General features: G+C 69.4%; 55 protein-coding genes and 1 pseudogene (1 of these 56 running past the window's edge). 20 read left to right on the forward strand and 36 right to left on the reverse strand.

The genetic code is table 11. The features are described from left to right. A protein-coding gene (locus tag VF106_RS28775) for an ABC transporter ATP-binding protein (RefSeq protein ID WP_330842991.1) crosses the window boundary here: on the reverse strand, window positions 1-566 show its 5' portion. Its footprint begins 238 nt before the window's first position; the window shows 566 of its 804 coding nt (coding positions 1-566); the start codon lies at window positions 564-566; its stop codon lies beyond the left edge, outside the window. 141 nt (window positions 567-707) lie between these two features. Here VF106_RS28775 and VF106_RS28780 point away from each other — a divergent pair, with 141 nt between their 5' ends. Next, window positions 708-1,856: an 8-amino-7-oxononanoate synthase gene (locus VF106_RS28780; protein WP_330842992.1), complete on the forward strand. Its 1,149-nt coding sequence runs from the start codon at window positions 708-710 to the stop codon at window positions 1,854-1,856. A 3-nt stretch (window positions 1,857-1,859) separates the two neighbouring features. Here the strand turns inward: VF106_RS28780 and VF106_RS28785 are convergent, their stop codons facing one another. Beyond that, entirely contained in the window at window positions 1,860-2,291 is a 432-nt protein-coding gene (locus tag VF106_RS28785) for a GNAT family N-acetyltransferase (RefSeq protein ID WP_330842993.1), read from the reverse strand. A gap of 22 nt (window positions 2,292-2,313) precedes the next feature. After that, the gene (locus VF106_RS28790; protein ID WP_330842994.1) at window positions 2,314-3,105 is read right to left on the reverse strand and encodes a S1 family peptidase; all 792 of its coding nucleotides are present in this window, start codon (window positions 3,103-3,105) and stop codon (window positions 2,314-2,316) included. Between the two features lie 112 nt (window positions 3,106-3,217). Between VF106_RS28790 and VF106_RS28795 the strand changes: the two genes are divergently transcribed. After that, window positions 3,218-4,051, forward strand: coding sequence for a M15 family metallopeptidase (locus VF106_RS28795; protein ID WP_330842995.1), 834 nt, complete (start codon window positions 3,218-3,220; stop codon window positions 4,049-4,051). Here the strand turns inward: VF106_RS28795 and VF106_RS28800 are convergent. Beyond that, on the reverse strand, window positions 4,048-4,650 hold the full coding sequence (locus VF106_RS28800; RefSeq protein WP_330842996.1) for a TetR/AcrR family transcriptional regulator: 603 nt from the start codon (window positions 4,648-4,650) through the stop codon (window positions 4,048-4,050). The two genes, VF106_RS28795 and VF106_RS28800, sit on opposite strands and share 4 nt — an antisense overlap. A 71-nt stretch (window positions 4,651-4,721) precedes the next feature. Here VF106_RS28800 and VF106_RS28805 point away from each other — a divergent pair, with 71 nt between their 5' ends. Both VF106_RS28805 and VF106_RS28810 read left to right on the forward strand, forming a co-directional pair. Continuing rightward, window positions 4,722-5,273 carry a peroxiredoxin-like family protein gene (locus VF106_RS28805; RefSeq protein ID WP_330842997.1) on the forward strand — a complete coding sequence of 184 codons (552 nt, stop codon included), beginning with the start codon at window positions 4,722-4,724 and terminating at the stop codon, window positions 5,271-5,273. Continuing rightward, on the forward strand, window positions 5,270-6,220 hold the full coding sequence (locus tag VF106_RS28810; protein ID WP_330842998.1) for a carboxymuconolactone decarboxylase family protein: 951 nt from the start codon (window positions 5,270-5,272) through the stop codon (window positions 6,218-6,220). The genes VF106_RS28805 and VF106_RS28810 overlap by 4 nt, the downstream gene beginning before the upstream one ends. On the opposite strand, the gene VF106_RS28815 is transcribed toward VF106_RS28810, so the two are convergent. After that, window positions 6,214-7,266, reverse strand: a complete 1,053-nt coding sequence (locus tag VF106_RS28815) for a M48 family metallopeptidase (protein ID WP_330842999.1) — start codon at window positions 7,264-7,266, stop codon at window positions 6,214-6,216. The two genes, VF106_RS28810 and VF106_RS28815, sit on opposite strands and share 7 nt — an antisense overlap. A gap of 115 nt (window positions 7,267-7,381) precedes the next feature. On the opposite strand from VF106_RS28815, the gene VF106_RS28820 reads away from it, so the two are divergent. Together VF106_RS28820 and VF106_RS28825 are read left to right on the forward strand one after the other, a co-directional pair. Continuing rightward, window positions 7,382-7,918, forward strand: coding sequence for a YbhB/YbcL family Raf kinase inhibitor-like protein (locus VF106_RS28820; protein ID WP_330843000.1), 537 nt, complete (start codon window positions 7,382-7,384; stop codon window positions 7,916-7,918). A gap of 19 nt (window positions 7,919-7,937) precedes the next feature. Further along, the gene (locus VF106_RS28825; RefSeq protein WP_330843001.1) at window positions 7,938-9,302 is read left to right on the forward strand and encodes a mycothione reductase; all 1,365 of its coding nucleotides are present in this window, start codon (window positions 7,938-7,940) and stop codon (window positions 9,300-9,302) included. A 135-nt stretch (window positions 9,303-9,437) separates the two neighbouring features. On the opposite strand, the gene VF106_RS28830 is transcribed toward VF106_RS28825, so the two are convergent. Beyond that, entirely contained in the window at window positions 9,438-10,931 is a 1,494-nt protein-coding gene (locus tag VF106_RS28830) for a cobyric acid synthase (RefSeq protein ID WP_330843002.1), read from the reverse strand. 34 nt (window positions 10,932-10,965) lie between these two features. Between VF106_RS28830 and VF106_RS28835 the strand changes: the two genes are divergently transcribed. Next, the gene (locus VF106_RS28835; RefSeq protein ID WP_330843003.1) at window positions 10,966-11,667 is read left to right on the forward strand and encodes an alpha/beta fold hydrolase; all 702 of its coding nucleotides are present in this window, start codon (window positions 10,966-10,968) and stop codon (window positions 11,665-11,667) included. 326 nt (window positions 11,668-11,993) lie between these two features. Here the strand turns inward: VF106_RS28835 and map are convergent, their stop codons facing one another. The 3 genes from map to VF106_RS28850 are packed head-to-tail and all read right to left on the reverse strand — an operon-like array spanning window position 11,994 to window position 15,521. Beyond that, window positions 11,994-12,851, reverse strand: coding sequence for a type I methionyl aminopeptidase (map, locus tag VF106_RS28840; RefSeq protein ID WP_330843004.1), 858 nt, complete (start codon window positions 12,849-12,851; stop codon window positions 11,994-11,996). A 9-nt stretch (window positions 12,852-12,860) separates the two neighbouring features. Next, the gene (locus VF106_RS28845) at window positions 12,861-14,645 is read right to left on the reverse strand and encodes a penicillin-binding transpeptidase domain-containing protein (RefSeq protein WP_330843005.1); all 1,785 of its coding nucleotides are present in this window, start codon (window positions 14,643-14,645) and stop codon (window positions 12,861-12,863) included. Window positions 14,646-14,666: 21 nt separating this feature from the next. Then, window positions 14,667-15,521 (reverse strand): GNAT family N-acetyltransferase, encoded by an 855-nt coding sequence (locus VF106_RS28850; RefSeq protein ID WP_330843006.1) that lies wholly within the window; start codon window positions 15,519-15,521, stop codon window positions 14,667-14,669. 135 nt (window positions 15,522-15,656) lie between these two features. On the opposite strand from VF106_RS28850, the gene VF106_RS28855 reads away from it, so the two are divergent. The 3 genes and pseudogenes from VF106_RS28855 to VF106_RS28865 all read left to right on the forward strand — a co-directional run bounded on the left by VF106_RS28855 (window position 15,657) and on the right by VF106_RS28865 (window position 17,425). Then, window positions 15,657-15,863: a YciI family protein gene (locus tag VF106_RS28855; RefSeq protein ID WP_330843007.1), complete on the forward strand. Its 207-nt coding sequence runs from the start codon at window positions 15,657-15,659 to the stop codon at window positions 15,861-15,863. Window positions 15,864-15,892: 29 nt separating this feature from the next. Further along, window positions 15,893-16,459, forward strand: a complete 567-nt coding sequence (locus VF106_RS28860; RefSeq protein ID WP_330843008.1) for a dihydrofolate reductase family protein — start codon at window positions 15,893-15,895, stop codon at window positions 16,457-16,459. Window positions 16,460-16,533: 74 nt separating this feature from the next. Continuing rightward, window positions 16,534-17,425, forward strand: a pseudogene (locus tag VF106_RS28865) (IS982 family transposase). A 24-nt stretch (window positions 17,426-17,449) separates the two neighbouring features. Here VF106_RS28865 and ispG read toward each other — a convergent pair. From ispG to dxr, 3 genes are all read right to left on the reverse strand, one after another. Next, on the reverse strand, window positions 17,450-18,607 hold the full coding sequence (gene ispG / locus VF106_RS28870) for a flavodoxin-dependent (E)-4-hydroxy-3-methylbut-2-enyl-diphosphate synthase (RefSeq protein ID WP_330843009.1): 1,158 nt from the start codon (window positions 18,605-18,607) through the stop codon (window positions 17,450-17,452). A gap of 73 nt (window positions 18,608-18,680) precedes the next feature. Beyond that, a complete protein-coding gene (locus tag VF106_RS28875; protein ID WP_330843010.1) occupies window positions 18,681-19,904 on the reverse strand; it encodes a M50 family metallopeptidase in 1,224 nt (407 codons plus the stop codon). 7 nt (window positions 19,905-19,911) lie between these two features. Then, window positions 19,912-21,117, reverse strand: coding sequence for a 1-deoxy-D-xylulose-5-phosphate reductoisomerase (gene dxr / locus VF106_RS28880; protein WP_330843011.1), 1,206 nt, complete (start codon window positions 21,115-21,117; stop codon window positions 19,912-19,914). A 90-nt stretch (window positions 21,118-21,207) separates the two neighbouring features. On the opposite strand from dxr, the gene VF106_RS28885 reads away from it, so the two are divergent. The 3 genes from VF106_RS28885 (at window position 21,208) to VF106_RS28895 (ending at window position 23,450) form a co-directional block, all read left to right on the forward strand. Continuing rightward, window positions 21,208-21,471, forward strand: coding sequence for a DUF2631 domain-containing protein (locus tag VF106_RS28885; RefSeq protein WP_330843012.1), 264 nt, complete (start codon window positions 21,208-21,210; stop codon window positions 21,469-21,471). A gap of 147 nt (window positions 21,472-21,618) precedes the next feature. Then, on the forward strand, window positions 21,619-22,353 hold the full coding sequence (locus VF106_RS28890) for a sugar phosphate isomerase/epimerase family protein (RefSeq protein ID WP_330843013.1): 735 nt from the start codon (window positions 21,619-21,621) through the stop codon (window positions 22,351-22,353). Next, on the forward strand, window positions 22,350-23,450 hold the full coding sequence (locus tag VF106_RS28895) for a Gfo/Idh/MocA family protein (protein WP_330843014.1): 1,101 nt from the start codon (window positions 22,350-22,352) through the stop codon (window positions 23,448-23,450). Before VF106_RS28890 ends, VF106_RS28895 begins: the two co-directional genes overlap by 4 nt. Here VF106_RS28895 and VF106_RS28900 read toward each other — a convergent pair. After that, a complete protein-coding gene (locus VF106_RS28900; protein WP_330843015.1) occupies window positions 23,447-24,043 on the reverse strand; it encodes a TetR/AcrR family transcriptional regulator in 597 nt (198 codons plus the stop codon). The two genes, VF106_RS28895 and VF106_RS28900, sit on opposite strands and share 4 nt — an antisense overlap. 119 nt (window positions 24,044-24,162) lie before the next feature. Between VF106_RS28900 and VF106_RS28905 the strand changes: the two genes are divergently transcribed. From VF106_RS28905 to VF106_RS28915, 3 genes are read left to right on the forward strand one after another with little or no spacing between them, the layout of a single operon-like run. Next, window positions 24,163-24,762 (forward strand): sulfite oxidase-like oxidoreductase, encoded by a 600-nt coding sequence (locus VF106_RS28905; RefSeq protein WP_330843016.1) that lies wholly within the window; start codon window positions 24,163-24,165, stop codon window positions 24,760-24,762. Then, the gene (locus VF106_RS28910) at window positions 24,755-25,474 is read left to right on the forward strand and encodes a ferredoxin reductase (protein WP_330843017.1); all 720 of its coding nucleotides are present in this window, start codon (window positions 24,755-24,757) and stop codon (window positions 25,472-25,474) included. Before VF106_RS28905 ends, VF106_RS28910 begins: the two co-directional genes overlap by 8 nt. A gap of 1 nt (window position 25,475) precedes the next feature. Further along, window positions 25,476-25,745: a DUF6510 family protein gene (locus VF106_RS28915; RefSeq protein WP_330843018.1), complete on the forward strand. Its 270-nt coding sequence runs from the start codon at window positions 25,476-25,478 to the stop codon at window positions 25,743-25,745. 16 nt (window positions 25,746-25,761) lie between these two features. Here the strand turns inward: VF106_RS28915 and VF106_RS28920 are convergent, their stop codons facing one another. Continuing rightward, window positions 25,762-27,147: an FAD-binding oxidoreductase gene (locus VF106_RS28920; RefSeq protein WP_330843019.1), complete on the reverse strand. Its 1,386-nt coding sequence runs from the start codon at window positions 27,145-27,147 to the stop codon at window positions 25,762-25,764. 91 nt (window positions 27,148-27,238) lie between these two features. Then, complete coding sequence (gene rlmN / locus VF106_RS28925) at window positions 27,239-28,339, reverse strand: dual-specificity RNA methyltransferase RlmN (protein WP_330843020.1); 1,101 nt, start codon at window positions 28,337-28,339, stop codon at window positions 27,239-27,241. Between the two features lie 59 nt (window positions 28,340-28,398). On the opposite strand from rlmN, the gene VF106_RS28930 reads away from it, so the two are divergent. Together VF106_RS28930 and VF106_RS28935 are read left to right on the forward strand one after the other, a co-directional pair. Further along, the gene (locus tag VF106_RS28930) at window positions 28,399-29,130 is read left to right on the forward strand and encodes a RelA/SpoT domain-containing protein (RefSeq protein WP_330843021.1); all 732 of its coding nucleotides are present in this window, start codon (window positions 28,399-28,401) and stop codon (window positions 29,128-29,130) included. Further along, the gene (locus tag VF106_RS28935; protein WP_330843022.1) at window positions 29,127-29,381 is read left to right on the forward strand and encodes a hypothetical protein; all 255 of its coding nucleotides are present in this window, start codon (window positions 29,127-29,129) and stop codon (window positions 29,379-29,381) included. Before VF106_RS28930 ends, VF106_RS28935 begins: the two co-directional genes overlap by 4 nt. Before the next feature lie 198 nt (window positions 29,382-29,579). Here the strand turns inward: VF106_RS28935 and VF106_RS28940 are convergent, their stop codons facing one another. Beyond that, entirely contained in the window at window positions 29,580-29,882 is a 303-nt protein-coding gene (locus VF106_RS28940; protein ID WP_330843023.1) for a hypothetical protein, read from the reverse strand. On the opposite strand from VF106_RS28940, the gene VF106_RS28945 reads away from it, so the two are divergent. Beyond that, window positions 29,877-30,299 carry a PadR family transcriptional regulator gene (locus VF106_RS28945; protein WP_330843024.1) on the forward strand — a complete coding sequence of 141 codons (423 nt, stop codon included), beginning with the start codon at window positions 29,877-29,879 and terminating at the stop codon, window positions 30,297-30,299. The genes VF106_RS28940 and VF106_RS28945 overlap by 6 nt on opposite strands. Here VF106_RS28945 and VF106_RS28950 read toward each other — a convergent pair. The 6 genes from VF106_RS28950 to rpsB form a co-directional block, all read right to left on the reverse strand. Continuing rightward, entirely contained in the window at window positions 30,296-31,009 is a 714-nt protein-coding gene (locus VF106_RS28950) for a class I SAM-dependent methyltransferase (RefSeq protein ID WP_330843025.1), read from the reverse strand. The genes VF106_RS28945 and VF106_RS28950 overlap by 4 nt on opposite strands. Window positions 31,010-31,069: 60 nt before the next feature. Further along, on the reverse strand, window positions 31,070-31,981 hold the full coding sequence (locus VF106_RS28955; RefSeq protein WP_414639085.1) for a phosphatidate cytidylyltransferase: 912 nt from the start codon (window positions 31,979-31,981) through the stop codon (window positions 31,070-31,072). Then, window positions 31,978-32,535: a ribosome recycling factor gene (gene frr / locus VF106_RS28960; protein ID WP_330843027.1), complete on the reverse strand. Its 558-nt coding sequence runs from the start codon at window positions 32,533-32,535 to the stop codon at window positions 31,978-31,980. The genes VF106_RS28955 and frr overlap by 4 nt, the downstream gene beginning before the upstream one ends. Before the next feature lie 30 nt (window positions 32,536-32,565). After that, on the reverse strand, window positions 32,566-33,288 hold the full coding sequence (pyrH, locus tag VF106_RS28965; protein WP_330843028.1) for a UMP kinase: 723 nt from the start codon (window positions 33,286-33,288) through the stop codon (window positions 32,566-32,568). A 92-nt stretch (window positions 33,289-33,380) separates the two neighbouring features. Next, complete coding sequence (tsf, locus tag VF106_RS28970; RefSeq protein WP_330843029.1) at window positions 33,381-34,196, reverse strand: translation elongation factor Ts; 816 nt, start codon at window positions 34,194-34,196, stop codon at window positions 33,381-33,383. A 43-nt stretch (window positions 34,197-34,239) separates the two neighbouring features. Then, window positions 34,240-35,079 carry a 30S ribosomal protein S2 gene (gene rpsB / locus VF106_RS28975; RefSeq protein WP_330843030.1) on the reverse strand — a complete coding sequence of 280 codons (840 nt, stop codon included), beginning with the start codon at window positions 35,077-35,079 and terminating at the stop codon, window positions 34,240-34,242. Window positions 35,080-35,423: 344 nt separating this feature from the next. On the opposite strand from rpsB, the gene VF106_RS28980 reads away from it, so the two are divergent. After that, window positions 35,424-35,981: a murein hydrolase activator EnvC family protein gene (locus tag VF106_RS28980; RefSeq protein WP_330843031.1), complete on the forward strand. Its 558-nt coding sequence runs from the start codon at window positions 35,424-35,426 to the stop codon at window positions 35,979-35,981. A 111-nt stretch (window positions 35,982-36,092) separates the two neighbouring features. On the opposite strand, the gene VF106_RS28985 is transcribed toward VF106_RS28980, so the two are convergent. From VF106_RS28985 to rpsP, 14 genes are all read right to left on the reverse strand, one after another. Next, entirely contained in the window at window positions 36,093-36,884 is a 792-nt protein-coding gene (locus tag VF106_RS28985; protein WP_414639086.1) for a FliA/WhiG family RNA polymerase sigma factor, read from the reverse strand. Window positions 36,885-37,752: 868 nt separating this feature from the next. Beyond that, window positions 37,753-38,769 carry a tyrosine recombinase XerC gene (locus VF106_RS28990; RefSeq protein WP_414639080.1) on the reverse strand — a complete coding sequence of 339 codons (1,017 nt, stop codon included), beginning with the start codon at window positions 38,767-38,769 and terminating at the stop codon, window positions 37,753-37,755. A gap of 59 nt (window positions 38,770-38,828) precedes the next feature. Continuing rightward, window positions 38,829-39,989 (reverse strand): DNA-processing protein DprA, encoded by a 1,161-nt coding sequence (gene dprA, locus VF106_RS28995; RefSeq protein WP_414639081.1) that lies wholly within the window; start codon window positions 39,987-39,989, stop codon window positions 38,829-38,831. Window positions 39,990-40,235: 246 nt separating this feature from the next. Then, entirely contained in the window at window positions 40,236-41,750 is a 1,515-nt protein-coding gene (locus VF106_RS29000; RefSeq protein WP_330843032.1) for a YifB family Mg chelatase-like AAA ATPase, read from the reverse strand. Beyond that, complete coding sequence (locus VF106_RS29005; RefSeq protein WP_330843033.1) at window positions 41,750-42,130, reverse strand: YraN family protein; 381 nt, start codon at window positions 42,128-42,130, stop codon at window positions 41,750-41,752. Before VF106_RS29005 ends, VF106_RS29000 begins: the two co-directional genes overlap by 1 nt. Window positions 42,131-42,324: 194 nt before the next feature. After that, window positions 42,325-42,648, reverse strand: a complete 324-nt coding sequence (locus tag VF106_RS29010; RefSeq protein WP_133908662.1) for a DUF2469 domain-containing protein — start codon at window positions 42,646-42,648, stop codon at window positions 42,325-42,327. Beyond that, window positions 42,645-43,427 (reverse strand): ribonuclease HII, encoded by a 783-nt coding sequence (locus tag VF106_RS29015; RefSeq protein WP_414639087.1) that lies wholly within the window; start codon window positions 43,425-43,427, stop codon window positions 42,645-42,647. The genes VF106_RS29010 and VF106_RS29015 overlap by 4 nt, the downstream gene beginning before the upstream one ends. A 29-nt stretch (window positions 43,428-43,456) precedes the next feature. Then, complete coding sequence (gene lepB / locus VF106_RS29020; RefSeq protein ID WP_414639082.1) at window positions 43,457-44,365, reverse strand: signal peptidase I; 909 nt, start codon at window positions 44,363-44,365, stop codon at window positions 43,457-43,459. 9 nt (window positions 44,366-44,374) lie between these two features. Continuing rightward, on the reverse strand, window positions 44,375-45,331 hold the full coding sequence (gene lepB / locus VF106_RS29025) for a signal peptidase I (RefSeq protein WP_330843034.1): 957 nt from the start codon (window positions 45,329-45,331) through the stop codon (window positions 44,375-44,377). Window positions 45,332-45,367: 36 nt separating this feature from the next. Further along, window positions 45,368-45,727, reverse strand: coding sequence for a 50S ribosomal protein L19 (rplS, locus tag VF106_RS29030; RefSeq protein ID WP_330843035.1), 360 nt, complete (start codon window positions 45,725-45,727; stop codon window positions 45,368-45,370). A gap of 119 nt (window positions 45,728-45,846) precedes the next feature. Next, complete coding sequence (trmD, locus tag VF106_RS29035; protein ID WP_330843036.1) at window positions 45,847-46,614, reverse strand: tRNA (guanosine(37)-N1)-methyltransferase TrmD; 768 nt, start codon at window positions 46,612-46,614, stop codon at window positions 45,847-45,849. Next, on the reverse strand, window positions 46,614-47,129 hold the full coding sequence (gene rimM / locus VF106_RS29040; RefSeq protein ID WP_330843037.1) for a ribosome maturation factor RimM: 516 nt from the start codon (window positions 47,127-47,129) through the stop codon (window positions 46,614-46,616). Before rimM ends, trmD begins: the two co-directional genes overlap by 1 nt. Continuing rightward, window positions 47,126-47,365, reverse strand: coding sequence for an RNA-binding protein (locus VF106_RS29045; RefSeq protein WP_324920665.1), 240 nt, complete (start codon window positions 47,363-47,365; stop codon window positions 47,126-47,128). Before VF106_RS29045 ends, rimM begins: the two co-directional genes overlap by 4 nt. After that, window positions 47,362-47,814 (reverse strand): 30S ribosomal protein S16, encoded by a 453-nt coding sequence (gene rpsP / locus VF106_RS29050; RefSeq protein ID WP_330843038.1) that lies wholly within the window; start codon window positions 47,812-47,814, stop codon window positions 47,362-47,364. The genes VF106_RS29045 and rpsP overlap by 4 nt, the downstream gene beginning before the upstream one ends. Window positions 47,815-48,116: the final 302 nt, after the last annotated feature.

Here is a 48,116-nt window from a genome sequence, read left to right on the forward strand (position 1 = left end):
TGGACGACGATGTCGCGGACCTGCTCCACGAGCCGCGGCGCGAGGCCGAGCGACGGTTCGTCGAGCAACAGCAGCCGTGGGCTGGCCATGAGCGCCCGGCCGATCGCGAGCATCTGCTGCTCACCGCCCGACAGGTAGCCGGCCGTCCCGCGCCGCCGCTGCGCGAGCACCGGGAACAGGTCGAACACCCTGGTGACGTGCTCGCGGTACTCAGACCGCTTCCGTGAGTGGGCGCCGGCCCGCAGGTTGTCCTCGACCGACATCTCGGCGAAGATCCGCCGGCCCTCCATGACCTGTGCGACCCCGCGCCGCACCACGTCGGCCGGGTCCGCGCTGGTCAGGTCGTCGCCGGCGACCCGCACCGAACCCTTGGTGATCTTGCCGCGATGCGCGACGAGCAGACCGGTGACCGCCCGTAACAGGGTGGTCTTGCCGGCCCCGTTGGCGCCGAGCAGCGCGACGATCGCGCCGTCCGGCACGTCGAGCGAGAGGCCACGGAGGACGAGGACGACGTCGTCGTACACGACCTCGAGGTTGTTGACCGACAGGACAGGCACCGATGCCATTGACCACTCCACGTGACGTCGATCACGTCAGAATCGGACCGTAACCCGGCGTGGTGTGTCGGGCAAGGATCATGGCGAACCCGTTACCAGCCGGGTAGGGGTCCAGCCGGCCGCGAGCGCGGTGATGTCAGACTCGTCGGCGTGACCTCGGTTTTCGACTGGCTCGACACACGTGCGGACGAGCGGCGCGCCGCCGGCCTCACGCGGCAGGTGCGACCGCGACGTGCCGACTCGGACCTGCTGGACCTCGCGGGCAACGACTACCTCGGTCTGTCCCGCGACAAGCGGGTAGCCGGCGCCGCCGCGGCGGCCGCGCTGCGCTGGGGCGCGGGGTCGACCGGATCGCGGCTGGTCACGGGCACCACCGAGACGCACATCGAGCTGGAGCACGAGCTGGCCGCGTTCTGCGGGACGCAGGCGGCGCTGGTGTTCTCGTCGGGGTTCATGGCGAACATGGGCGCGGTGACCACGCTGTCGGGCAAGGGCTCGGCGATCGTGACCGACGCCTACCTGCACGCGTCTCTGATCGACGGCTGCCGGCTGTCCCGGGCGGACGTCGCGGTCATGCCGCACGGCGACGTGGCAGCGATCACGCACGCGCTGAAGACACGGCGTTCGGAACGGGCACTGGTGGTGACCGACTCGGTGTTCTCCGTGGACGGCGACCTGGCGCCACTGCGCGAGCTGCACGCGGCGTGCCGGACGCACGGGGCGGCCCTGGTGGTGGACGACGCGCACGGGCTGGGCGTGCTGGGTCCCGGAGGACGGGGCGCCGTGGCCGAGGCGGGCCTGATCGGCGAACCGGACGTGGTGACGACCGTGACGCTGTCGAAGGCGCTCGGCGCGCAGGGCGGCGCGGTGCTCGGCCCCCGACGGGTGATCAAACACCTGGTCAACTCGGCACGGAGCTTCATCTTCGACACCGGGCTGGCCCCCGCGAGCACGACAGCCGCGCTCACGGCGCTGCACATCCTCCGCGACGAGCCCGCCCTGCCGGAGCGGGTGCGCTCGGTGGCCTTGACCTTGGCGTCGCGGCTGCGTGCCGCCGGCCTGAAAGCGACGGAACCGGACGCCGCCGTGGTGTCGGTGCTGGCCCCGACCCCGGAGCAGGCCGTGGCATGGGCCGACGACTGCCGAGCCGCGGGTGTGTGGGTGGGTTGTTTCCGGCCGCCGTCGGTGCCGGACGGTGTGTCCCGGCTACGCCTGACGGCCCGCGCGGATCTCTCCGAGGCGGACCTGGACCGCGCGGTCGAGGTGATCACCCGCTGCGCGCCTGCCCCTGGTCGGTAGCCGTCAGACCGCCGGGCGGCGCATGGTGATGTGCTCGATGCCGTCCTCAAGGTACGGCTCGCCCTCGGGGACGAAACCGAAGCGGGCGTAGAACTTCGTGGCGTACGTCTGCGCCTCCAGCACGGCCGCCTCGTCCCCGATGCGTTCCATGGCCGCTTTCATCAGGAGCGCACCCAGACCCGTGCCGCGGGCCGTCTTCACCGTGCAGACGCGGCCGATGCGGTGTGTGCCGTCTGGGTCACGCAGGAGCCGGAGGTAGCCGTGGGGCTCGTCGTCGGGTTGCCACCAGACGTGCACGGTGGACGGCAGCAGGTCACGGCCGTCTATGTCCTCGTACAGGGACTCCTGTTCCACGACGAACACAGCGGAGCGCAGCGCGAGCAGCGGGTACAGCTGGGCGGCGGTGATCTGGTCGCCAGTCGCGGTGTACAGCACGTCTCCTGGATATCAGATGACGCTAGCTCCACCCGCGATGGCCGTGGATCCTGCTTTCCAGCACGTCCAGGTAGTTGATCACGCGGGTGTAGACGCCCGGCTTGCCGGCGCCCGCGCAGCCCTCGCCCCACGAGGTGATGCCCACCAGCCGGCCTCCCACGACGAGAGGACCACCCGAGTCACCCTGGCACGAGTCGACGCCGCCCTGCGGGACGCCGGCGCAGACCATCGCGGCCGCCTTGTACGCCGGATAGGCGTTGGCGCAGTCGGGGTCCGACATCAGGGGGACGTTGGCCTGCATGAGGTAGCGGGACGGTGCGCCGTCGACGGCCGTGCGGCCCCAGCCCAGGATCAGCCCGGACAGACCGGGCGTGTACAGGTTCGTGTCGTCCCTGGTCGGCAGCTTCAGCGGCGCGTACGGCAGTCGCCGCGCAAGCGTCAGCACCGAGACGTCCGCGCCGGAGCGGACGTCGCTGTACCGCGGGTGGAACCAGATGTCGCGGACCTCACTGACCATGCCCGCGCCGCTCTCCTTGTCCTCGCGGCCGGCGACCACCCTGAGGTCGGTCGGCTGCTTGCCGACGGTGCAGTGCGCGGCCGTGACGACCTTGTTGTCGTCGACCAGCGTGCCGCCGCAGAACTGGAAACCCTCGGACGTCGTGAGGTACACGGCGTACTGGTGGTCGGTGATGTTCGCCCGGCTGCCGCCGACGATCTGCTGGTCCGCGCCGGCCTGCGTGAACCCGACCACGACGGCGCTCATGGCCAGTGTCGAGACGAGTAGCAGCCGAACGAACCGCGAGGTCGCCCCCATCAGTGTGTCTCCTCACTTTTGGCTGGCTCGACCCTTCCGGGTCCGCACCACCAGGGGCAACTTGACCATGTACCTCGACCGGGTGAACTCTTCGATCGGGCATCCTGGGGAGGTGCACAGAGTCCTGGTCCCGGCCGCCGTGCTCCTCGGTGGCGTGTTGGCCGGGTGTTCGAACCCGCCACCCGCGCCGCCCATCCCGTCCTCGACGACAGTGCCAGCCGGTCCCACCACGACCCCGGCGCCGAAGCCTCCAGTGTGGACGGTCGGCGCGAGCCCCCTGCCGCTGCGGCCGGACGGGTTCGGCGAGGTGCTGCCGACGCCGCCCGAGCTGGTGAACCGCGCGCTGCCGACCGTCGACCACCTGCCGCCGCCCGCAGGAGACCGGTACGCCGCCAGCGTCGCGCCCCTGCCCACCGACGTGTTGGCCCGCAGCACGTGGCAGCCCTCCTGCCCGGTCACCGCGGGAGAACTCCGCTACCTGACGATGTCGTTCTGGGGCTTCGACGGGCATGCGCACACCGGCGAGATGATCGTCAACGCCCGCGTCGCGGACGGGGTCACCAACGTGTTCGGGAACCTGTTCGACGCCCGATTCCCGCTCGAGGAGATGCGGGTGGTGACCCCGGCCGAGCTGGCGGCGGCACCGACCGGCGATGGGAACAACACGACCGCGTTCGTGTGCCGCAGCGCGGTCGGGCAGCGACGGTGGTCGGCACACGCGTACGGGCTGGCGATCGACGTGAACCCGTTTTGCAACCCGTACATCCGGGGGGACCTGGTGCTGCCCGAGCTGGCGTCGTCCTACGTGGACAGAGTGAACGCGCGGCCCGGCATGATCCAGCCGGGGGACGTCGTGGTCCACTCGTTCGCGGACATCGGCTGGTCGTGGGGCGGTGACTGGACCACGCCGGTGGACTTCCAGCACTTCAGCGAGACCGGGAACTAGGGCGCCAGGCCGCGCAACACGATCTCCAGTCCTTTGTGGAACTCCTGGTCGCCGGCGACCTCCCTGGCGAGGGCGGCGGATTCGGCCAGCAGGGGGAACTGCTTCTGCGTGGCCATCGCGGCGGTGCCGGTGCCGGCGAGCGGACCGTAGTGCTCGTTCTGCAGCATCCCGAACAGGTACGCGACGATGGTGCGCTGCGCGATGACCCGCGCCTGCCCAGCGAAGCCGGCGTCGGTGAGGATCGCCAGCGTCGCCTCGATCAGGACGAGTGACGAGGGCACGGAATGCCGGTGCCGCAACAACAACGGCACCGTCGCCGAGTGCGCGATCACGGCCTTGCGCACGCGGGACAACAGCTCGGCGAGGCGGTCGCGCCACGCGCCGGGCGGCACGGCCAGGTCGACACCCGACAGCACGTGGTCCACGACCAGCACTTCGAGCTCGCCCTTGTCGGTCACGTACCGGTACAGCGACATCGTCGCCATCCCCAGCTCCTTCGCGACCGCGCGCATGGTGAGCGCGTCGAGACCGTCGCGGTCGATCACGGCGAGGGTCGCGGACGCGAGGCGTTCGGTGGTCAGCGAGCGGGGTCGGGGCACGAGTTGACAGCGTACGCGATACGCGTACATTCGTAGATGTACGTTGTACGCCTACGTCGAGGAGGTCTCAGGTGGACCATGTGCCAGCACGACAGCTCGTGACCACGAGCGACGCGCGCATTCGCGTGCCTGACCCGGATCGCTTGGTGCACCTGCAGTTCCGCCGTTTCGCGGGCTGCCCGGTGTGCAACCTCCACCTGCGGTCGTTCCTCACGCGGCACGCGGACGTCGTTGCCGCCGGGATCCACGAGGTCGTGGTGTTCCACACGAACGTCGACGACCTGCGCCCACACGTGGCCGACCTACCGTTCGACGTGGTCGCCGACCCGGCGAAAGACCTGTACCGCGAGTTCGGCGTCGAGTCCACGCCCCGTTCACTGCTGCATCCGAAGGCGTGGCCGGCGATCGTGCGGGCCATCGCGGTGGGGTTGCCGGACGTCCTGCGCAAGCGCAAGCCGTTGCCACCGCAGAAACCCGAGGGCGGCCGCCTTGGCTTACCGGCCGACTTCCTCATCGCCCCGGACGGTCGGGTGCTCGCGAGCCACCACGGCCAGCACGTCTACGACCAGTGGTCGGTCGACGAGCTGCTGAACCTGTTGCCGGTCAAGGAGAACCACTCATGATCTTCCGCCACGTCACGCCAGTGCCGCCCGACGACGCGACCGGCCAGGTCGCCGCGGTCTACGACCAGGTGGACGCGGAGTTCAGCACCATCGGCCCGGCGGTCATGATGCTCTCGAAGGCGCCGGAGCTGCTCGTCCCCGGCTGGGCGCTGCTGCGTGAGTCGCTGGTGGCCGGCACGGTTCCCCGGTGGCGCAAGGAAGTCGTGACCGTCACGGTGTCCAGGACGAACCAGTGCGCCTACGACACCGCGGGGCACCTGGTGTTCCTGCGGCTCGCCGGCGGTTCGCACGTCGCGGACGCACTCGAACGCGGCGACGTCCCGGACGAGGTCGCCGACCTCGTCCGGTGGGCCCGGTCCGGGGGCACGCGACCGTTCACCTCGGTCGAGGCGCCCGAGTTCATCGGCACGGCACTCGCCCTGCACTTCGTCAACCGGCTCGTGCACGTGCTGCTCGCCGGCGACCTGCTGCCGGGCGCCATGAAGGAGGGCGAGCCGGGCGCGTTCGACGGCGCGCCGATCGCGCGGGCCATCCAGCGGCAACGCACGCCGGGCGAGAGCCTCCGCCTGCTCACCGAGGTGCCGGCGTCGGTGCCATCGTGGGCCGGGGACAGTCCGGTCGGTCCGGCGTACGTGGCGCTGCGGAACGCGGCCACCCGCGGCGGAGGGTTGCTGTCCGAACCGGCCAGGAAGGTCGTCGTGGACACGATCCGGCAGCACGACGGCCTACGTGGCGACCGCGGCTGGCTGGCCGAGTCACTCGAGCCGCTCACACCGGAGGACCGGCCCGGCGCGGCACTGGCGATCCTGGCCGGGGTCGCCCCGAGCAAGGTCACGACCGAGGACGTCGCGTCGTGGCGCGGCGATCGGTTCAGCGAGCACTGCCTGCTGCACCTGCTCGCCTACGGCGCCATCACCGCGGTGTCGCGTGTCGAAGCGGGCTACTGAGCGGGCTCGTCGTCGTCGCGGTTGCCGCCGCCGAACCGGCTGAAGACCTTGCCGGCGGCGCCGGAGACGGCCTCACCGACGTCGTTCAGCACCTTGGCGAGCGGGTCGGTCGAGTTGGACCACGACTCCTTGTACGACCGGCCGGCCGACCTGATGTCGTCCATCAGGTTCGAGGTCGGCTGGTCGCCGTCGCGGCGCAGGTAGTCTCCGGCGAGGATCGCCCGGTACTCCTCTGACGCGGCCCAACGCTGCAGCTGCGCGGCACGCACCACGACGAACGGATGGGTCATCTCCTCGACGGTCATCATCTTCAGGATGCTGTCGCGGATGTCGTCGACTTCCTCGTACTCCTTGGCCTGCTGCATGAACTCGGGGATGTCGATGTCCACCATCGAGGTGCCGCCGGCCATGTAGACGTGCTTGCGCAGCACGGCCGCCGGGTCCTGCGAGCAGAGCAGCCCGGCACGGTCGGCGGTCAGCTCCGCCTTGCGGAACCACTCCATGAGCGCGGCGATCACCGCACGCAGGCCGATCGCGCCGAGGGGCATCCACTGCACCGTGGCCTGCAGGCGCACGAGCCGCAGCAGCAGCGTGCGCAGGACGCTGTGCCCGGACAGGATGTGCCCGGTCTCGTGGCCGATCATCGCGCGCAGGCTCTCCAGGTCGAGCGCCTCGACGGCCCCGGTGGTGATGACGATGAACGGCTGGTCCATGCCGATGGCGAACCCGTTGGCGATCGGGTGCCGCGACACGTACAGGTCCGGCACCGTGTCCAGGTCGAGCGTCTCGGCGCAGTCGATACGCAGCCGGTTGATCTTCGGGTACTGCTTCTCCCCCACCCGGATGGAAGAAGCGAGGGTGAACAGCCGCTCGGCGCGCTCGTTCCACATCCCGGCGACCGCCTTCAACACGGCCGCCACCCCCGGCACCGCGCGGAGTGCGGCCATGGCGCCGCGGTCGGCGGGGTGCTCGTAGGCCCTTGGACTGATCCCCCTGAAGCGCACTCGGGTCGTTCCGCTGGACTCGATGTCGTTGTTCTCGGTCACGGCAGCCTCCCTCGGTCCGTTGGACCAGCGTATGCCCGTGACGGTGAACGGCGGGTCAGTTCCGCCGGGACTAGGGTGGATCCGACCCCGAAAGTGATCACTACTGGGAGACACGATGAGCCTCGAGCGTCCCACCGCGCCCGACCCGTACTCGCTGTTGCCGGCCGTCGGCTCGTTCACGGTCACCTCGACCGACGTGACCGACGGGCAGCAGTTGCCGCTCTCCGCAGTGCACGGCTCGGCCGGTGGCGAGAACGCCTCGCCGCAGCTGTCGTGGGAGGGCGCGCCCGAGGGGACGAAGAGCTATGTGGTGACGTGCTTCGACCCCGACGCCCCCATTCCGGGCGGGTTCTGGCACTGGATCGCGGTCAACATCCCCGCCTCGACCACGTCGCTGCCCGCCGGCGCGGGTGCGGACGACGCCAGCCTGCCTGGCGACGCGTTCCACGTGCGCAGCGACTTCTCGACCCGTGACTACGGCGGCGCCGCGCCGCCGCAGGGCGACGTGCCGCACCGCTACTTCTTCGTGGTGCACGCGGTCGACGTGGAGAAGCTGGAGGTCGACGAGAACGCCTCCGCCGCGTTCGTGAGCTTCAATCTCGCGTTCCACACGCTGGCCCGTGCGGTCATCACGCCGACCTACCAGCACTGAAACATGTTGAATGGGGCCCGTGACGCACTACGACCTGCTCATCATCGGCACGGGCTCCGGTAACTCGATCCTCGACCGGCGGTTCGCCGGCTGGCGGGTCGCGATCGTCGAGAAGGGTGTGTTCGGCGGCACCTGCCTCAACGTGGGCTGTATCCCGACGAAGATGTTCGTGCACCCCGCCGACCTGGCCTCGGCGCCGGCAGCGGGGGCACGGCTCGGGGTGGACGCCACGCTGGACGGCGTGCGCTGGACCGACATCCGCGATCGGATCTTCGGCCGGATCGACCCGATCGCGGCGGGTGGGCGGGAGTACCGCCTGCACCACCAGGACAACGCGAACGTGACCGTGTACGAGGAAACGGCGCGGTTCACCGGGCCGCGCACGCTGGAGATCGGCGGCGAGCACGTCACGGCGGACCGGATCGTGCTCGCGGCTGGTGGGCGGCCGGTCCTCCCGGACGTGCCGGGGCTCGACGAGGTCGGCTACCACACCAGCGACACGATCATGCGGCTCGACGCCCTGCCCCGCCGCATCACGATCATCGGGGGCGGCTTCGTGTCGGCCGAGTTCGCGCACGTGTTCTCGTCCTTCGGCGTCGAGGTGACCGTCATCGCGCGGTCGAGCAGGTTGCTGCGGCACGAGGACGGCGACATCAGCGCGCGGTTCACCGAACTGGCCCGGCAGAAGTGGGACGTGCGCCTGGAACGGAAGGTGCTGCGTGCGTCCCGCGGCCCTGGCGGGATCCTGCTCGATCTGGACGGCGACGTCGTCGAGACCGACCTCGTGCTCGTGGCCATCGGACGCACACCGAACTCGGACCTGCTGAACCTGCCGGCCGCGGGCGTCGAGGTCACCCCGGACGGGCACGTGGTCGTGGACTCGTTCCAGCGCACGACCGCCGAGGACGTGTGGGCGCTGGGCGACATCAGCTCGCCGCTGGAACTGAAGCACGTCGCGAACCACGAGGCACGGGTCGTGCAGCACAACCTGCTGAACCCCGAAGCACCGATCGCGGCGGACCACCGGTACGTACCGCATGCGGTGTTCACCGCACCGCAGATCGCCTCGGTGGGCGCGACGGAGGAGGAAGTCCGCGAGCGGGACTTCCGTTACGTGACGTCGAAGCAGGACTACGCCGGCATCGCGTACGGCTGGGCGATGGAGGACACGACCGGCTTCGCGAAGCTGCTGGCCGACCCTGGCTCCGGACAACTGCTGGGCGCCCACATCATCGGCCCGCAGGCCTCCACACTGATCCAGCCCCTTATCCAGGCGATGAGCTTCGGCCTGGACGCCCGAACCATGGCACGAGGCCAGTACTGGATCCACCCGGCCATGCCAGAACTGGTGGAAAACGCCCTACTGAACCTCCCCCTCGACTAACCCCTGCTGGTGACATCGCGAGTCGCGCTCTCGGCCCCTGCGAGTTGCGTTTTCGTGAACGCCCGCCTGTACCCGAAACCGTCACTCGGGGGTGCTGAACGCGCGACTCGCGGGGGCCAGAAGCGAGACTCGCGGTTAGCGGTGGACTTTCAGGGGTGGCAGTGGGGTTGGGCCGTGCTCGATGAGGTTTTCCAGTGCGGTGGTGTCCAGGTGGTTCGCCACCAGGTCGGCCAGTACGTCGAGCTGCGCGGACCGCACTGCCGTCACCGACACGTCCGGGGCGGGGGTGAACCCGGTTCTGCCCGCGCGGTCGGCGACCCACCGCAGGACGTCGCGGCGAAAGTCGTCGTTGTCCAGGAGGCCGTGCCAGTGGGTGCCCATCACTCGGTCGGTGACAACGCCTTCCGGTGTCCCGTCGGCTAGCTCGACTAGCGCGGGTGACGGCTGGCGAGACACGCGGCCGTGGTGGATCTCGTAGCCGGTGACGGGGTGACCCAACGCCGTGCCGGCCGGGCGGGTGAGGGTTTTCTCCGGGGCGAACTCGACGTCGAGGTCGAGTAGTCCGAGCCCGTCGATCTCGCCGCGGCCCGACTCGACGTGGTCGACGATGCGGTGGCCGAGCATCTGGTAGCCGCCGCAGATGGCGAACACGGGGGTGTCCAGCTGGGCGATGGCGTCGGCGAGTCCACATTCCCGCAACCAACGCAGGTCGTCCACAGTGGACTTCGTGCCGGGCAGCACGATCAGGTCGGCGTCCGCGAGCCGGGACGGCTCGGTGACGAACCGGACGGCCACCCCCGGCTCGCAGGCGAGGGCCTCGACGTCGGTGGCGTTGGAGATGCGGGGCAGGCGCACGACGGCCACGCGCAGCCACTGGTCGCCGAGCGGTGGCCTCGGCCGGCCGACGACACCGTCCGCCGCGTAGGACAGGGAGTCCTCGGTGTCGAGCCAGAGTTCCTCGCGCCATGGCAGGACACCGAGCACGGGGCGGCCTGTTTCCTGTGTGAGCCAGTCGAGTCCCGGTTGGAGGAGTGTCTGGTCGCCGCGGAACTTGTTGACGGCAAAGGCTTGGATCATCGCCTGGTCGGCCGGGTCGAGGACGGCGAGCGTGCCGAACAGGTGCGCGAGCACGCCGCCGCGGTCGATGTCGCCGACGACGAGCACGGGCAGGCCGGCGGCCCGGGCGAGCCCGAGGTTGGCGATGTCCCTGTCGCGCAGGTTGACCTCGGCGGGCGACCCGGCGCCCTCACAGACGACGACGTCGAAGTCCGTTCGCAGTTCCTCCAATGTGGACAGTACGACGTCCTTGAAGTTTCGCTCCCGGTAGTCGTGGAGGAAGCCGGCGGGCTTGCCGAGGATGACGACCTGCGAGCTGCGGTCCGAGCCGGGCTTGAGCAGGACGGGGTTGAACCGGGTGTACGGGTCGAGGCCGGCCGCGCGGGCCTGCATGGCCTGTGCGCGGCCGATCTCACCGCCGTCGACGGTGACGGCCGAGTTGTTGGACATGTTCTGGGCCTTGAAGGGCGCGACGGAGACGTTTCGTCGCGCCAACCACCGGCAGATCCCGGCAACCAGCACGCTCTTCCCGGCGTCCGACGACGTGCCGGCCACCAGCAACGCTCCCCGCATCCCCGCCCCTTCCGTCACCTGCCATCATGCGGGCATGTCCGCCACCCCGGTCACCGCCGTCCTGGTGCACAGCCCGTTCCTCGGCCCGGCGAGCCTACGACCACTCGCCGACGAGCTCGCGGCCATGGGCCACCCGGCGGTTCTGCTCGACCTGCGACCGTCGGTGGTGGCACCCCCGGTGCACCAGGTGCTACTGGGCGCGTTCGCGGACGCCATGAGCGAGGAGCTCCTGGAGGGTCCGGTGGTGCTGATCGGTCACAGCGGAGCGGGACCGTTGCTGCCGGCGTTCGCGGACTCCCTGGAGGAGGCGGTGACGGGCCTGGTGTACGTGGACGCGGGCCTCCCCACGCCCGGCCGCTCCTGGCGCGACACGGCCCCTTCGTCGTTGTATTCGGAGCTGCGAGCGCTGTCGCGAGAAGGCCAGCTCCCCCGCTGGCACCGCTGGTTCGACCCGAACCCACTGGAAACACTGGTCACGGACGAGACCCTGCGCGCGGAAATAGCGGACGAGGCCCCGGAGGTCCCGATCGCGTTCCTGAAGGAGGAACGCCCGGACGTAACGTGGGAAGGCCCGGCGGGCTACGTCCAACTGTCCGCCGCGTACGAAACCGACGCGAGAAACGCGGAGGAACTGGGCTGGCCGGTCCGCCGCCTGGACACCCACCACCTGGCCCCGGCCACAACCCCGGCCCCAGTGGCACAAGCAGTGTTGGAAGTCCTGGCCGCCCTGCTCTGAGGCGGCCTCCGGCCCCCCGACATCCAGCCTAGCGGCGACCACCGACATTCCCGGCCGCGCCGACCACCGCCTGTGGACAACCCGCGTGTCCAACACAGGAGACCCGCGTGTCCAACCATCTGGACCGGTGAGTTCAACAAATCGCGGATGACCGAATTGTTGAACTCACCGGTCGTGAGTGTTGGACACGCGGGTCTCGGGCGTTGGACACGCGCGGGTTGTGGGCAACCGCGGGCTCGTGCGCCGGAAATGTCGGTGGCTCGTGAGAGGCTGGAAACCGGGGGCCGGAGGCCGGGGCCGAGGTGAGACCAGCGGGATCGGCGGGGTCAGGGCAGCGTCAGGATTTCTGCGCCTTCTTCGGTTACCACCAGGGTGTGTTCGAACTGGGCGGTCCAGCTCTTGTCCTTGGTGGTGACCGTCCAACCGTCGGGCCAGATGTCGTAGTCGATGCCGCCCAGGGTGATCATTGGTTCGATCGTGAAGGTCATGCCTTTCTCGATCACCGTGTCGACCGTGGGTTCCTCGTAGTGGAGGATCACCAGGCCGCTGTGGAAGGAGCGGCCGATGCCGTGGCCCGTGAAGTCGCGGACCACGCCGTACCCGAACCGCTTCGCGTAGGACTCGATCACGCGGCCGATGACGTTCAGTGCGCGGCCCGGACGGACGGCCTTGATCGCGCGCATGGTCGCCTCGCGGGTGCGTTCGACCAGCAGTTGGACTTCCTCGTCGACGTCGCCCGCCAGGTACGTCGCGTTGGTGTCGCCGTGGACGCCGCCGATGAACGCCGTCACGTCGATGTTGACGATGTCGCCGTCCTCGATACGGGTCGTGTCCGGGATGCCGTGGCAGATCACCTCGTTCAGCGACGTGCAGCACGACTTGGGGAAGCCTCGGTAGCCGAGCGTCGACGGGTACGCGTGGTGGTCCAGCAGGAACTCGTGCACGACCGCGTCGATGTCGTCCGTGGTGGCGCCCGGTTTCACCGCCTTGCCGCCCTCCGCGAGGGCCTGCGCGGCGATGCGGCCCGCCACCCGCATGGCCTCGATGGTCTCCGCCGTCTGCACCCACGGCTCGACGTTCCGCACGGGCGCCGGCTTGCCGACGTACTCCGGCCGCGGGATGACGGCGGGAACCGGGCGGTACGGCGACTGGACACCAGGCTTCAACGGGGCGCGTACGGACATATCCCCACCCTAGGACAGCCCGGCCAGGAACCTGGCCGCGGCTGCCACCGCCTTGCTGGACACGTCGGCCTCGGTCAGGAGGACGGCGAACGCCAGGTCACCCTGGTAGCCGACGAACCACCCGTGCGAGCGCGTCCCGTCGCCGTACTGGGCCGTGCCCGTCTTGCCCCGCAGGTCCGGGAAGCCGGCCAGCGACGGCTGTGACCGCGTCATCTCCAGCATCATCGTCCGCACCTGGTCGAGCACCGCGGGGGTCACCACCGGCGGGGTCGAGTCCGCCTTCGTCGTCGAGTCACGGAGCAGTGACGGCGTGGGCATCTTCCCGGTCGCGACCGACGACACCACCAGCGCCATCCCGAAGGGGCTGGCCACGACCTTGCCCTGCCCGAAGCCGTCCTCGGCGCGTTCCACCACGTTCGACGTCGCCGGGACCGACCCGGTGATCGTCGTCGCGCCCGGCATGACGAAGTCGATACCCAGCCCGAGGCTCTTGGCCGTGTCCGTCAGCGAGGAGTCGCCCATGTCCGACGCCAGCTGCGCGAACGTCGTGTTGCACGAGGCCGCGAACGCCGTCGACAGCGGGATGGTCCCCTTGTCGAACTTCCCGGAATTGGGGATCTCGCGGCCCTGGATGGTGATCGTGGCCGGGCAGCCGACCGGGGTGGACCCGCTGACCGTGCCGGCGCCCATCGCGGCGGCCGCCGTGATGATCTTGAACGTGGAGCCCGGCGGGTACCGGCCGGTCAGCGCGAGCGGGCCCTGTGTGTCCGCGGCCGCGTTCTGCGCCACCGCCAGCAGCTCACCGGTCGACGGCTGCATCGCGACGATCATCGACGGGGTCGGCTCGGTGCTCACCGCCGCCTGCGCCGCCGTCTGGACACCCACGCTGAGCGTGGTGGTCGCCGCCTTCGCGGGTTCCGGGGCCTTGGCGTACAGCTCCTCGGCCTCCGCGCCGGTCGGGTCGGTCGTGATCACCCGCCAGCCCGCCTTGCCGGTGAGGTCGTCCTCGACGACCTTGCGGATACCGGGCAGCACCGTCGGCGCGAACGCCTTGTCCTGGGGCAGCAGCCGCGGCGCCGAGGTGAACCGCACGCCGGGCAGGTCGTAGATCGCCGGCTTGACCGCCTCGTAGTCCCCGATCCGCAGCGCTGCCACCTGGTACGGCTGGCCGGCGGGGGTCTTGTTCGCGCCGTCGAGGATCGAGGCCTGCGTGATGGTGGCGTCGAGGCCGGACAGTGCGGTCGCGAGCGCGCCGGCCACCGCGTTCACGTCGCCGGCCTTGTCCTTGTCGAGCAGCACCGAGACGACCCGGTCGGGCTCGAGGATCAGGTTGCCGTCCCGGTCGAGCACGGGCGCGAGCTCCGGCTGCTGCCCCTGCACGGCGATCGCCTGCCCCTGGGAGAGCTTCGGGTGGATGATCGTCGGACTCCAGTGCACCTGCCACCCGCCGTCCTGCCCACGCAGCTCGAGGTGGCTCTCGTACGACCAGGTGCGGTTCTTGCCGAGCTCCCACGTGAGCTTGTAGATGACGTTCGCGGTGGTGGCGCCGTCGGCCTGGTTGACCTCCAGGACCTTGGCGTTCACCTTCTCGGGCTCGAGTGCCTTCCGCACGTCGGACATCTGCTTCTTCGCGGTGTCGACGGAGTCGGTCTGCTTGGCGGCCGCGTCGAAGTCCCCCTTCGCGAACGCGGCGACGAACGAGTTCGCCGAGTCCTCGGGCTTGGGCTCCGAACTACAGGCCGCGACAAGACCGGAGAGCAGGGCCACGGCACAGAACAGTCGGGTCACGCGCACGGCGGCGAGTATGCCCGAAGTTCAGAACAGGACGGTGGCGTACTGACCAACCTGGGCGAAGCCGATCCGCTTGTACGTGGACTGTGCGACCACGTTGTAGGAGTTCACGTACAGGCTCGCGGTCCGTCCCAACCCACGCACGAGCCGGTCGACCACCGCGGCCGTGCCGATCGTGCCGAGGCCGTGGCCGCGCCGGTCCGGGTGCACCCACACGCCCTGGATCTGCCCGACGGCCGAGGACAGCGCGCCGATCTCCGCCTTGAACACCACCTCGCCGCCCTCGAACCGGGCGAACGCGCGGCCGGCGGAGATCAGCTCCGCCACACGCGCGCGATAGCTCGACCCGCCGTCGCCCGCACGGGGGTCGACGCCGACCTCCTCGATGAACATGTCGATCGCGGCGGGCAGGTAACGGTCCAGCTCGTCCGGGCGGACCGGACGGACCAGCGGGTCCGGCGTGACGCTCGGCGCTCTGCTCATCGACATCAGCGGTTGGTCGGCACGCACCTCACGGGCCGGTCCCCAGTCCAGTTCCAGCTCCGACCACAGCCCGAGCACCTGCTCGGCCGGACCGACGACGGACGAGCACATGCGCCGGCGTCGCAGCGCCCGATCGGCGAACGCGCGAAGCGCCGACCGGTTGCCCTGCAAGGGAATCAGATTGGATCCGGCGAAGCACAGCGAGTCGAGCCGACCGCCGCGGAACCCGCGGGAGTCGCAGCCCCACAACTCGCCACCGAGCCGCCAGGGGTCCATACCGAGGTTCTCGATCCGCGACGCCACCATGCAGGACGCGACGGAATCCGCCATGAGCATCGCACGCACGGCCAACCGATCGCGCTCATCGAGCAGCCGTGCTCCCGCTAGCCGCAACACGCTTCCAGCGTGCCAGATTCGCGGGCGTCAATACAGACGAGGCCGGTGACCCACAGAATTTGCCACCGACCTGTCGATTCGCCGTGATCTGACACGACGTGCAGATGGACGTCCTCACCGTGATCGGAGCCACCCATGCGATACGTGATCCTCACTCATCCCGGCGACGACCTGGCCATGGCCAGATACCACGACGAGCTTGTCCAGGCGGGAGTGTTGCTGGCCGGGGACCAGGCGGCCGGGTTCTGGCTGCTGGAGGTCGACACCCGCGCGGAGGCAGACGAGTGGGCCAGGCGGGTGCCCCACGACGACGTGGAGGTCCGAGAGCTCGCGGGCCGATGAGTTCTGCCCCGCCGGGCAGTCTCACCACCATGGGCAAACTCACATACGGTATGGGCGTCTCGGTGGACGGCTACATCGCGGACGCGAACAGTCAGATCCCGTGGGCCGGTCAGGACGACGAGCTACACCAGTTCTGGAACGACCAGGCGCGGAACATCGCGGTGTCGCTGTACGGCCGCAAGCTCTACGAGTTGATGTCCGCGCACTGGCCGACGGCCGACCAGGCCCCTGACGTCAACCCTGTGGAGGCGGAGTTCGCCCGGCTGTGGCGGGCCATGCCGAAGGTGGTCTTCTCGAAGACCCTCGACAAGGTGGACTGGAACTCACGCCTGGAGCGCGGCGACGTGGTGGAGGTCGCCGCCAAACTGAAGGCCGAGACCGACGGCCTGATCGAGGTCGGCGGCGCCTCGCTGGCGGCGCCCCTGGTCCGGGCCGGCCTGGTCGACGAGTTCCAGGTGGCGGTCACGCCGGTCGCGGTCGGTGGCGGCACGCCGTACCTCCCGCACCTGGACGAGTGGCTGAAGCTCGAACTGGTGGAGAACCGCACCTTCCCGTCCGGCGTGGTCCTCCTCCGGTACGCGGCCGTGCGCGACTAGATGAGTGATTCCGTGAAGATCGTGTGAGGCGGGTCGGTGTCACCGCGTGGGAGGAGGGTGTTCAAGATCAATGTGTGACGAAAGAACTGAACACCCTCCTGACCGCACTCTACGTGCTGATCGATGACCATGTTGTGCCGGCCCGCGCCGGTCGTGGGCGGCGGCCGGAGCTGACCGACAGTGAACTGATCACCCTCGCGGTAGCCCAGGTTCTGCAGCGTTTTCCGAGCGAGCGGCGCTGGGTCCGCCACATCCGTGCCGACCGTGAGTGGCGGGCCATGTTCCCCGCCATGCCGACCCAATCGGGCTATCACAAGCGGTTGAAGACGGCAGAGCCGTTGCTGTGCAAGGCGATCGTCACCTTGGCCGCGTGCTGCCCGTCCTGGTTCGACGACGTGTGGATGACCGACGCCACCCCAGTGCCCTGCGGCATGTCCCGCGAGACCGTCAAGCGTTCCGACCTGGCCGGACACGCCGGCTACGGCTACTGCGCGTCACACTCTCGCTGGTACTGGGGTCTCAAGCTTTACCTCGTGTGCACCGGAGACGGGATGCCGATCATGTGGTGCCTGGCCAACCCCAAACTCGGTGAACGCGACGTACTGGCCGCCCTGCTCGACCGCAACCACCACTTGATCCGTACCGGCCAGATCCTCCTGGCCGACAAGGGCTTCGCCGGCAAACACTTCAAACAACTCACCACCGCGATGGGCCTGGAGTTGCTACGCCCGGACCGCAAGGACGAGACCTACCGCAACGGCAACCTCGGCGGCGTGCGCCAGTGGATCGAATCGGTCCAACCAGACCCTCAAAGGCCAACTCGACCTCGAACACCACGGCGCCCGCACCCCAGCAGGTGTGTTCACCCGAGTCGCCCAACGCCTGCTGGCCATGGCCGCGGGCATCTGGCACAACTGGACCACCAACACGACCAGCAAACGATCACTGATCGCGTTCGACCACTAACACCAACTTCACGGAATCACTCATCTAGGAGACGCTGACGACCGGGGAGCCTGTTTCCGCGGACTCCCCCGCCTCCTCGGCGATGCGCATGGCCTCCTCGATGAGGGTCTCCACGATCTGGTGCTCCGGGACGGTCTTGATGACCTGGCCCTTGACGAAGATCTGGCCCTTGCCGTTGCCGGAGGCCACGCCGAGGTCGGCCTCGCGCGCCTCGCCCGGTCCGTTCACCACGCAACCCATCACGGCGACCCGCAGCGGCACCTCCATGCCCTCCAGGCCCGCGGTCACCTCGTCGGCCAGCTTGTAGACGTCGACCTGTGCCCGCCCACACGACGGGCACGACACGATCTCCAGCTTGCGGGGTCGCAGGTTCAGCGACTGCAGGATCTGCGTGCCGACCTTGACCTCCTCCACCGGCGGCGCGGACAGCGACACCCGGATGGTGTCCCCGATCCCCTGCCGAAGAAGGGCACCGAACGCCACCGCGGACTTGATCGTGCCCTGGAACGCCGGGCCGGCCTCGGTGACACCGAGGTGCAGCGGGTAGTCGCACTGCTCGGCCAGCAGCTCGTACGCCCGCACCATGATCACCGGGTCGTTGTGCTTCACGGAGATCTTGATGTCGTGGAAGTCGTGCTCGGCGAACAGCGACGCCTCCCACAGCGCCGACTCGGCGAGCGCCTCCGGGGTGGCCTTGCCGTACTTCTTGAGCAGGCGGGGGTCGAGCGAGCCCGCGTTCACCCCGATCCGGATCGGCGTGCCCCGGTCGCGGGCGGCGGCGGCGATCTCGGCGACCTTGTCGTCGAACTTCTTGATGTTGCCCGGGTTCACCCGCACGGCCGCGCAGCCGGCGTCGATCGCCGCGAAGACGTACTTCGGCTGGAAATGGATGTCGGCGATGACCGGGATCTGCGACTTGGCGGCAATGGCCGGCAGCGCCTCCGCGTCGTCCTGGGACGGGCACGCCACCCGCACGATGTCACACCCGGCCGCGGTCAGCTCCGCGATCTGCTGCAACGTCGCGTTCACGTCCGCAGTCACCGTCGTGGTCATCGACTGGACCGAGACCGGGAAGTCACTCCCGACCCCCACCTTGCCGACCATCAACTGCCTGGTCTTGCGCCGCTCCGACAAAACGGGTGGCGGCGTGGCCGGCATGCCCAGCATGACCTCTTCGCTCATGACACCAGGCTACCGACCCCTGAGTAATCGGCTTGACGGACGGGTCCGCCGTCACTCGCCTGTTCGGCGGCCGTTATTGACCTATTCGGATGGGATTCACGATGTCGGCGGTCACTGTGAGCAACACCACCGCACCGCCGATGAAGATCACCACCATCGTGACCGCGGACAGCTTGGTGTAGTCGACCGGACCGCCGGCGGGCTTGCCGCGCAGCTTCCGGAGCCAGTCCCGGATCTTCTCGTAGAACAGGACCGCGATGTGCCCGCCGTCGAGTGGCAGCAGCGGTAGCAGGTTGAACACGCCGACGAAGAAGTTCAGCGTCGCGAGCAGCAGCAGGAACAGCTCCCACACGCCCTGCTCGACGGCGTCACCGCCGATGATGCTCGCGCCGACCACGCTGACCGGTGTGTCCGGGTCGCGCTCCCCGCCGCCGATGGCCTCGACGACCTTCGGGATCCGCGACGGGAAGGCGAGGATGCCCTCCCAGACGCGGGCGAACATGGTGCCGGTGAACTCGAGCGAGCCGCCGATCGCGGTGCCCGCGTTGTAGTGGTAGATCGGCGTGCTGGTGACGCCGATGGCGCCGACCTCGACGAGCCTGTTGTCGTCCGCGCCGCGCTTGGCATCCGGCGCCACCCGCTCGACGGTCGGGATGTCGATGGTGATCGTGCGCTCGGCCCCGTCCCGCCTGACCACGAAGTCGTGCTCGCCACGCAGCTTCTGCACCCGGGCGACCACGTCCGACCAGGTCGGGGTGGCCACGCCGTCGATGCTGACGATCTCGTCCCCGGCCCGGAGGCCGGCGTCACGGGCGGGGGCCGGGTCGTTCGCGCCGCAGTCGGCGTACTCGAACGTCTTCGCGTCCTGGGTGGACGCGGCGCAGTCGGTGCCGCTGATCACCGGCGTGCCGGCCACGTTCGGCAGCCCCATAGTGGCGGCCAGCAGGTACAGGATGATGAAGCCGAGGATGAAGTGCGTCACCGAGCCGGAGACCATCACGACGAAGCGCTTCCACGTCGGGTAACGCCACATCGCGCGCGGCGCCTCGTCCGGCGTCACCTCGTCGAGCGCGGTCATGCCGGCGATGTCGCAGAAGCCGCCCGCCGGGATGGCCTTGAGGCCGTACTCGGTCTCACCGCGCTTGAAGGACCAGATCTTCGGGCCGAAGCCGATGAAGTACCGGCGCACCTTCATGCCGAAGGCCTTGGCGGCCCACATGTGCCCGGCCTCGTGCAGCGCCACGGACGCGCAGATGCCCAGCGCGAACAGCACGACCCCAAGCAACCATGGGAGCACTTCGTCTTCAGTCCCTTCCTGCGGTGAGCAGCTCGCGGGCGCGGGCACGGGCCCAGTCCTCCGCCGCGAGCACCTCTTCGACGCCGCTTGGCTCGTGATGCCAGTCGCGTGCGTCGTCGAGGACGTGTTGGACAGTGTCCACAATCGTGGTGAAGGCCGTGTGTTCTTCCGCGAAAGCGGTGACTGCTTCCTCGTTCGCGGCGTTGTAGATCGCGGGAAGACAGCCACCCGCCGTGCCGGCCTGGCGGGCGAGCCGGACGGCCGGGAACGTGTCGTCGTCGAGCGGCTCGAACGTCCAGGCGGTGGGCTCGGCGAACGTGACGGGGCGGGCGGCGTCGGCGACGCGGTCCGGCCAGCCGAGCGCCAGCGAGATCGGCAGGCGCATGTCCGGCGGGCTGGCCTGCGCGAGCGTGGACCCGTCGGTGAACAACACCATCGAGTGAATGACCGACTGCGGGTGCACCACCACGTCGATGCGGTCGTACGGGACACCGAACAGCAGGTGGGCCTCGATCAGCTCCAGCCCCTTGTTCACGAGCGTGGCCGAGTTGATCGTGACGACCGGCCCCATGTCCCACGTGGGGTGGGCCAGGGCCTCCCGGACCGTGACGTTCGCCAACTCCTCCCGGCGGCGACCGCGGAACGGGCCGCCGGACGCCGTCAGCACCAGCCGGGCCACCTCGTCCGGGTGTCCACCACGCAGGCACTGGGCGATGGCGGAGTGCTCGGAGTCGACGGGCACGATCTGGCCCGGCTTGGCGGCCTTCAGCACCAGCGGCCCACCCGCGATCAGCGACTCCTTGTTGGCGAGCGCGAGCGTGGCGCCGGTGTCGAGCGCGGCGAGCGTCGGCGCGAGGCCGCGGGAGCCCGTGATGGCGTTGAGCACGACGTCGGCCGGCGTCTCCGCGATCAGCGTCGGCACCGCGTCGGGCCCGGCCAGGATGCGGGGCAGCTGGAACTCGCCCCGGTCGTAGCCGCGCTTCTGCGCTTCCGCGTAGAGGGCGAGCTGCACGTCCTCCGCGGCCGTCGCCTTGGACACGGCCACCGCTCGGACGCGGTGAGTGAGGGCCTGCGCGGCCAGCGCCGCGGGGTCGGTGCCGCCGGCGGCCACGCCGACGACGTCGAACAGGTCGGGGTTGGCCGAGACGACGTCGAGAGCCTGGACGCCGACCGAGCCGGTGGAGCCCAGGACGAGCACGGTGCGCTTGGTCATCGCGGGCCATTGTTCCTCGCACGCCCTCGACCTCCCCGTTCGGGGGCGTGTGGGAGCATGACGTCACCCGAACGAACGCAAGGAGGGGACGTGGCAGGCTCTCAACTTGAGAAGCGGCCGACGACCGCGGTCGACCCGCACGAGGAGCCGTCCGCGGAGTGGGGCTGGCACGGCCGCTTCCCGCGGGGCCGCGAGATCGGCGGTTGGTTCACGGTGATCGCCTTCGTGATCATGGCGTTCGTCGGCAACCACGTCGCCGAGACCGAGCGTCTGTGGCTGCTCGGCATCAGCGCGGGGCTCGTCATCGTGCTGGTCGGTCAGCGGGTCCGCCAACGCACTTCCTGGCGCCGATAAGCGTCGTCGAACTCACCAAGGCGGCGGAGCGCCTCATGACGCTCCGCCGCCTTTTGGTGTGCGCGAAAACGGGGTAGCCACAATTTCTACCAAGTGGTAGAAATTTATGAGAGCGCTTCCATCCAGCTCACAGGGGAGACGATGATCATGAGCGCGATTTCCGTGCAGCTCTACTCTGTCCGAGAAGCCTTCGCCGCCGACCCGAACGGCACCCTCGCCCGTCTTGCCGCCATCGGGTTCACCCAGGTCGAGCCGTACGGGCTCGTCGACAACGCGGCCGCCCTGCGCACCGGGCTGCCCGACCACGGGCTGACCGCGCCGACCGCGCACGCCAAGCTCATCGGCGCCGACCAGGACGCGGTGTTCACCGCCGCGGTCGCCTGCGGCGTCGGCGTCGTCATCGACCCGTTCACCCCGGGCGAGCAGTGGCGGACCGCGGCGGACGTCACCGCGACGGCCGCCGCGCTCAACGACGCCGCCAAACGCGGAGCGGCCCACGGCGTCACCGTCGGCTACCACAACCACTGGTGGGAGCTGGAGACCTCGTTCGACGGGCGCAGTGCGTTCGAGGTGTTCGCCGACCAGCTCGACCCTCAGCTGGTGGTCGAGGTCGACACGTACTGGGCGACGGCAGGCGGTGCCGACGCGCCCGCCCTGCTCCGCCGCCTCGGCAAGAAGGTGCACGCGCTGCACATCAAGGACGGCGACCTCGCCACCGACGCGTCCGGGCAGGTCCCCGCCGGGCAGGGCCGGGTGCCGGTCGCCGACGTGCTCGCGGCGGCGCCCGAGGCGTTGCGCGTGGTGGAGTTCGACGCCTACGACGGCGACATCTTCGACGGTCTCGCCGCGAGCTACGCCTACCTGACGGGAGCGGCGCGATGACCAGCGGGCCCGTCACGGTCGGCGTGATCGGCGCCGGCGTCATCAGCGACGAGTACCTCACGAACCTCACCGCGTTCGCTGACCTGCGGGTCCTGATGGTCGCCGACCTGGACCTCGCGCGGGCCGCGACACAGGCGGAGAAGTACGGCGTGCCGCGCTCCGGCACCGCGGCCGACCTGCTCGCCGACCCGGAGATCGAGCTGGTCGTGAACCTGACCATCCCGGCCGCCCACGTCGACGTCGGGCTGGCGGCGCTCGACGCGGGCAAGAGCGTGTGGGCGGAGAAGCCGCTCGCGCTGGACCGTGAGTCCGGGCGCAAGCTCCTCGACAGCGCGGCCGAGAAGGGCCTGCGGGTCGCGAGCGCGCCGGACACCGTCCTCGGCGCCGGCATGCAGACCGCGCGCCGCGCGATCGACGAGGGCCGGATCGGCGAGCCGAAGACCGCGCTCGCGATCTTCCAGACACCGGGACCCGAGAGCTGGCACCCCGCCCCGGAGTTCCTGTTCCAGACCGGCGGCGGGCCGCTCCTGGACATGGGCCCGTACTACCTGACCGCACTCGTGCAGCTCCTCGGCCCGATCCGCCGGGTGACGGGGGCGGGCGGCCGCAACCGCGAGGTCCGCGTCATCGGCTCGGGTCCGCGCGCCGGCACGGAGTTCCCGGTGACGGTGCCGACCACGGTCACCGCGCTGGTCGACTTCGAGCATGGCGGCTCGGCGCAGCTCATGCTGAGCTTCGACTCGGCACTGCGGCGGGTGCTGCTGGAGCTCACCGGCACGGTCGGCGCGGCGGTGCTGCCGGACCCGAACAGGTTCGACGGGCCGACGTTGCTCCACACGCTCGGCACGACCGAGCTGGCCGAGGTGCCGTCGGAAGGTGCCACTGCCACCCGTGGCACCGGCGTGTTGGAGCTTGCCAGGGCGATCCGTGCCGGCGAGCCGGAACGCGCCTCCGGTGAGCTCGCCTACCACGTGCTCGACGCGATGCTCTCCATCGACGAGTCGATCACCACGGGCGAGCCGGTCGCCGTGGAGAGCACCGTGGTGGTCCCCCCGGCCGTGCCGGCCGACTGGGACCCGTACGCGCGGACGCTCTAGATCGGGTCGGTGAGGATGCTGTCGAGGTAATGACGAAGTGCCCCGACGAGGTCCACCTCGTCGGGCTTCGTCAGCCACTGCACCTGCAGGCCGTCCGACAGCGACATGTAGGTCAACGCGGCGACGTGTGGGTCGACGCCAGGCCGCAGCTCGCCTCGTTCCGCGAGTACGCGGAAGGTCTCGTACGCCGACCGGCGGGCGATCCGGTAGTGCCGCACGAAGTAGTCGTGCGCGGGGTGGTCCGGCGCGACCGCCTCGGCGGCGAGCCGTGAGTACAGCTCGACGATGCCGGGGTGCGCGACGTTGTACTCGGCCAACGCGATCCAGTGCCGCAGCACCTCGAGTCCCGGCGGCGCGTTGAGCTGCTCCCGCTCGGCGTCATCGGCGTCGCGCCGCTCCAACACGGCGGCCAGCAGGGCTTCCTTGGTCGGGAAGTAGTAGAGGAGGCCGGCATGCGTGATCCCGGCGCGTTTGGCGACCTCTCGCAGTGAGGACCCGTGGTACCCGGCCTCGGCGTACACGGCGACCGCCGCGGCGAGGATGTCCTCCCGGCGGATCCGTCCCTTGGCGTAGCCCCTGTCCACGGCTGGCACCGTCCCATCATGCCGGTCCGCCAACCGGTCGAGGTACGCGGCCGGTTACCCGGTGATACACAGCGGACGCCCGCGCACCTGTGGTGTCACCGCCCTCCCGCCGAGTAGCGTCATTCGCGATGAGCATTGTGAGCAGGGGATTTCACGGCCGCCGCGAGCCGGCCGCCGCTGATCTGCCGCCCGGGCAGTACCTCACCCAGGACTTCCCGGTGTTGCAGGCCGGCCCCACACCACGGATCGACCTCGACGACTGGCGTTTCACGATCAACAACGAGGTCGGCGAGAAGTACTCCTGGACATGGCGGGAGCTCCTGGCGCTGCCCAGCGAACGCCCCACGGTCGACATCCATTGCGTGACAAGCTGGTCGAAGCTGAAGACCTCGTGGCAGGGCGTCTCGTTGGACAGCCTGTTCGAGGACGTGGAGACCGCGGCCGACCACGCGTTCGTGCGTTCCTACGGCGGCTACACCACGAACCTGCCGCTGGAGGACCTGCTCGACGGCAAGGCGTGGATCGCGTACCGGTTCGAGGGCGAGGACCTGCCCGGCGAGCACGGCGGTCCCGCGCGCCTTCTGGTGCCACACCTGTACTTCTGGAAGTCGGCCAAGTGGGTGACCGGCATCGACCTGCGCAACGACGACGAACCCGGGTTCTGGGAGTCGCTGGGCTACCACAACTACGGCGACCCGTGGCGCGAGCAGCGCTATACCGATGACTAGGACGGCGCCGGTCCGGCGCCGCACCCCGTGGCTCGCCGCGCGGGTGCGGGCAGTGCGCTCGGAGACCTCCGTGTCCCGCACGATCGTGCTCGAGGTGCCGGGGTGGCCTGGGCACGCCGCCGGCCAGCACGTGGATGTGAAGCTGACCGCGCCGGACGGCTACAGCGCGCAACGGAGCTACTCGATCGCGGCACCGCCGTCCGGGGACCTCGTCGAGCTGACGGTGCAACGCGTCGAGGACGGCGAGGTGTCGCCGTATCTGGTCGACGAGTTGCTGCCGACCGACGAGCTGGAGGTACGCGGCCCGATCGGCGGCTGGTTCACGTGGCGTCCGTCCGAGCCCGGCCCTGTGCTCCTGGTGGCGGGCGGTTCGGGCATCGTGCCGCTGATGGCGATGGTCCGCGAACGTGCCCTCGCGGGAAGCACGGCGGCATTCAGTCTGGTGTACTCGGTGCGCGGCCCTTCGGACGTGTTCTACGCGTCGGAACTGTCGGCAGCCGACATCCCCGTGCGGCTGCTGTACACCCGTGTCGCCGCCCCGGATCGTCCCGCGGGCCGGATCACCGCGGCGGACCTGCCGCCGTCGGCGGACGCGAAGGTGTACGTGTGCGGCCCGACGGGTTTCGTCGAGGCGGTATCGGAGGTACTGCTGGCGCGGGGGCAGGACCCGGCGAGCATCCGAACGGAACGTTTCGGCCCGAGCGGAGGATGAGATGCACGGTGACGGTTTCGTCGACGGCAACAGCGCGGCCGGCATGTTCGCCGAGGCACTGGGACTCGACATCACGACGGCGGTGGTGACCTGCGCGGGCTGCGGCCGAGGCGGCCCGTTCGCGGAAACCCATGTGTACGACCAGGGTCCGGGCGTCGTGGCCCGCTGCACCACCTGCGAGGCCGTGGTCGCCCGCCTGGTCCGCACCCCGACCGACGCATGGCTCGACCTACGCGGCGCCCGCTCGGTCCGCATCCCGTTGAGCCAGTAGCTACCGCTTTGTGCGCTTACGCTGGTTGCTCCTTCGTGCGCGGGGCCGGCTTGCCCGGCAGGATGTTGTGCCAGCGGTTGAACACGTTGTCCGGGTCGAACTCGGCCTTGATCGCGGTCAGCCTGTCGTAGTTCTCCCGGCCGAACCCGGCGACCACCCGGTCGGCGCCCTCGTCGCCGATGAAGTTCAGGTAGATGGCGCCTGTGCTCCAGTCCCGCAGCGCGTTGCGCACGTTGCTCACCCAACGCCGGACTCGTTCGTCATCGGCCGGGTTCTCCCACATCGCGAAGGGATGCACGACCCACGGCGCGTCGCGGTTGGCCATCGGCCACCCGGCACGCGCGACCGCCCCGCCCCACGGCAACAGCACGTTCATCGTCGGCGATGGCGTGATCATTTCGTAGGCGCTCGCGCAGAACCGCCGCACGGCCTCGTCCGGAAGCGCGCTGAGGTACTCGGCGGACCAGTAGTTCCGGTAGCCGGGCGGGTCGTCCAGCATGCACTGCAGCTCGGCGTACGGGATGTCGGTCAGCACCTGGCCGGCGGGCGACAGTTCGAGCAGCGGCGCGACGAGGTCACGCAGCTCGGCCTCGGGACCGGTGTACGTGACGAGCGCGGCACAGCAGAGCGTGCCCACCAACCAGTCGGGCACGAACTCCTCCGGTGGACCGGTCATGGTCAGCACAGCGCCGCCGACGTCGTCCGACGCTTCCGCCATGAGGTCGCGGAAGCACATGGCGACGGCATCGCTCTCCACCATCGGCCAGAGCAGCAGCGCGAACGAGAAGTCGGGCAGTGGGTGCAGCCGGAAGGTGAACGACGTGGCCACGCCGAAGTTGCCGCCACCGCCGTGCAGCGCCCAGAACAGGTCGGGGTTCTCCGTCTCGCTCGCGGTGACGAGCCGTCCGTCGGCGAGCACCAGCTCCACCGACAGCAGGTTGTCGCACGCCAGCCCGTACTTCCGCTCCAGCCACCCGGATCCGCCGCCCAGCGTCAGGCCGCCCACACCGGTGGTGGAGACGCGGCCGCCGGTGGTCGCCACCCCGTGCTCCTGGGTCGCCCGGTCGAACACGCTCCACGTGGTGCCGCCACCGACCACCGCCATGCGAGCGTCCGGGGAAACCGTGACGGAACTGATCTTCCGAAGGTCGAGCACCAGCCCGCCCTCGACGAGACACGCGCCCGCCACGCTGTGGCCGCCGCTGCGCACGGCCACTGGCATCCCGGCCTGCCGCGCGAACGCGAGCGCTTCCCGCACGTCGGCAACGCCTTCACACTGCGCGATCACCGCCGGCGTGGTCGTCACCGCGACGTTGTAGATCGAACGCGCGTCCTCGTACCCGTCGTCGTCCCGGTTCAGCAGCGCGCCGCCGAAACGGCCGCGCAGATCGTCGATGTTCATGGCCCGGCCTCCTTGCCGCCGACAGACTGTCCCGTTCGGACAGTCGCGGCGCATTCAAGGATGACGGAAGCCGGCCGGGTGCGTTACCGCGTTAACCCTCGGCAGCGAGCTGACCGCACGCAGCCGCGATCTCCTGACCACGCGTGTCGCGAACAGTACAGCTGACGCCACCCTCGTTGACGCGACGGACGAACTCCCGCTCGACCGCCTTCGGAGACGCGTCCCACTGCGAGCCGGGCGTCGGGTTCAGCGGGATGACGTTCACGTGCACGAGCTGTGCCAGGTGCTTGCGCAGGCGCTTCGCCAACAGGTCCGCCCGCCACGGCTGGTCGTTCACGTCCCGGATCAACGCGTACTCGATCGAGACGCGGCGCCCGGACGTGTCCGCGTAGTACCGCGCCGCCTCCAGCACCTCGTCGACCGACCAGCGGTTGTTCACCGGCACCAACGTGTCGCGCAGCTCGTCGTCCGGGGTGTGCAGGGACACCGCCAAGCGGACCTGCATCTTCTCGTCCGCCAGCTTCCGGATCGCCGGGGCCAGCCCGACCGTCGACACCGTCACCGAACGCTGGGAGATCCCCAGCCCGGCCGGCGCCGGCTCGGTGATCCGACGCACCGCGGCCACCACGCGCTTGTAGTTGGCCAACGGCTCGCCCATCCCCATGAAGACGATGTTCGACAGACGTCCGGGCCCACCCAGCTCACCGTCACGCATGGCCGCGGCCGCGGCCCGGACCTGGTCCACGATCTCCGCCGTCGACAGGTTCCGCTCCAGACCGCCCTGGCCGGTCGCGCAGAACGGGCACGCCATACCGCAGCCAGCCTGACTCGACACACACAACGTCACCCGATCGGGGTAGCGCATGAGAACGCTCTCCAGCAGCGTGCCGTCGTGCGCCCGCCAGAGCGTCTTGCGGGTGGTGTCATCGTCGCAGCTCACGTGGCGGACCACGGACAGCAGCGGTGGCAGCAGCGCCTCACCCAGCCGGGCACGGGACGCCGCCGGGATGTCGGTCATATCGCCGGCATCCGCGGTCAGACGCCCGAAGTAGTGGTTGGACAGCTGGTTCGCGCGGAACGGTTTCTCCCCCAGCTCGGCTACCGCGGCACGCCGCTCCTCGACCGACAGATCGGCAAGGTGACGGGGTGGCAGGCCGCGCTTGGGCGCGTCAAAGACTAGAGGCAAGGCCATAACCCGTTCAGTGTCCCATGCCAGCCAAAACGGTTAGCACTAGGCCATATGGTCCAGCAATGACTAGGCCGATCAGCGGCAGTCAGCTCAAGAAGCTGACGCGCCGCCTGCGGGACGGGACCGAAACCCCCGAAGACCTGCACGCCCTTGCCGACATACTGATCTACTACCGCCAAGTCCTGGAGCGCGCGCATACCGACGTGGCCCGATTGTGCGCAGAGACCCCAGCTCACGCCGAGCCGATGGCGCCACGCGTCAAGACACTCAGGACGACTCTGCAAAAGCTGCACCGCCAGCCTGACCTGCGATCCCTGGCGCAGATCCGCGACTTGGCCGGACTCCGCGTCGTGGTGCACGGCACCCGCGCCGACCAGGACGATGTCGTGGCACGCATTGCCGCACGACTACCCGACAGCAACCGACCCGCGAAGATCATCGACCGTCGGGTCGACCCGAGGGCCGGCTACCGTGCGGTCCACCTCGAGATACGCCGTGAGGGCATTCTGCTCGAAGTGCAAGTCCGCACCGCCCTACAACATCAATGGGCGGAACTCTTCGAGCGCACCGCTGACCGATTGGGGCGAGGTCTGCGCTACAGCGAACCTGTTCAACTCACAACCGAGGCGGCAACCTTCCTGCACGCGCTGGACGAGACCGCCTCGATGATCGACGCGGTTGAAGCGGACATCACATCAACGGACCCATCCGTTCGGAGTCTTGCCACCACGGCACAGAAACGAGCCGTGCACGCGCTTGACAAGGCAAATCACTACCTGGAGCAGCTACCATGACCACCGTGATCCACCTCGTGCTCGTTTACCGCCCGGAGACCGGTGAGCTCCTGGTTCGGGAGCATTTCACCGACGGCGACACAGCCATGCGGCGGCGGTTCGAGCTGGAGCGGGTGGCCGAGTACGCGGACACCGAGGTGGTCGTGCTGAGTGCGGACTCCGAGGAGACGCTGCACGAGACCCACGGCCGGTACTTCTACACCGCGGCCGAGCTTGCCCGTCGACTCAGGGACGCGGTCGCCGCCGCCTGACCTCGTCTGATCCGCGGTCTCCTCGGGTCGACCCGAAGATCCACGACTGCCCCGGCAGTTCGCTATGCGCGAGCTGTCGGGGCAGTCGTGTGTCTGCACTTCACCGATGGGTTGCATCGCGACAGGTTCCGATATATCGTGAACGTATCGCGATACCACGCGATACTTCATACAGGGAGGAACCCAATCATGCGTCCATCATTCGGACACCACCATCCATTCGAGGGCCGAGCGGCGTTCGGCGACCCACGTGCCCAGTTCCACGACATGCAGCAGCACCTTCGCGAGGCCCGTGGAGGGGTGCCCTTCCCGCCGTTTCCGCCGACCCCGCCTGGCGGTCCGTGGCCCGGGATGCCTGGGCCCGGCGGTCCGTTCGGGGGCTTTCCCGGCGGTCGCGGTCACCGGCGTGGCCGGGGTGAGCGGGGCGGCCGCGGCCGGCGTTCTCGTCGCGGCGACGTCCGGACGGCCATACTCGCGCTGCTCGCGGAGCGGCCCATGCACGGCTACGAGATGATCCAGGAGATCAAGGAGCGCAGCGGTGAGCTGTGGCGACCGAGCCCCGGCTCCGTCTACCCGACGCTCCAACTACTGGCCGACGAGGGCCTGATCGTCGACGAGGGCAGTGGCTCCCGCCGCCTGTACGCGCTCACCGATGAGGGCCGCACGGTCGCGGCGAAGATCGAGACCCCGCCGTGGGAGGAGATCGCCCGTGATGCCGACCCGCGCGACGTGAGTCTGCGGGACGCCGTCGGCCAGCTCATGGGTGCGGCCATGCAGGTCGCCAACGCCGCGTCGGACGGGCAGAAGAAGCGCGCCGTCGAGGTGCTCAACGAGGCACGGCGTGAGCTGTACGCCATCCTCGGCGAGGCCCCGACCTCGGAAGACGACGAGGACAGTCCTGCGGACGACGAGGACTAGAAGACAAGCCCGGTCGGCTTCCGCCTGGTCAACACGCGGTAGCCGACCGGGAACTCGAGGCCGGGGACGTCCCTGGTCGCCCGGTCGGCCACGCGTGGCGAGAACTCGATCCGCAGGACGGACTCCAGGCTCTGCCGGTCCGCGAAACGCCACCGCGTCTCGACGGTTCGGCAGTCGAAGCCCATTCGGGTGAAGAACCGGTCGACCTCGAACGGGTCGTACCTCGGCAGGTCGGCACGCATCCAGTCGCCGTAGGGCCGGTGCCGCGCGTCGAGGTCGACGATCACCAGCACACCGCCGGGCCGGAGCACCCGCTCCACCTCGGCGATGCCCGGCTCACAGCCCGGACCGAAGAAGTACGCGGTCCGGGCATGTGCCATGTCCACGCTCGCGTCCGGCATCGGCAACCGCTGAGCGGAGCCCAGCTTCACGTCCACGTTCGGCAGACGCGCCACCCGCTCCTGCGCGAGCGGGACCAGCGGCGCATACGGCTCAACCCCTGTGACGTGCCGCGCGGACGCGGCGAACCGGGGTAAGTGAAAACCTGTGCCACAGCCGATGTCCAGCACATCCCGGCCGGTCCAGTCGGCCACCTCCGCGAGCACCCGCCAGATCTCGCCGTCCACGTCCTGTGCCCGGTTCTCGACCTCGTAGGTCTCGGGCCAGTTCCAGATGTTCGGGCTCGGCAGGGTGTCAGCTCCACGACGCACGGCGGCTATCCGTTCACGAGCCCGTGACACCAGTCCCACATATCCAGGAAACCACGCGGGCTAGGCAGGAATGAACAGCCCGAGCAACAGCCATGACACCACGGCCGACGGCAGCAGCGAATCGAGCCGGTCCATGAGGCCGCCGTGACCGGGCAGCAGCGTGCCCATGTCCTTGATCTTGAGATCGCGCTTGATCAGCGACTCCACCAGATCGCCGATGGTCGCCGTGCACACCAGCGCGGCACCGAACAACGCGCCCTGCCACCACTGGCCGTCGAGCAGGAAGACCACCGCGAGCGTGCCGGCGGCGATGCCCGCGATCATGGAACCCACGAAGCCCTCCCAGGACTTCTTCGGGCTGATCGTCGGCGCCATCGGATGCCGGCCGAGCTTCGCGCCGGTCGTGTAGCCGCCGACGTCGTTGCACACCACCACGATGAGGAAGCACACCACCCTGGCCGCGCCGTTCTCGGCGACCACCAGCATCGCCGCGAACGACGCGAACAGCGGCACGTACGCGGCGGTCAGGATCGACGCGCCGATGTCGCGGACGTAGCCCTCCGCACCGCCGGGCAGCCGCCAGACCAGGCAGGCGAGAACCGTCAGCACGAACGCCGTCACCAGCCCGTCGCGCTCGAACGGCCACGACAGCCAGACCATGGCCTGGCCGCCGACCAGTAGGGGCCACAGCGTGACGCGAATGTTCGCGCCACGCTTGAGCGCGCCTGCCAGTTCCCATGTGCCCGTCGCGACGGCGATCGCGACGATGCCGACGAAGATCTGCCGCACGGTCAGCAGCGAAACGAGCACCGCGGCGCCGAGCAGGACGCCGACGGCGATCGCGGCCGGCAGGTTGCGTCCCGCCTTGGGGGCGGGGGGCGGCGCGGCCACGTCGCCGGTCGTCACACGGTTCTCCTCGACGGGTTCGGGCCCGGTGGGTGCGCTGATGGTGTCCATAGATGCCGGGCTCAGACTTCGAGCAGTTCCGCTTCCTTGTGCTTGACGAGCTCCTCCACCTGGTGGACGAACTTGTCCGTGAGGTGCTGCAGCTCCTTCTCGGCGCGGCTCACCTCGTCCTCGCCAGCCTCACCGTCCTTGACGATGCGGTGGAGCTCCTCGTTCGCCTTGCGGCGGACGTTGCGGATGGCGACTTTGGCGTCCTCGCCCTTGGACTTGGCGACCTTCACCATCTCCTTGCGGCGCTCCTCCGTCAGCTGGGGGATGACCACGCGGATGAGCGCACCGTCGTTGGTCGGGTTGACACCCAGGTCGGAATCGCGGATCGCCCGCTCGATGGCGCCGAGTTGGCTGATGTCGTAGGGCTTGATCACCGCCATCCGTGCTTCCGGCACGTTGACGCCGGCGAGCTGGTTGAGCGGGGTCGGGGCACCGTAGTAGTCGACGACGATCCGGGAGAACATCCCGGAGCTGGCGCGGCCGGTGCGCACCGAGGCGAGCTCCGCCTTGGCGTGCGCCACCGCGCTCTCCATCCTCTCCTCGGCGTCGAAGAGTGTTTCCTCGATCAAAGCCTGCTCCTGTTTCTCGGCTCCGCGCGGTCAGGGAGTACTGACCACAGTGCCGATCCTCTCACCACGCACCGCGCGGGCGATGTTCCCCTCGGTGAGCAGATTGAACACGATGATCGGCATGTTGTTGTCCATACACAGGCTGAACGCGGTGGCGTCCGCGACCGCGAGCCCTTGTTCGAGTACCTCGCGGTGGGTGATGTGCTCGAACATCTTGGCGTCCGGGGTGGTCTTCGGGTCCGCGGTGTAGACGCCGTCGACCGACTTCGCCATCAGCACGACCTCGCAGCCGATCTCCAGCGCACGCTGGGCGGCCGCGGTGTCGGTGGAGAAGTACGGCATGCCGACGCCGCCGGCGAAGATCACCACACGGCCCTTCTCCAGGTGTCGCTCGGCGCGCCGCGGGATGTAGGGCTCGGCGATCTGGCCCATGGTGATGGCCGTCTGGACGCGCGTGTCGATACCGAGCTTCTCCAGGAAGTCCTGCAGGGCAAGACAGTTCATGACGGTGCCGAGCATCGCCATGTAGTCGGCGCGGTCACGGTCCATGCCGCGCTGCGACAGCTCAGCTCCGCGGAAGAAGTTGCCGCCGCCGATGACCACCGACACCTGGACCCCGTCGCGGACGACCTCGGCGATCTGCCGCGCGACCGTCTGCACCACGTCCGGGTCGACGCCGACCTCGCCGCCGCCGAACATCTCGCCGCCCAGCTTGAGCAGCACCCTGCGGAATCCGTGTCTCCGGAATTCCATCGCTCTCCCTCGTGGTGGGTGGTCTACAGGCGAATGCCCCGCCCTCGGTCAGTTCCGAGGGCGGGGCACCGCCTGGGGTCCAGGCTCGCGGATCAGGACTGGCCGATCTCGAAGCGGGCGAACCGCGTGACCGTGACACCAGCCCCGTCGAGGAGCGCCTTCACGGTCTTCTTCGAGTCCTGCACCGACGCCTGCTCGAGGAGCACGACGTCCTTGTAGAACCCGTTGACCCGACCCTCGGTGATCTTGGCCAGCGCCGCCTCGGGCTTGCCCTCCTCGCGAGCGGTCTCCTCGGCGATGCGGCGCTCGTTCGCCACGATCTCCTCGGGAACCTCGTCACGGGTGACGTAACGCGGCTTCATCGCGGCGACCTGCATGGCTGCGCCACGAGCGGCGTCCGTGTCGGCACCGGTGTACTCGACCACGACGCCGACGGTCGGCGGCAGGTCGGGGTCGCGCCGGTGCAGGTAGGTCTCGACGGCGCCGTCGAACACGGCGACCCGGCGCAGCTCGAGCTTCTCGCCGATCTTGGCGGACAGCTCGGCCACCGCGTCGGCGACCGTCTGGCCGTCCAGGTCGGCCTTGAGCAGCGTGTCGAGGTCGGCCGGCTTGGTGGCCTTGGCGGCCGCCACGATCCGGTCGGCGAGACCGGTGAAGTCGGCGTTCTTCGCGACGAAGTCCGTCTCGCAGTTCAGCTCGATCATGACGCCGCCCTCGGCGGCGACCAGGCCGTTCGCGGTGGTGCGCTCCGCACGCTTGCCGACGTCCTTGGCGCCCTTGATGCGCAGGAGCTCGACGGCCTTGTCGAAGTCGCCGTCCGACTCGTCGAGTGCCTTCTTACAGGCCATCATGCCGGCGCCGGTGAGCTCACGAAGCCGCTTGAGATCGGCCGTGGTGTAGTTCGCCATTGTGGCTCTCGTCCATCCTTCTTTCGGTTCGATGCGCTTTGAGTTACTCGGCGGCGGCGGCCGGCTTGTCCGCCTCGGCGCCACCCGCCGCGGCGTTCTGGCCGACGAGGAGCTCCTGCTCCCACTCCGGCAGCGGCTCGTCCGAGACACCCGGGGTCGGCTTCTCGTCGCCGTCCGCGGCGCCGTTGCGCACACCCGAGCGGGCCATCAGACCGGCGGCCGCGGCCTCGGCGACGACCTTGGTCAGCAGCGCGGCGGAGCGGATCGCGTCGTCGTTGCCCGGAATCGGGTAGTCGACCTCGTCGGGGTCGCAGTTGGTGTCGAGGATCGCGACGACCGGGATGTTGAGCTTGCGCGCCTCACCGACGGCGATGTGCTCCTTCTTGGTGTCCACGATCCAGACCGCGGACGGCACCTTCGCCATGTCGCGGATACCGCCGAGGGTCCGCTCCAGCTTGTCCTTCTCGCGGGTGAGCATCAGGATCTCCTTCTTGGTGAGACCCTGGAAACCGCCCGTCTGCTCCATCGACTCCAGCTCCTTGAGCCGCTGGAGGCGCTTGTGGACGGTGGAGAAGTTGGTCAGCATGCCGCCCAGCCAGCGCTGGTTCACGTAGGGCATGCCCACGCGGAGCGCCTCGTTGGCGATCGCTTCCTGCGCCTGCTTCTTCGTGCCGACGAACAGGATCGAGCCGCCGTGCGCGACCGTCTCCTTGATGAACTCGTAGGCGCGGTCGATGTAGGACAGCGTCTGCTGCAGGTCGATGATGTAGATGCCGTTGCGCTCGGTGAAGATGTAGCGCTTCATCTTCGGGTTCCAGCGGCGGGTCTGGTGCCCGAAGTGCACGCCGGAATCGAGCAGCTGCTTCATGGTGACGACGGCCATGGCCTGGTTCGCACCTCTTCTTGTCTTGCGCGCCGGGGTGGTGGTCCGGCACGGTGTCGGTTGTCGCGAGACGGCTTGGTGCCGTCCTGCCCTGGTGCCGGTGCCGGCAGCCGGACCCTCGACGGTGTTGCTGGTCGTCTCGGGACCGCCGGATGCCGCTGCCGCGGAGGCAAGCGCACTGGCACGCGAAGTCAGCTCGCGTTGCCACGAGCCGCGATGGAAGTCTACGCGGTCGGCCTGACCGGCGATGAACCTGGTAGGCCACTTATCCACAGCCCGGTCAGTTGTCCACAGCTGGCCGCCACTCGCGCCTTCCTGTCACCCCTCCCCCGCATCCTGGGAACATGCCTCTCCGCACCAGGATCCCGCAGCTCACGAGCATCGTGCTGACCGCGCTGGTGGTCACGATCACCACTGCGCGGGCAGCGTCGCCGTCCCTGGACACCGCCAGCAGCGGGTACCGCCTGCCACCGCCCGACCTGCCGGCGACCCGACCAGGACGGTTCGGCTGGCCACTGGCTCCCCCACACCCGGTCGTGCGCCCGTTCCAGCCACCCGCGACGCCGTACGGCCCAGGCCACCGAGGCGTCGACCTCGGCGGCCCTGTGGGCGCTCCAGTGCTCGCCGCCGGCGCCGGGGTGGTGGTCTACGCAGGCCCACTGGCGGGCAGGGGCGTCGTGTCGATCGCACACGCGGGCGGCCTGCGGACCACCTACGAGCCGGTGACGGCCCTGGTCCAGGCCAGCCAACGCGTGGAACGAGGCACGGTCATCGGCCTGTTGAACCCCGGCCACCGCCCCGAGACATGCCTGCACTGGGGCGCACGACGAGGCACGGAGTACGTGGACCCGCTGGGCCTGCTGTCGGCCGGCCGAGTACGCCTGCTGCCGTGGGACGGCTAGCTGTGTTTCTAGGGCCGCCTCTCGCCTTCGGCGACGGCCTCGGGTCGGTTTGCTCAGGTGGTTGCGGGCCGGCGTAAGTGATCGTCTGCCGAAGGTGGTTGCGTGACACCGTTAGGCGTCGGTCTTCTCCAGCAGCTTCGCACGCAATCGCAGTACGGCGCGTGTGTGGAGCTGGCACACGCGGGACTCGGTGACCCCGAGAACCCGGCCGATCTCGGCGAGCGTGAGGTTCTCGAAGTAGTAGAGCGTGACCACGACCCGGTCCCGCTCGGCGAGGTGCGCGATCGCCTGGGCGAGCTGGCGCCGGTTGTCCTGGTCGACGAGCAGCGCGACGGGGTCCAGCGCCTCCTGGTCCTCGAGGATGTCGGCGAGCGGCGTGGGCCCACGCCCGGCGGAGGCGAGCTCGTCCAACGCCACGACGCTGGTGAGCTGCAGCTGGGCGTAGAGGTCCCGCAGCTCCTGCACAGACAGCCCGAGTTCCTCGGCGAGCTCGGCGTCGGTGGGTGTGCGTCGCAGCTGGGCCCCGAGCCGTTCGAGGGCACGTTCGACCTCACGGGCGCGGCCCCGCACGGACCGCGGCACCCAGTCCTGCGCGCGGAGGTCGTCGAGGATGGCGCCCCGGATGCGCTGCATGGCGTAGGTCTCGAACTTCAGCCCACGCTCGGGCTCGAACTTCTCGATGGCGTCGACGAGCCCGAAGATGCCGGACTGAATGAGGTCGGCCACCTCGACGTGCGCGGGCAACCCGGTCCCGACCCGGCCGGCCACGTACTTGACCAGCGGCGCGTAGTGCAGGACGAGCCGGTCCCGCAAGGGCTGCTCACGCCCCTCCCCGAACTGCCGCCACAGAGCGACGATGCCGGCCTCGACATCGTCGAAGGTCCGCTGGTCACCAGGCAGCACCCCAGCGGTCTCACCGAACCCGAACGTCACGGAGTGCCCGTTCTCACTGAGCCGGTCCCCACCGTGCCCACCGTCTCGACCCTGCCCACCAAGGCCGTCCCCACCGACCCAACCCTGGGCAACGCCGTCACCGCGATGGCCATTCCCGCCGAGCCCGCTCCCAGAGCCGTCGAGCCGGCTCCCAGTAGAGCTGCCCCCGCGTTGGCCGATCGCACCAGGGCCGATCGCACCGGGGCCGATCGCGCCACGGCCGGTCGCACCTTGGCCGTTCGTATCGTGGCCAGGACCGCTGTGACCGTCTTGGCCGTTCGCGTCTCGGCCCGGACCGCTGTGGCCGTTCGAATTTTGGCCGTTCGCGGCTTGGCAGTTCTCACCTTGTCCGATCGCGCCATGGCCGGGCCCGCGGTGGCCGTTCGTGTCGTGGGCGTTCCCGTTCTGGGTGTTCGCGTGGATGCCGTTTCCGTTGTTGGGAATGTGGGTGCCGTTCGGGGTGGGATCGGTGCCGCTGGCCAGGTCGGCACGGTGGTTGCCGTTGCCGTTCGTGGGCGCGCCGAAACCGCTGGACTTGTCCAGCGTCGCGACGCTGGTGCGTGCTCCGCTGTCGTGGGCGCTGCTGCTTGCGCCGACCGCGACCAGCCTCGCGATGTCGGCCCGACCCGTTCCGCCATGGCCATCGTTGCCATGGTGCCTGTCATGCGGCGCAACTTCCACACGCCTGTAGTCGTTGCGTGCCGCGTTGGCGTAAGCCTGGGGCGCGACGGTGGTCGATTCTCCGTTGACTGGGCCCGCGCTACCGCCGTTCGGAGGCATGTTCGCGTCGAGCGCCACGTTGCCGTGGACGCCGCGCATCCGTAAACCTTCCCCTGGCTCATTGGGAACGGGGGTGGGCTCGGTCATGGATAGCCTTCAGCCGGTCGACGGTCACATGGGTGTAGAGCTGTGTGGTTGCGAGCGTAGCGTGACCAAGCAGCTCCTGGACGCTACGAAGATCCGCACCACCTTCGAGCAAATGTGTCGCAGCAGAATGACGCAAACCGTGCGGTCCCATGACGGGCGCACCCGAAATCGCGCTCAGCGCCTCGTGCACGACACGTCGGACGCTGGCCGGTTGAAACCGGCCACCGCGCGCACCCAGCAACAACGCTGGCGGGGACGTCGGCCTCGCCAGAGCGGGCCGGCCACGCCGCAGCCAGTCGACGACCGCCCGGAGTGCCGGCTCGCCGAACGGCACCGTGCGCTCCTTTCCTCCCTTCCCGAGTACGACCACGACCCGCCTGTCCAGGTCGACGTCGTCGACGTCCAGTCCGCACAGCTCGGAGACGCGGATGCCCGTCGCGTACAGCAGCTCCAACAACGCGTGGTCACGCAACGCGACCGGATCGAGCTCGGCAGCGCCCTTCTTCGACGCGTCCAGCACCTCGCCGGCCTGGTCCTGCCGCAGCACCGACGGCAGCTTCCGGTGCGGCCGCGGCGACGCCAGCCGGGCGCCCGGATCCGTCTCGAGATGCCCGCGCCGGTGCGCCCACGCCGTGAACGTCCGCGCTGCCGCCGACCGCCGTGCCATCGTCGTCCGGCTCACCCCGGCCGACCGCTGCGCCGCGAGCCACGCGCGCAGCACGGTCAGGTCGAGCGCCGCGATGCCCTTTCCCATGCTCCGGTCGATGCTCCGGGCGCCGCCGACCACCGGGAAGCCGTGCAGAAACCCGAGCACGGAAACGACGTCCGCCACGTAGGCGCGGACCGTGTGTGTGGACAGCCCGCGTTCGAGCCCGAGATGCCGCTCGTAGTCGGCCACCACCGTTCCCACGGGCTCGGGCAGCTCATCCCGGACCCGGTGCAGATCGACCCGCTTGCGTGGCGCAGACACCCTTCGACGCTGCGGCATCCCGCCCGATCGGTCAAGGACCGCCACGCACGCCCGAGGCGTCAGTGGTCCCGGACCATTCAGTGACCTCCCCTCGGACCTCCCTTCGCCTGGCGCCAGCCGTCCTCGTGGCGCTCCACGTGCCCGGTGAGCTCCAGTCCGGGGAGCAGCGCGCGAACCCGGTCGAGTGGCACGCCGGAGTCCACCGCGACCTCCTCCATGCTTCGGCCCTCCTCCCGGCGTAGTGCTTCGTGCACGCGCAGGGCCTGCTCGGCGAGGCCGTCGGTGCTGCGTTTCGGTGACGACGCCGGCGGACGCAGGTGTTCGCCCAACGGCCCGACCGCCTCGAGGATCTCCGCCACCGAGCCGGCGATCTGAGCGGCGCCGGTCCGCAGGAGGTCGTGACAGCCGACGGACATCGCCGAGGTGATCGGTCCCGGCACGGCCAGCACCACCTTGCCAAGAGACGCGGCCGTCGTCGCGGTGTTCTTCGCTCCGCTGCGTGTCCCCGCCTCGACGACGACGGTCGCCGTGGAGAGCGCGGCGATGAGGCGGTTCCGCACGAGAAAGCGGTGACGCGCCGGACTGGTGCCCGGCGGGTACTCGCTGACCACGAGCCCGGTGCCGGCGATCCTGTCGAGGAGACGGTCGTGTCCCGCCGGGTACGCGATGTCGATGCCACAACCCAGGACCGCGACGGTGCGCCCACCCGCGTGCAGCGCGCCACGGTGGGCCGAGCCGTCGATGCCGTAGGCCGCACCGGAAACGATCGTCATGCCGGTGGACGCGAGCCCGTACCCGATCTCCAACGCGACATGCTCGCCGTAGCTGGTGGCCGCTCTCGCGCCGATCACGGAGACCGCCTGGTCGAAGACGTCTCCGGCCGACGCCTCGCCGCGCACCCACAGCCCGAGCGGTTGCCCCGCACCACGTAAACCGCGATCCACCGGCGGAGCGAGACAGAGCAACGGCCAGGCCGGCCAGTCGGGATCCTCCGGCACGAGCAGACGCGCACCGACCTTGTCCGCCGCGACAAGGTCCTCTCCTGCCCGGTCGACGTGCCGGCGTGCCTCGGTCTCACCCCGCACCCGGGCGGGCACGTTCCCGCTCCTGACCCGTTCCGCGGCGGCGGGGGCACCTTCGACGTCCACGAGCGCGTGCAGTGCGTGTGCCGGCGGTTCGGCGACCCGCATGAGGTAGGCCCTCGCCAGGCGTGTCTCCTCGTCTGCCGGCGCGGTCACGCGACTCTCCGCACGGTGGCCACGGCCGAGGTGGCGCAGCAGTCAGGGCCGCGGGCGTAGCACGCCAGGGAATCGGGTGGTGGCAAGCCGGGGTTCATCGAACGCCACCGCATGCGCGGGCACAGGCCTGGAGTGGTGGTGCCCCTGTTCGTGTGGGCAGGGCTGCCGGCCATGGTGGCGTGGCGGTGGATCCGGTTTCCGGGGTTCGAGACGAGCATGATCGTGTTCCTTTCTGAGGTGTGCGAGCTACGCGACCCTGCGGTCGCGGAATTCGAGAGCCGCCGTCACGTGGTCGGCGGTGGGGAGGTCGTCACCGGCGAGGTCGGCAAGCGTCCACGACACTCGGATGCAGCGGTCGGCGCCGCGTGCGGTGACCGCGCCGATGTCGAGGCCCCGATCCAGGAGAGCCGTGGCCGCCCTCGGTAAGCCGAACTCCCGGCGGAGAATCGGCCCGGGCGCTTGGGCATTGGTCAGCCAGCCGTGTTTCTTCCAGCGTTCGGCTGCCTTCTCCCGCGCTCTGGCCACCCTGGCACGGACAGCGGCCGTGGACTCCGGTGTGACGCCGTCCGCTCGTGACAGCGCGGTGATCGGACGCATGCGGACGCGGATGTCGACGCGGTCGAGCAACGGCCCGGAGAGGCGCGCCATGTACCGGCGTTTGGCATGCGGCGAGCAGGTGCAGTCGAGCTCTCTCGGTGGTGCGCACGGACATGGGTTGGTCGCCAGCACCAGCTGGAACCTCGCCGGGTAACGCGCCACACCGTCTCGCCGGGCGAGCCGGATCTCGCCCTCTTCGAGCGCGGTACGCAGGGCCTCCAGCCGGTCCGCGGCGAACTCGCATGCCTCGTCCAGCAGGAGGACGCCGTTGTGTGCGGTGCTGATCGCCCCCGGTTTCGCCAGTCCGACGCCACCTCCGACGAGCGCCGGCACCGTGCACGTGTGGTGCGGCGCGATGAACGGCGGCGTCGTCACCAGTGGTGTGGCGGGCGTGAGCAACCCGGCGATCGAGTGGACGGCCGTGACTTCGAGTGTCTGTTCTTCGGTGAGGCTCGGCAGCAGGCCCGGGAGCCGTTGCGCGAGCATGGTCTTGCCGGTTCCGGGCGGGCCCGTCAGCAGCAGGTGGTGTCCGCCCGCTGCCGCGACCTCCAGCGCCCAGCGAGCCTCCGGTTGACCGACGACGTCCGCCAGGTCGGGGACCTCAGCCGGCGGCGCCAGCGCGGCCGGCACCGGTTTGCGGAGGGTGTCGGGTTCGCCGCGCAGCCAGTCGAGGACGTCGGTCAGGTGTTCCGCGCCCAGGATCTCCAGGCCCGTGACCAGCGCGGCTTCCGGGAGCGTCTGGACTGGCACGATCGCTCGGCGCAGCTTCGCCTTCCTGGCCGCCAGGAGACCGGGCAGCACGCCGCGAACCGTGCGGATCCGGCCGTCCAGGGCGAGCTCGCCCATGAGGACCGTCTTCTCGAGGCGCTCGGCCGGTTCAAGGCCTGCGGCTGCCAGCACGGCGCAGGCCAGGGCTACGTCGTAGCTCGAACCGCCTTTCGGGAGTGCTGCCGGGGAGAGGGCGAGGGTGACCAGCTCGTCCGGCCACTTGCGGTGGCTGTTGCGGACGGCGGCTCGGACGCGTTCCTTGGCCTCGTTCAGGGAAGCGTCGGGAAGCCCGACGATCTGGGTGCGCGGGCGACCGCCGCCGATGTCGGCCTCGATCTCCACCGCCACGCCGTCCACGCCGAAGAGCGCCACCGACCAGGCTCTGGCAAGCGGCATCACAGCACGCCCTTGAGGTGGTTGATCTGGGGTTTTTCACCTGGCGGCCAGAGGATGGCGACGATGTCGTAGCGAGTGTCGACGTGGCGCACGCCGAACTCGGCACGCCAGCGACGGGTCAGCCGTCTGATGCGGCCGGCCTTCGCGTCGTCGACCGCCTCGCCCGGGGTGCCGTAGTGGTCGCTGGTCCTGGTCTTCACCTCGCAGACGACCAGGGTTCGGCCGTCGGTGAGGACGAGGTCCAGTTCGCCTTCGGGACATCGCCAGTTCCTGGACAGGACCGTGAGGCCGTGTTGTTCCAGGTAGATGGCGGCGAGCGCTTCGCCGCGTTCGCCGGTCCGAAGGTGTTCTGGCCTTGCCGGGGTGGTGTCTGCCGTCATGGCGTCGACACTGCCGGGCTTCGCGGAGCGCAGCCACGGGGGAAAGATCAACTGTGGACAACTGCGGCGGCTGTGGACAACTCGCCTGTTTCAAGATCAGGAAAACCGGGACTGTCGGTGCCGTGTGCTAGTGGGCCGGACAAAAGAAAACCGCGAGGCACGGTCTCGTGCCTCGCGGTTCCAACGAACCCAGCTCAGGAGCCGAAGGGGCCCTCTTCCGGGAGGCGGAGGTCTGGCTTGTCCAGCTCCTCCACGTTGACGTCCTTGAAGGTGATCACGCGGACGTTCTTGACGAACCGTGCCGGCCGGTACATGTCCCACACCCAGGCGTCGGACATCCGCACCTCGAAGTAGACCTCACCGTCCGAGTCCCTCACCTGCACGTCCACGCCGTTGGCCAGGTAGAAGCGTCGTTCTGTTTCAACCACGTACGAGAACTGTCCGACGATGTCGCGGTACTCCCGGTAGAGCTGCAGCTCCATCTCGGTCTCGTACTTCTCGAGATCCTCCGCGCTCATGCGGTCTCGCGCTCCTCCTGCTCGACGGGTGTCTGCAACGGCGTTGGCAGCCTCCCAACCTGACCATTCTGGACCACGGCGGCCGCCGCCACACTCAAGGCCACCGGGTGTGGCGGGTGCATACCGTGCGTCATGCCCGCTGTCGCCACGTTGACGAAGGACCACCTGTGGACCCTGCTCGGTCCATGTTCGGTCAACGCGGCGGTGTGAGCACCCGTGCAATAACCCTTGTGCTCGTCGAAACCGTACATCGGCAGCTCTTCGTGCAGTTCCGCCATGATGCGGTCTCGGGTCACCTTGGCCAGGATCGACGCCGCCGCCACGCAGGCCACCGCCTGGTCGCCCTTGACCACCGGGGTCGAGGGGGCGGTCAGGCCCGGCACGCGGAAGCCGTCTATCAGCACATAGCCAGGGTGGGTCCGTAACTGGGCGATGGCTCGCCGCATGCCTTCGATATTGCAGACGTGGACGCCCTTGAAGTCGACGTCCTCGACCGGAATTACCACGATCGTGTAATCCACGGCTCGGCGGACGACCACGTCGTACATCCTGTCGCGAGCCGCCGCGGTCAGGAGCTTGGAATCGGTCAGGCCTTCGAAACGGCTGGCGTCACCAGGACGGAGGACGCAGGAGGCCACCACCAGTGGCCCCGCGCAGGCGCCCCGGCCTGCCTCGTCCACGCCCGCCACCGGACCCAGGCCGCGGCGGTCCAGTGCCGCCTGCAGGGCCCAGTTGCCCGCGTCGCGCCGCAGCACGGTGCGAGGCGGCGTGGACTCCAGCCACGCCAGCCGTTCCAGTCTGGCCACCGTCACCTGCGTGCTCCACCGGATCGGATCGCCCTGCGCACCCGCCTGCCCAGCCACACCGTCGGGAACGCGGCGACCAGGCCCAGGCCCGGCGCGACCAGCTGGGTCGCCGCCGACGCGGTAGCGGTTTGCGGGTTGTGATCGCCAACGCCGCGCCAGCGTGACGGGGGCAGCACGATGTAGCGCACCTTGCCGATGACGCTGTCCACCGGCACGAGGCCGTTCTTGCCACCGCCGCCCTGGCAACGCGAGTCGCAGGAGTTGTTGCGGTTGTCGCCCAGCACCCAAAGCATGCCCTCCGGCACCGTGATGGGCGGGAACTCGTCCTGAGTGTTGCTGCCGGGCATCCAGTAGACGTACGGCTCGTCGAGCGGCTTACCGTTCACCAGCACACGGTTCTTCTCGTCACAACACTCGACGGTGTCCCCGCCGACCGCGACGATTCGCTTGACCACGTCGTCCTCGTTGGGCGACGCGAGCCCGAACGCCGCGCCTACATCTTGCAACCAAGACACGAAGCCGTTGCTGGATCGGTTCGCTGAGAACTCAGACCGGTTCCACGTGGCGGGGCGTTCGAACACCACGACCTCGCCGGCCTCCGGCTCACCGAAGGCGTACACCATCTTGTCCACGAGCACCCGGTCGCCATAACAGCCCGTGCACCCGTGCAGTGTCTGCTCCATCGACTCGGACGGGATCACGAACACCCGAGCGATGAAGGTCTGGATAATCAGGGTGAGCAGCAGCGCGACCCCGATGAGGATAGGAAGTTCCTTCCAGAAAGACCGTTGCTTCTTCTTTCTGGCCTTTCGCCCGATGCTGGCTAGGACGTCAGCTTTGTCCTGGTCAGCCGGGTCATCCTCCCCGTCACCGTTGTCCCTGCTGTTTCCGGAGCGTGCGACGTCGACCACTCCAGCAGACTACCGGTGTCGCCATCTGATCCGGCGGCCCAGCCACAGTGTCGGTACCGCGGCCACCAGACCGAGGCCGAGCGGTGCACCCTGCTGCCAGACCGGAGCGGACATGGCCACGGCGTTCGCCGCCTGGGGGTTGTGGTCGCCGACCCCGCGCCACCGTGACGGCGGCAGCACGATGCTGCGCACCTTGCCGATCACCTTGTCGATCGGCACCACACCGCGGACACCACCGCCGCCCTGGCAGCGCGAGTCGCAGGAGTCGCTGCGGTTGTCCCCCATTACCCACAGGGTGCCTTCGGGGACCACGACGGGGTCGAACCGCTGCCGCGCGTCCGGCACGCCGTTCTGCCAGTACACGTACGGTTCGTCCAGCGGTTGGCCGTCGACCAGCACACGCCACTTGTCGTCGCAGCACTGGACGGTCTGACCGCCGACGGCGATGACCCGCTTGACGAAGTCGCGCTCGTTGGGTGGCGCGAGACCGACCAGTGAACCGAGCCATTGCAGGCTGTGAACCACGGGGTTGCCCGACTCGGGAGGCGTGGTGTCGTTCTCGGTCCAGGCGTCCGGGCCCTGGAAGACGATCACGTCACCGGGCTCCGGGTCGCGGAAGTCGTAGACGAGCTTGTCCACGAGCACACGATCGCCCGTGCAGCCAGGGCACCCGTGCAGGGTCTTCTCCATCGAGCCGGACGGGATGGAGTACACACGTCCGAGGAACTGCTGGATGAGGAACGTCAGCACGAGCGCGATCGCCAGTAACGTCAGCAGCTCACGCCACAGTGGCTGCTTCTTCGGCGGCTTGCGATGCTTGCCGGACTTGCTCGGGTCCGGCTTCTCCCCCGCGCCATCCCGAGGCCGCGACGACCGGGTAGATCCGGAGTCGTCGCTGACCTTCGGGATCAGGTCCGTACGCTCCGGATCATCCTCAGGCGACGGAGCGTGCACGGGGTTGACCACACAACCCAGGCTACCGGGCTTTGCGAAAAGTACAGGTCAGGCGGTCGGCGCCGTCTCGCGCTTCTCCTTGATCTTGGCCGCCTTGCCCCGCAGCTCGCGGAGGTAGTACAGCTTCGCGCGACGGACGTCGCCGCGGCGGTCGACCACCAGCTTGTCGATGTTCGGGGAGTGCACCGGGAAGGTGCGCTCGACGCCGACACCGAACGAGATCTTGCGGACGGTGAAGGTCTCGCGGATGCCACCGCCCTGGCGGCGGATGACGACACCCTTGAACTTCTGGACTCGCTGGCGGGAGCCCTCGATGACGCGGACGTGGACCTCCAGCGTGTCGCCGGGGCGGAAGGCCGGGATGTCGGAACGCAGCGACTTCGCGTCCAAGGCGTCCAGGGTGTTCATCGGTGTGTCCGTCCTCAACTGTTGTTCGTTCATCCCAAGGCGCGGTCATTCCTTAGTCAACCTTGGGGAGTCTTGAGTGCGCCCAGGCGCCACCCGGTCGCAACAACCGGTCCAGTATGTCAGACCGATTTTCCCGGGTCGAAACGGGGATCGCGGAGCGTGTCGAGATGGGCCTGGTCGTGCTTGTCCAGTGCGCCTTCCGGCAGGCTCGCGAGCAAGTCAGGACGCCTGTGGAACGTCCTGGTGAGTGCTTGGTCACGGCGCCAGCGGGCGATGGCGCCGTGGTTGCCGGACCGCAGCACGTCGGGTACCGCCAGGTCACGCCACACCTCGGGCCGGGTGTAGCTGGGGCCTTCCAGCAGGCCGTCGGAGAACGAGTCCTGCTGGTGTGACGCCGGGTTGCCGAGCACGCCGGGCAGCAGCCTGGCGACGGCCTCGACGATCACCATGACCGCGACCTCGCCGCCCACCAGCACGTAGTCGCCGATGGAGACCTCGTCGACGGGCATGCGGCGGGCCGCGTCGTCCAGCACCCGCTGGTCGATGCCCTCATAGCGGCCGCAGGCGAACATCAGCCACTCTTCCGCCGCGTACTCGCGGGCCACGGCCTGCGTGAAGGGCCGTCCGGCAGGGGTGGGCACCACCAGGCGGGGAGTGCCGTTCGCGCACAGCTCGTCGAGGGCCTCGCCCCAGACCTGCGGCTTCATGACCATGCCCGGTCCACCGCCGTAGGGGCTGTCGTCGACGGCCTTGTGGACGTCGTGCGTCCATTTCCGCAGGTCGTGCACGCCGAGCGTGACGAGGCCACGTTCGATCGCCCGACCCAGCAGCGCCTGGCGCAGCGGGTCGAGGTACTCGGGGAAGATCGTGACGACGTCGACGCGCACTACAGCAGGCCTTCTGGCGGGTCGATGATCACACGGCCGCCCTTGACGTCCACCTCGGGGACGATCGCGCGGACGAACGGGACCAGGGCCTCGGTGCCGTCCTCCAACTTGACGACCAGCAGCTCACCGGCGGGGGCGCGGGCGATCTCGGTGACCGTGCCCACCGACGTGCCGTCGGTCAGGACGACGGTGAGGCCTTCCAGCTCGTGGTCGTAGAAGGCGTCCGGGTCGTCGGACGGCGGCAGCTCGTCGGCGTCGACCACCAGCTGCGCGCCGCGGAAGGTCTCGGCGACGGTCCGGTCCGGGACCTCGTCGAAACGGACGAGCAGGCGGCCGGAATGCGGGCGTGCGGTCGTCACGGTGACCGGGCGGACCGAACGGTCCCGGAGCCGTGCCGTGAGCACGACTCCGGGTGCGAACCGTTCGTCCGGGTGGTCGGTGTGGATGTCCACGGCCAGCTCGCCGGAGATGCCGTGCGCCTTGGCCACGCGCCCGACCAGGAGTTGCTCGCTCACTGGTCGGTATCGACGACATCCACTCGGATGCCTCGGCCGCCGATGCCGGCCATGACTGTGCGCAGCGCGGTCGCCGTGCGTCCGCCGCGGCCGATGACCTTGCCGAGGTCGTCCGGGTTGACGTGCAGCTCAAGCGTGCGGCCACGGCGCGTGGTCACCAGCTCGACACGCACGTCGTCCGGATGATCCACGATGCCGCGCACCAGGTGCTCGAGAGCGTCAGCCAGAAAACTCACGACTCGTCCTTGGCACCCTCATCGGACTTGTCGTCGGCCTTCTTCGCGTCGGCCTTCTTGGCGCCACCCTTCTTCTTCGGGGTGGTGGCCTCGGTGGTCGGCTCGGAGCCGGCCTCCTTGAGCGCCTGCTCGAACAGCTCCTGCTTGCTCGGCTTCGGCTCCTTGACCTTCAGGGTGCCCTCGGTGCCGGGCTCGCCCTTGAACTTCTGCCAGTCGCCGGTGATCTTCAGGATCTTCTCGACCGCCTCGGTGGGCTGGGCGCCCACGCCCAGCCAGTACTGCGCCCGGTCGGTGACGACGTCGATGTACGACGGGTCCTCCTTCGGGTGGTACTTGCCGATCTCCTCGATCACGGCGCCGTCACGCTTCTTGCGCGAGTCGACGATGACGATGCGGTACTGCGGCACCCGGACCTTGCCCAGGCGCTTCAAACGGATCTTGACGGCCACGTTTGTGGTGTCTCCTTGAGAACTTGTGATGGGTGATCCACTCCGGTTCAGGTGGGGAACACCGTCCGGGGCTGATCGAGGGCGCTGCGACCACCGGTTGAGAGGGTCCGGATGCCACAGAACTCAGCCCCCAAGTCTGCCAGACATCCCCGGCGTCCCACCAATCGCGCCGCGTCCCGGCTGTCGAACCGCCGTGCTCCCTAGTCCCGCGTGACTACCAGGCCGTGACCGCGAGGTCGTCCCGGGCTCGCGTCGGACGGAGCAGGATCACAACCTCTAGACCACGTCCCACCCGGAAGGAG

This window comes from Actinophytocola sp. (genome assembly GCF_036378875.1).
Lineage (GTDB): Bacteria > Actinomycetota > Actinomycetes > Mycobacteriales > Pseudonocardiaceae > Actinophytocola.

Excerpts from the sequence above, each read along its gene's own strand:
- dxr (WP_330843011.1), bottom strand. The coding sequence starts at position 21,117 with ATGACCAAGCGCACCGTGCTCGTCCTGGGCTCCACCGGCTCGGTCGGC.
- VF106_RS28930 (WP_330843021.1), top strand. The coding sequence starts at position 28,399 with ATGACTAGGCCGATCAGCGGCAGTCAGCTCAAGAAGCTGACGCGCCGC.
- VF106_RS28860 (WP_330843008.1), top strand. The coding sequence starts at position 15,893 with ATGGGCAAACTCACATACGGTATGGGCGTCTCGGTGGACGGCTACATC.
- VF106_RS28890 (WP_330843013.1), top strand. The coding sequence starts at position 21,619 with ATGAGCGCGATTTCCGTGCAGCTCTACTCTGTCCGAGAAGCCTTCGCC.
- VF106_RS28945 (WP_330843024.1), top strand. The coding sequence starts at position 29,877 with ATGCACGGCTACGAGATGATCCAGGAGATCAAGGAGCGCAGCGGTGAG.
- VF106_RS28820 (WP_330843000.1), top strand. The coding sequence starts at position 7,382 with ATGAGCCTCGAGCGTCCCACCGCGCCCGACCCGTACTCGCTGTTGCCG.
- VF106_RS28980 (WP_330843031.1), top strand. The coding sequence starts at position 35,424 with ATGCCTCTCCGCACCAGGATCCCGCAGCTCACGAGCATCGTGCTGACC.
- map (WP_330843004.1), bottom strand. The coding sequence starts at position 12,851 with ATGTCCGTACGCGCCCCGTTGAAGCCTGGTGTCCAGTCGCCGTACCGC.
- VF106_RS28990 (WP_414639080.1), bottom strand. The coding sequence starts at position 38,769 with ATGCCGCAGCGTCGAAGGGTGTCTGCGCCACGCAAGCGGGTCGATCTG.
- VF106_RS28910 (WP_330843017.1), top strand. The coding sequence starts at position 24,755 with ATGACTAGGACGGCGCCGGTCCGGCGCCGCACCCCGTGGCTCGCCGCG.
- VF106_RS28915 (WP_330843018.1), top strand. The coding sequence starts at position 25,476 with ATGCACGGTGACGGTTTCGTCGACGGCAACAGCGCGGCCGGCATGTTC.
- VF106_RS28855 (WP_330843007.1), top strand. The coding sequence starts at position 15,657 with ATGCGATACGTGATCCTCACTCATCCCGGCGACGACCTGGCCATGGCC.
- ispG (WP_330843009.1), bottom strand. The coding sequence starts at position 18,607 with ATGAGCGAAGAGGTCATGCTGGGCATGCCGGCCACGCCGCCACCCGTT.
- VF106_RS29005 (WP_330843033.1), bottom strand. The coding sequence starts at position 42,130 with ATGACGGCAGACACCACCCCGGCAAGGCCAGAACACCTTCGGACCGGC.
- VF106_RS28835 (WP_330843003.1), top strand. The coding sequence starts at position 10,966 with ATGTCCGCCACCCCGGTCACCGCCGTCCTGGTGCACAGCCCGTTCCTC.
- rpsB (WP_330843030.1), bottom strand. The coding sequence starts at position 35,079 with ATGGCCGTCGTCACCATGAAGCAGCTGCTCGATTCCGGCGTGCACTTC.
- VF106_RS28905 (WP_330843016.1), top strand. The coding sequence starts at position 24,163 with ATGAGCATTGTGAGCAGGGGATTTCACGGCCGCCGCGAGCCGGCCGCC.
- VF106_RS28920 (WP_330843019.1), bottom strand. The coding sequence starts at position 27,147 with ATGAACATCGACGATCTGCGCGGCCGTTTCGGCGGCGCGCTGCTGAAC.
- VF106_RS28895 (WP_330843014.1), top strand. The coding sequence starts at position 22,350 with ATGACCAGCGGGCCCGTCACGGTCGGCGTGATCGGCGCCGGCGTCATC.
- pyrH (WP_330843028.1), bottom strand. The coding sequence starts at position 33,288 with ATGGAATTCCGGAGACACGGATTCCGCAGGGTGCTGCTCAAGCTGGGC.
- VF106_RS28830 (WP_330843002.1), bottom strand. The coding sequence starts at position 10,931 with ATGCGGGGAGCGTTGCTGGTGGCCGGCACGTCGTCGGACGCCGGGAAG.
- VF106_RS29010 (WP_133908662.1), bottom strand. The coding sequence starts at position 42,648 with ATGAGCGCGGAGGATCTCGAGAAGTACGAGACCGAGATGGAGCTGCAG.
- VF106_RS28790 (WP_330842994.1), bottom strand. The coding sequence starts at position 3,105 with ATGGGGGCGACCTCGCGGTTCGTTCGGCTGCTACTCGTCTCGACACTG.
- rlmN (WP_330843020.1), bottom strand. The coding sequence starts at position 28,339 with ATGGCCTTGCCTCTAGTCTTTGACGCGCCCAAGCGCGGCCTGCCACCC.
- VF106_RS28810 (WP_330842998.1), top strand. The coding sequence starts at position 5,270 with ATGATCTTCCGCCACGTCACGCCAGTGCCGCCCGACGACGCGACCGGC.
- VF106_RS29000 (WP_330843032.1), bottom strand. The coding sequence starts at position 41,750 with ATGCCGCTTGCCAGAGCCTGGTCGGTGGCGCTCTTCGGCGTGGACGGC.
- VF106_RS28935 (WP_330843022.1), top strand. The coding sequence starts at position 29,127 with ATGACCACCGTGATCCACCTCGTGCTCGTTTACCGCCCGGAGACCGGT.
- rplS (WP_330843035.1), bottom strand. The coding sequence starts at position 45,727 with ATGAACACCCTGGACGCCTTGGACGCGAAGTCGCTGCGTTCCGACATC.
- tsf (WP_330843029.1), bottom strand. The coding sequence starts at position 34,196 with ATGGCGAACTACACCACGGCCGATCTCAAGCGGCTTCGTGAGCTCACC.